This window comes from Arthrobacter alkaliphilus, assembly GCF_021483235.1.
GTDB lineage: Bacteria > Actinomycetota > Actinomycetes > Actinomycetales > Micrococcaceae > Arthrobacter > Arthrobacter alkaliphilus.
In genome coordinates, this window is sequence record NZ_JAKEEC010000022.1 from 1 (window position 1) to 57,671 (window position 57,671).

Annotated in this window: 49 protein-coding genes and 3 pseudogenes (1 of these 52 running past the window's edge); 31 read left to right on the forward strand and 21 right to left on the reverse strand. The window is 63.4% G+C overall.

From position 1 onward, the window contains the following. Positions 1 to 2,600 (forward strand): putative Ig domain-containing protein (locus L0B83_RS14590; RefSeq protein ID WP_234759182.1); only part of this gene is annotated, 2,600 nt, incomplete at its 5' end. A gap of 565 nt (positions 2,601 to 3,165) precedes the next feature. Continuing rightward, positions 3,166 to 3,303 carry a hypothetical protein gene (locus tag L0B83_RS14595; RefSeq protein ID WP_234759183.1) on the forward strand — a complete coding sequence of 46 codons (138 nt, stop codon included), beginning with the start codon at positions 3,166 to 3,168 and terminating at the stop codon, positions 3,301 to 3,303. A 280-nt stretch (positions 3,304 to 3,583) separates the two neighbouring features. Here the strand turns inward: L0B83_RS14595 and L0B83_RS14600 are convergent, their stop codons facing one another. The 6 genes from L0B83_RS14600 to L0B83_RS14625 all read right to left on the reverse strand — a co-directional run bounded on the left by L0B83_RS14600 (position 3,584) and on the right by L0B83_RS14625 (position 12,080). Continuing rightward, entirely contained in the window at positions 3,584 to 4,684 is a 1,101-nt protein-coding gene (locus L0B83_RS14600; protein WP_308193999.1) for a glycosyltransferase family 2 protein, read from the reverse strand. A gap of 259 nt (positions 4,685 to 4,943) precedes the next feature. Beyond that, complete coding sequence (locus L0B83_RS14605) at positions 4,944 to 7,313, reverse strand: S8 family peptidase (protein ID WP_234759184.1); 2,370 nt, start codon at positions 7,311 to 7,313, stop codon at positions 4,944 to 4,946. 11 nt (positions 7,314 to 7,324) lie between these two features. Continuing rightward, complete coding sequence (locus tag L0B83_RS14610) at positions 7,325 to 8,059, reverse strand: hypothetical protein (RefSeq protein WP_234759185.1); 735 nt, start codon at positions 8,057 to 8,059, stop codon at positions 7,325 to 7,327. Then, positions 8,056 to 8,592: an RNA polymerase sigma factor gene (locus L0B83_RS14615; protein WP_234759186.1), complete on the reverse strand. Its 537-nt coding sequence runs from the start codon at positions 8,590 to 8,592 to the stop codon at positions 8,056 to 8,058. The genes L0B83_RS14610 and L0B83_RS14615 overlap by 4 nt, the downstream gene beginning before the upstream one ends. A 151-nt stretch (positions 8,593 to 8,743) precedes the next feature. Beyond that, on the reverse strand, positions 8,744 to 9,376 hold the full coding sequence (locus tag L0B83_RS14620) for a protein tyrosine phosphatase (protein WP_234759187.1): 633 nt from the start codon (positions 9,374 to 9,376) through the stop codon (positions 8,744 to 8,746). A gap of 220 nt (positions 9,377 to 9,596) precedes the next feature. Beyond that, a complete protein-coding gene (locus tag L0B83_RS14625) occupies positions 9,597 to 12,080 on the reverse strand; it encodes a sensor domain-containing protein (RefSeq protein ID WP_234759188.1) in 2,484 nt (827 codons plus the stop codon). Positions 12,081 to 12,358: 278 nt separating this feature from the next. Between L0B83_RS14625 and L0B83_RS14630 the strand changes: the two genes are divergently transcribed. Further along, positions 12,359 to 12,742 (forward strand): hypothetical protein, encoded by a 384-nt coding sequence (locus L0B83_RS14630; protein WP_234759189.1) that lies wholly within the window; start codon positions 12,359 to 12,361, stop codon positions 12,740 to 12,742. An 82-nt stretch (positions 12,743 to 12,824) separates the two neighbouring features. After that, positions 12,825 to 12,962, forward strand: coding sequence for a hypothetical protein (locus L0B83_RS14635; RefSeq protein WP_234759190.1), 138 nt, complete (start codon positions 12,825 to 12,827; stop codon positions 12,960 to 12,962). A gap of 343 nt (positions 12,963 to 13,305) precedes the next feature. Here L0B83_RS14635 and L0B83_RS14640 read toward each other — a convergent pair whose 3' ends face one another. Further along, entirely contained in the window at positions 13,306 to 14,208 is a 903-nt protein-coding gene (locus L0B83_RS14640) for a MurR/RpiR family transcriptional regulator (RefSeq protein ID WP_234759191.1), read from the reverse strand. A 162-nt stretch (positions 14,209 to 14,370) separates the two neighbouring features. Here L0B83_RS14640 and L0B83_RS14645 point away from each other — a divergent pair, with 162 nt between their 5' ends. Genes L0B83_RS14645 through L0B83_RS14655 form a run of 3 tightly spaced genes read left to right on the forward strand, consistent with a single transcriptional unit; the run spans position 14,371 to position 17,430 of the window. Then, a complete protein-coding gene (locus tag L0B83_RS14645; RefSeq protein ID WP_234759192.1) occupies positions 14,371 to 15,747 on the forward strand; it encodes an MFS transporter in 1,377 nt (458 codons plus the stop codon). A 25-nt stretch (positions 15,748 to 15,772) separates the two neighbouring features. Continuing rightward, complete coding sequence (locus tag L0B83_RS14650; protein ID WP_234759193.1) at positions 15,773 to 16,213, forward strand: GAF domain-containing protein; 441 nt, start codon at positions 15,773 to 15,775, stop codon at positions 16,211 to 16,213. Next, a complete protein-coding gene (locus L0B83_RS14655) occupies positions 16,210 to 17,430 on the forward strand; it encodes a metal-dependent hydrolase family protein (RefSeq protein WP_234759194.1) in 1,221 nt (406 codons plus the stop codon). Before L0B83_RS14650 ends, L0B83_RS14655 begins: the two co-directional genes overlap by 4 nt. A 635-nt stretch (positions 17,431 to 18,065) precedes the next feature. Here L0B83_RS14655 and L0B83_RS14660 read toward each other — a convergent pair. Then, positions 18,066 to 18,482: a MarR family winged helix-turn-helix transcriptional regulator gene (locus L0B83_RS14660; RefSeq protein WP_234759195.1), complete on the reverse strand. Its 417-nt coding sequence runs from the start codon at positions 18,480 to 18,482 to the stop codon at positions 18,066 to 18,068. 301 nt (positions 18,483 to 18,783) lie between these two features. On the opposite strand from L0B83_RS14660, the gene L0B83_RS14665 reads away from it, so the two are divergent. The 9 genes from L0B83_RS14665 to L0B83_RS14700 all read left to right on the forward strand — a co-directional run bounded on the left by L0B83_RS14665 (position 18,784) and on the right by L0B83_RS14700 (position 27,644). Further along, on the forward strand, positions 18,784 to 20,133 hold the full coding sequence (locus tag L0B83_RS14665) for an ABC transporter substrate-binding protein (protein WP_234759196.1): 1,350 nt from the start codon (positions 18,784 to 18,786) through the stop codon (positions 20,131 to 20,133). After that, positions 20,133 to 21,029: a carbohydrate ABC transporter permease gene (locus L0B83_RS14670; protein WP_234759197.1), complete on the forward strand. Its 897-nt coding sequence runs from the start codon at positions 20,133 to 20,135 to the stop codon at positions 21,027 to 21,029. The genes L0B83_RS14665 and L0B83_RS14670 overlap by 1 nt, the downstream gene beginning before the upstream one ends. Beyond that, complete coding sequence (locus tag L0B83_RS14675; protein WP_234759198.1) at positions 21,026 to 21,868, forward strand: carbohydrate ABC transporter permease; 843 nt, start codon at positions 21,026 to 21,028, stop codon at positions 21,866 to 21,868. The genes L0B83_RS14670 and L0B83_RS14675 overlap by 4 nt, the downstream gene beginning before the upstream one ends. A 51-nt stretch (positions 21,869 to 21,919) precedes the next feature. After that, positions 21,920 to 23,002 carry an ABC transporter ATP-binding protein gene (locus L0B83_RS14680; protein WP_234759199.1) on the forward strand — a complete coding sequence of 361 codons (1,083 nt, stop codon included), beginning with the start codon at positions 21,920 to 21,922 and terminating at the stop codon, positions 23,000 to 23,002. Next, positions 22,999 to 24,339 (forward strand): glucosylglycerate hydrolase, encoded by a 1,341-nt coding sequence (gene ggh, locus L0B83_RS14685; RefSeq protein ID WP_234759200.1) that lies wholly within the window; start codon positions 22,999 to 23,001, stop codon positions 24,337 to 24,339. Before L0B83_RS14680 ends, ggh begins: the two co-directional genes overlap by 4 nt. Beyond that, positions 24,336 to 25,247, forward strand: a complete 912-nt coding sequence (locus L0B83_RS14690) for a glycerate kinase (protein WP_268820941.1) — start codon at positions 24,336 to 24,338, stop codon at positions 25,245 to 25,247. Before ggh ends, L0B83_RS14690 begins: the two co-directional genes overlap by 4 nt. Then, the gene (locus L0B83_RS19780; RefSeq protein WP_308194000.1) at positions 25,211 to 25,471 is read left to right on the forward strand and encodes a glycerate kinase; all 261 of its coding nucleotides are present in this window, start codon (positions 25,211 to 25,213) and stop codon (positions 25,469 to 25,471) included. Before L0B83_RS14690 ends, L0B83_RS19780 begins: the two co-directional genes overlap by 37 nt. Then, positions 25,462 to 26,367 carry an N-acetylglucosamine kinase gene (locus L0B83_RS14695; RefSeq protein ID WP_268820942.1) on the forward strand — a complete coding sequence of 302 codons (906 nt, stop codon included), beginning with the start codon at positions 25,462 to 25,464 and terminating at the stop codon, positions 26,365 to 26,367. Before L0B83_RS19780 ends, L0B83_RS14695 begins: the two co-directional genes overlap by 10 nt. Before the next feature lie 101 nt (positions 26,368 to 26,468). Next, the gene (locus tag L0B83_RS14700; protein WP_234759202.1) at positions 26,469 to 27,644 is read left to right on the forward strand and encodes an ROK family protein; all 1,176 of its coding nucleotides are present in this window, start codon (positions 26,469 to 26,471) and stop codon (positions 27,642 to 27,644) included. 750 nt (positions 27,645 to 28,394) lie between these two features. Here the strand turns inward: L0B83_RS14700 and L0B83_RS20080 are convergent. The 3 genes and pseudogenes from L0B83_RS20080 to L0B83_RS14710 form a co-directional block, all read right to left on the reverse strand. After that, positions 28,395 to 28,566, reverse strand: a pseudogene (locus tag L0B83_RS20080) (IS30 family transposase); the annotation flags it as partial. A gap of 196 nt (positions 28,567 to 28,762) precedes the next feature. Next, positions 28,763 to 29,170 carry a hypothetical protein gene (locus tag L0B83_RS14705; protein WP_234759203.1) on the reverse strand — a complete coding sequence of 136 codons (408 nt, stop codon included), beginning with the start codon at positions 29,168 to 29,170 and terminating at the stop codon, positions 28,763 to 28,765. Positions 29,171 to 29,558: 388 nt separating this feature from the next. Next, entirely contained in the window at positions 29,559 to 29,807 is a 249-nt protein-coding gene (locus L0B83_RS14710; protein WP_234759204.1) for a hypothetical protein, read from the reverse strand. A 129-nt stretch (positions 29,808 to 29,936) separates the two neighbouring features. Here L0B83_RS14710 and L0B83_RS14715 point away from each other — a divergent pair, with 129 nt between their 5' ends. Beyond that, positions 29,937 to 30,452 carry a hypothetical protein gene (locus tag L0B83_RS14715; protein WP_234759205.1) on the forward strand — a complete coding sequence of 172 codons (516 nt, stop codon included), beginning with the start codon at positions 29,937 to 29,939 and terminating at the stop codon, positions 30,450 to 30,452. 461 nt (positions 30,453 to 30,913) lie between these two features. Next, complete coding sequence (locus L0B83_RS14720) at positions 30,914 to 31,516, forward strand: helix-turn-helix domain-containing protein (RefSeq protein ID WP_234759206.1); 603 nt, start codon at positions 30,914 to 30,916, stop codon at positions 31,514 to 31,516. A 61-nt stretch (positions 31,517 to 31,577) separates the two neighbouring features. On the opposite strand, the gene L0B83_RS14725 is transcribed toward L0B83_RS14720, so the two are convergent. From L0B83_RS14725 to merA (L0B83_RS14740), 4 genes are all read right to left on the reverse strand, one after another. After that, a complete protein-coding gene (locus L0B83_RS14725; RefSeq protein ID WP_234759207.1) occupies positions 31,578 to 33,740 on the reverse strand; it encodes a bifunctional polysaccharide deacetylase/glycosyltransferase family 2 protein in 2,163 nt (720 codons plus the stop codon). Further along, positions 33,737 to 34,261 (reverse strand): hypothetical protein, encoded by a 525-nt coding sequence (locus L0B83_RS14730; RefSeq protein ID WP_234759208.1) that lies wholly within the window; start codon positions 34,259 to 34,261, stop codon positions 33,737 to 33,739. Before L0B83_RS14730 ends, L0B83_RS14725 begins: the two co-directional genes overlap by 4 nt. Positions 34,262 to 34,923: 662 nt before the next feature. Then, complete coding sequence (locus L0B83_RS14735; protein ID WP_234759209.1) at positions 34,924 to 35,100, reverse strand: SOS response-associated peptidase family protein; 177 nt, start codon at positions 35,098 to 35,100, stop codon at positions 34,924 to 34,926. Between the two features lie 830 nt (positions 35,101 to 35,930). Continuing rightward, positions 35,931 to 37,373 carry a mercury(II) reductase gene (gene merA, locus L0B83_RS14740; RefSeq protein ID WP_234759210.1) on the reverse strand — a complete coding sequence of 481 codons (1,443 nt, stop codon included), beginning with the start codon at positions 37,371 to 37,373 and terminating at the stop codon, positions 35,931 to 35,933. A 157-nt stretch (positions 37,374 to 37,530) separates the two neighbouring features. Between merA (L0B83_RS14740) and L0B83_RS14745 the strand changes: the two genes are divergently transcribed. Together L0B83_RS14745 and L0B83_RS14750 are read left to right on the forward strand one after the other, a co-directional pair. After that, positions 37,531 to 38,211: a haloacid dehalogenase type II gene (locus L0B83_RS14745; RefSeq protein WP_234759211.1), complete on the forward strand. Its 681-nt coding sequence runs from the start codon at positions 37,531 to 37,533 to the stop codon at positions 38,209 to 38,211. A 380-nt stretch (positions 38,212 to 38,591) separates the two neighbouring features. Then, the gene (locus L0B83_RS14750; protein ID WP_234759212.1) at positions 38,592 to 39,503 is read left to right on the forward strand and encodes an aldo/keto reductase; all 912 of its coding nucleotides are present in this window, start codon (positions 38,592 to 38,594) and stop codon (positions 39,501 to 39,503) included. Between the two features lie 460 nt (positions 39,504 to 39,963). On the opposite strand, the gene L0B83_RS14755 is transcribed toward L0B83_RS14750, so the two are convergent. Continuing rightward, a complete protein-coding gene (locus L0B83_RS14755; protein WP_234759213.1) occupies positions 39,964 to 40,812 on the reverse strand; it encodes a Rieske (2Fe-2S) protein in 849 nt (282 codons plus the stop codon). 232 nt (positions 40,813 to 41,044) lie between these two features. Between L0B83_RS14755 and L0B83_RS14760 the strand changes: the two genes are divergently transcribed. The 3 genes from L0B83_RS14760 (at position 41,045) to L0B83_RS14770 (ending at position 43,611) form a co-directional block, all read left to right on the forward strand. Further along, positions 41,045 to 41,779 (forward strand): GTP cyclohydrolase II, encoded by a 735-nt coding sequence (locus L0B83_RS14760; protein ID WP_234759214.1) that lies wholly within the window; start codon positions 41,045 to 41,047, stop codon positions 41,777 to 41,779. A 171-nt stretch (positions 41,780 to 41,950) separates the two neighbouring features. Further along, complete coding sequence (locus tag L0B83_RS14765) at positions 41,951 to 42,640, forward strand: helix-turn-helix transcriptional regulator (protein WP_234759215.1); 690 nt, start codon at positions 41,951 to 41,953, stop codon at positions 42,638 to 42,640. Positions 42,641 to 43,044: 404 nt separating this feature from the next. Further along, positions 43,045 to 43,611, forward strand: coding sequence for a DUF2231 domain-containing protein (locus L0B83_RS14770; protein ID WP_234759216.1), 567 nt, complete (start codon positions 43,045 to 43,047; stop codon positions 43,609 to 43,611). A gap of 588 nt (positions 43,612 to 44,199) precedes the next feature. Here L0B83_RS14770 and L0B83_RS14775 read toward each other — a convergent pair. Beyond that, positions 44,200 to 44,328, reverse strand: a pseudogene (locus L0B83_RS14775) (IS3 family transposase); the annotation flags it as partial. Between the two features lie 115 nt (positions 44,329 to 44,443). Between L0B83_RS14775 and L0B83_RS14780 the strand changes: the two are divergent. From L0B83_RS14780 to L0B83_RS14795, 5 genes and pseudogenes are all read left to right on the forward strand, one after another. Further along, positions 44,444 to 44,908, forward strand: coding sequence for an SRPBCC family protein (locus L0B83_RS14780; RefSeq protein WP_234759217.1), 465 nt, complete (start codon positions 44,444 to 44,446; stop codon positions 44,906 to 44,908). A 1,640-nt stretch (positions 44,909 to 46,548) separates the two neighbouring features. Then, positions 46,549 to 47,313 (forward strand): hypothetical protein, encoded by a 765-nt coding sequence (locus L0B83_RS14785; RefSeq protein WP_234759218.1) that lies wholly within the window; start codon positions 46,549 to 46,551, stop codon positions 47,311 to 47,313. Between the two features lie 582 nt (positions 47,314 to 47,895). Beyond that, positions 47,896 to 48,144 (forward strand): hypothetical protein, encoded by a 249-nt coding sequence (locus L0B83_RS14790; RefSeq protein WP_234759219.1) that lies wholly within the window; start codon positions 47,896 to 47,898, stop codon positions 48,142 to 48,144. A 468-nt stretch (positions 48,145 to 48,612) separates the two neighbouring features. Further along, positions 48,613 to 48,843, forward strand: a pseudogene (locus L0B83_RS20015) (RraA family protein); the annotation flags it as partial. 19 nt (positions 48,844 to 48,862) lie between these two features. Then, positions 48,863 to 49,045, forward strand: coding sequence for a hypothetical protein (locus L0B83_RS14795; RefSeq protein WP_234759220.1), 183 nt, complete (start codon positions 48,863 to 48,865; stop codon positions 49,043 to 49,045). Positions 49,046 to 49,308: 263 nt separating this feature from the next. Here the strand turns inward: L0B83_RS14795 and L0B83_RS14800 are convergent, their stop codons facing one another. The 3 genes from L0B83_RS14800 to L0B83_RS14810 form a co-directional block, all read right to left on the reverse strand. Beyond that, positions 49,309 to 50,412 (reverse strand): S53 family peptidase, encoded by a 1,104-nt coding sequence (locus L0B83_RS14800; protein WP_234759221.1) that lies wholly within the window; start codon positions 50,410 to 50,412, stop codon positions 49,309 to 49,311. A 968-nt stretch (positions 50,413 to 51,380) separates the two neighbouring features. Then, positions 51,381 to 51,710 (reverse strand): hypothetical protein, encoded by a 330-nt coding sequence (locus L0B83_RS14805; RefSeq protein ID WP_234759222.1) that lies wholly within the window; start codon positions 51,708 to 51,710, stop codon positions 51,381 to 51,383. Positions 51,711 to 54,023: 2,313 nt separating this feature from the next. Continuing rightward, positions 54,024 to 54,320: an antibiotic biosynthesis monooxygenase family protein gene (locus L0B83_RS14810; protein WP_234759223.1), complete on the reverse strand. Its 297-nt coding sequence runs from the start codon at positions 54,318 to 54,320 to the stop codon at positions 54,024 to 54,026. A gap of 490 nt (positions 54,321 to 54,810) precedes the next feature. On the opposite strand from L0B83_RS14810, the gene L0B83_RS14815 reads away from it, so the two are divergent. After that, positions 54,811 to 55,041, forward strand: a complete 231-nt coding sequence (locus tag L0B83_RS14815; protein ID WP_234759224.1) for a hypothetical protein — start codon at positions 54,811 to 54,813, stop codon at positions 55,039 to 55,041. A gap of 1,401 nt (positions 55,042 to 56,442) precedes the next feature. Further along, positions 56,443 to 56,727 (forward strand): DUF427 domain-containing protein, encoded by a 285-nt coding sequence (locus L0B83_RS14820; RefSeq protein WP_234759225.1) that lies wholly within the window; start codon positions 56,443 to 56,445, stop codon positions 56,725 to 56,727. 12 nt (positions 56,728 to 56,739) lie between these two features. On the opposite strand, the gene L0B83_RS14825 is transcribed toward L0B83_RS14820, so the two are convergent. Further along, a complete protein-coding gene (locus L0B83_RS14825) occupies positions 56,740 to 57,129 on the reverse strand; it encodes a heavy metal-responsive transcriptional regulator (RefSeq protein WP_234759226.1) in 390 nt (129 codons plus the stop codon). A gap of 237 nt (positions 57,130 to 57,366) precedes the next feature. On the opposite strand from L0B83_RS14825, the gene merA (L0B83_RS14830) reads away from it, so the two are divergent. Beyond that, on the forward strand, positions 57,367 to 57,671 hold the beginning of the coding sequence (gene merA / locus L0B83_RS14830) for a mercury(II) reductase (protein WP_234759227.1). Its footprint extends 1,141 nt past the window's final position; 305 of the gene's 1,446 nt are visible here — the first part of the coding sequence; its start codon is at positions 57,367 to 57,369; its stop codon lies beyond the right edge, outside the window.

Below are 57,671 nucleotides of genomic sequence, written 5' to 3' on the forward strand. Positions count from 1 at the left end.
CGAGCACCCGGACCGTCCAGGTCCCGGCCGCCGCCATCAAATCCCTCACACGGGATAGTACGACGCAGAAGGTTGCCACTGTCACCCTCACCGGTCCCGCCGTGAACGGCACGACAATCACTGCCGGGCAGGTCCTCGTCCTCGCCCCCACCCCCGATATCGAATCCGGCGCCATCGTCTACATCAACACCCTGACCAGCAACCCCGACGGGACGACCACCGCGTCCGTCACCCCCACCACCCCGGCAGACGCCTACACCGAGGGGACGGTCAACAGCATCGACCCGACCCTCACCAGCGGATCCCCCGCCACCGTGGCCCAGTCCTTCGGCACGACACCTGCCCCGTCGGTCACAACCCAGGCCACCAGCGCGTCCGCGTTGCAATGCGACGCAGGGGTCACCGCGGTTCCCGCAGGATTGTCCACGACCACCAACATGACCCCTTCCCTTGCAGCCATCTGGAAACACCCGATCTTCGGATTCGGCGGTGTCTACGTCGGAACCGGTGGTCTGGATCTCTTCCAGTTCGACCTCGACGGAACCATCACCGTTAACCTCGGTGCCAGCATCTCCGGACAAGGCCAGTGCATTCTCACATTGCCCGAAGCAAAAACCCGTGTCCCCGCCGGAGAACTGGGCTTCGTTGCCCTCAGCGCCCGCCCCACACTGACACTGGAAGTCACCGGGACAGTCGCCATGAACACCTCCATCACCCTCAAGTGCGGAGCCGAATACCGCTGGAGCGCCGGGGCCGAGAGCCGCACAAAATTCTGCTCCACCACATCCCTGCCGCTGGCCCTGACCAGCACCACCGGTGTTGAAGCCAAAGCCACCGCCGCCATCAACCTCGGCGTCGCCCTCGACGACATGGTCGGGATCACCGGCCAGCTCAACGCCGCCATCGACACCAACTACACCCCCACAACGCACCCCATCGCCACCATCGACGCAACAGCCGGCTACGAACTCGGCGCCTGCCTGGCCTGCTTCTGGTCCGGCTCCCCCGCCCACGTCACCATGCTCACCGGGACCTTCTTCACCAAACGCATCGCCACCTACGACACCCCGCCCCCACCGCCTCCTGCCAGCACCGGCCCGCTCACCATCACCACGACCAGCCTGCCCGCGGCGACCGCCGGCACGGCATACCGGGCCACCCTCAGCGACGCGGGAGGCACCGGACCCTACACCTGGACCATCACCACAGGCACACTCCCCCCAGGCCTCACCCTGGAACCGACCAACGGAACCATCACCGGCATACCCACGCAAGCTGGCACCAGCAACCTCACCATCACCGTCACTGACAACCACAACAGCACCACCGCCCTCACCACCACCCTCACGACGCAACCCGCAGCCCCTCCCAGCCTCAGCGGCGTCAAAACCATCGTCAGTTCGGGGAACGCAGCTTATGCCCTGAAAAACGACGGGACGGTTTGGGCCTGGGGACAGAACACTTACGGGCAATTGGGCAACGGCACCACCACCAACAGCAGCACAGCCGTCCAAGTCGCTAGCCTTACTGGGGTCACCGCGATCACGGCCACCGTCTACAACGCCTACGCCCTACTTCAGGACGGGACCGTCCGGGCCTGGGGTTTCAACTCCTATGGGCAGCTCGGAAACGGCACCACTATCGACAGCAGCACCCCCGTCCAAGTCGCCGGGATCACGGGCGCCACCGCGATCACGGCCCACTCCTTTACCGCCTACGCCCTGCTTCAGGACGGGACCGTCCGGGCCTGGGGGGACAATTCATACGGTGAGCTGGGCAACGGCACCACCACCAACAGCAGCACACCCGTCCAAGTCACCGGCATCACCGGCGCCACCGCGATCACTGCGTATGAATATAAGGCCTACGCCGTGCTTCAGGATGGGACCGTCCGGGCCTGGGGGGACAATTCATACGGTGAGCTGGGCAACGGCACAACCACCAACAGCAGCACACCCGTCCAAGTCACCGGTCTCACCGGCGCCACCGCAGTCACGGCAAGCTATTTCAATGCGTACGCCGTACTGCAGGACGGGACCGTCCGGGCCTGGGGGCAGAACACGTCAGGGCAACTTGGTAACGGCACCACCACCAACAGCAACACACCCGTCCAAGTCACCGGCATCACGGGCGCGACCGCGATCACGGCCCGTGGAAGCACAGCGTACGCCCTTCTGCGGGATGGGACCGTCCGGGCATGGGGGGACAACGGTTACGGACAATTCGGCAATGGCACCTCCGCCAACACCAGCCTCTCCCCCGTCCAAGTCACCGGCCTCACAGGTGCCACCGCGATCACGGCCAACAACTTCAATGCGTACGCCGTACTCCAGGACGGGTCCGTCTGGGCCTGGGGGGACAATTCATACGGTGAGCTGGGCAACGGCACCACCACCAACAGCAGCACCCCCATCCAAGTCAGCGGCCTTACGGCCGCCGCCTTGGTACCGCTGGCCGAGTACGGAAATGGCACCGTCTATGCCCTGCTGACCGACGGCACCGTCCGTGCATGGGGAGATAACTATTACGGCCAACTGGGCAACGGCACCACCACCCCCAGCAGCACGCCAGTACAGGTCAGAGTGACATCCGGGCCGTAAAACGAAGGGAGCCCGAGGCTGGTTACGTTCCAGCCCCGGTCCCCCATCCGTGTCTTCCGGACACGCCAATGCGTAAGACGCGATCCGCCGAAATAAATTCCGGTGCCGATTTCTCACAAGTCATGTCGCCCGGACCATCCGCCGCCATGAAAGACCAGGAGACAACAGAACCAGATCCCCAGCAAACTAAGCAGGGAGCCGGAGTCAGATAGAACACCCCAGCGGGGCAGACAGACGAATACCGTTCGCCCCACGCTCAGAGGCCCAAAAAGGGCCCCTGACGTGTGAAAACGTGCCCCAGGTGGGACTCGACCTGAGCTCTTATCAGTCACCCTCGCGTGAGGTCCCGGGGGTTCGTTGTCCTATTTGTGACAGGAGATCCTTTTGCCGGTTCAGGACATTCGGACAGGTTGGCCAGGGTTTGGGTGGGTGGATTTTTACCTTCGCCGGACTGGCGGGATATTTCGGCACCGTCGTGGGTGACGCGGATTGGGTGTCCTCGACGTAGATGGTGACGTTCCACCCTGCGTGAGTGCGGCCGACGTGCAGGCGCTGACGGCCCACCATGACGGCAGCTGCCCTGGGCACCTCGCGCTCGGCGCTGATAGCGGCCAGCGCCGGGGGAAGGTCGGTCGCGGCAGGGCGGGGCACCGACGAACCGCCGCCGTACGCCGGCCAAAACGGCGACGCCATGGTTTTTTGACCAGCCGCTCGTCGCGCACTTCGGCAGGAGGTGCCCGTCGAGTCGGACGGTAATCCTCTGACCCGCACACTCGGCGCCGATCTTCACCCGCCGTCCTGTGAGGTTGATCCAGCCATCCGGGCCCACGGTGCGGTCGACTTCGAGCGGTTCGTAGGGCGGGAGGGCTCCCAAGCGCTTGATGGTCGGCATTGCGCAGGGTGCCTGGGCGGGCGGCAACGCGGACGGTGAGCGCGTCCAGGTGCCCGGAGTCAAGGTTCGAAGGCACGGACTTGCCAGTTCGTCATCGACGGCGGACGTTTACCGTGTGTTCTTCGACCCGGACGCGGGCAAGCCGGCCTGCGCGCCGGGAAGCGACACTGCTGCGCGTCGGCACTGAGCTCCGGGTCCACAGTGGTCCGAACCGCTCCTTGTCGAGCCGGAAAGCGTAGGCAGCCATGAGGAATTGGACTAGAAGGAACGCGAGCCAGAGCAAGGCAATCCGGACCGGGTCAAGGAAAATCAGCCCGTAGATGGCAAACACATCAACTATCGGCGCGAACAGCGGCAAAAGCACCTGCAGCACAAGCAGGTAGCCGAGCCCAAGGCGGCCAAGCTTCCCTGCCTGCCCCCCTTGGAAAACCGCCCCGCGGTGCTTCCACATGGCTTGGAGCGTGCCGTAGCACCAGCGGTATCGCTGCTTCCAGAGCGCGCCAAGGCTTGCGGGCGCCTCCGTCCAGGCTCTCGCATTGTCCTGATAAACCACGCGCCAACCGTCGCGGCATAACGACATCGTCAGGTCGGTGTCCTCCGCGAGGGTGTCGTTGCTGACGCCGCCCACCCGCAAGAGCGCGTCGCGTCGGAAGGCACCGATGGCGCCGGGCACGGTCGGCATGCACTCGGCGATGTCGAACAGCCGACGGTCGAGGTTGAACCCAACCACGTACTCGATGTGCTGCCATGCCCCGAGGATGCCGCCCCGGTTCGCGACCTTCGTGTTCCCTGAGATGGCGCCGACCCGAGGATCGGCGAATGGCTGAATGAGCGCGCGGACGGTGTCCGGCTCGAACACGGTGTCACCGTCGACCATCACCACGATTTCGTGGGAAGCAAGGCCGAGGCCGGCATTGAGGGCCGAGGGCTTCCCCCGTTCTCTTTCCGGACCACGCGCACATTCGGCAATCCGAGGGCCTCGGCGAGGTCCGCGGTCCCGTCTCCGGGCTGACGGGGAACGGAAGATACGGTGCAGCAATGTTGGGGCCGCCGACAACCGCGACGAGCAGAAGGGAAAGATATCCTGCCACGACGGCCAACGCCCCGATGCCAAGGAATTTGAGACGCCGCAGGCGCCTGCCGGAGGCATCGACAAAAACCGGCCTGCCCGGAACCGGGTAACTGTGTACATCGGGTGCTTCGTCAAAAGCCACCATCGGGCACCAATCTTAGCGGATCGAACCCTTCCCTACATTGCCGTCACATCGAATCTACGGGATACAAGCCGCAATGTCCGACCGCGCTCCCGTGACACCTCGCGCTGCGCCATGCCGAGACGGCAACCAAGAAAAGACGGCCGAATGGCCACCCTTGGTGCTGGCGGAGATCATGTTGGTGCTGGCCCACCGGCCGGGATGACGCTCGGTGGTCAGCTAGATGACTTGGGATGGTTAGGGCAGGAAGTATCCGGCGAGGTCGGCGATGAGTTGGCTGGTTCCGGAGGAGCGGTTGAAGATGGTCACCTTGCCGTCAGGACCGACGGGGACGTTGACCAGGTTCGGGACGGTCTGGTTGGTGGTGAAGTTGAGGGTGGAGGCGTTGGGGAGTGGGCTTCCGGAAGCGTATGCGGTGAGAAACCCGTAGGACTGGGGTTCGGTGACGGTGAGGTTGAAGACGGCGGCGTAGACCGGGGAGGGGATGCCGTTGGCCCCGGCAACTTGGAAAGACACTGTTGAATCCGGTGGTGCAGGCGAGGTTGTCCTGGTGTCCAGAATCCGTGAGGGCGCAATTGCCTGGAAGGCGCCGGTGGCGGTCGCTCTGCCGGGGAGGTAGTAGCCGGCGATGTCGGCAATTAGTTCCGTCGCTCCGGATGAGTGGTTGTAGAGTGTGACCTTCCCGTCGGTGCCTACCGGGACGGTGACCAGGTTGGGTACGGTCTGGCCGGATGCGAAGTTCAGGTTCGATGCGTCAGGGCGCGTGGTGCCGGAAGGGTAGGCGGTGATGAATCCGAAGGACTGGGGATTGGCGACGGTCAGGTTGAAAACAACGGCTGAGACTGTGGCTGGGATGTTTCCCACTCCGGCGACCTGGAACGACACCGTCGAATCGGGCGCCACTGGTGAGGATGTGCGGGTGTCCAGGAACCGGGAGGGGCTGAGAGCCTGGAATGTGCCGGCGGCTGTGGGCGTGCCTTGGAGGTAGTATCCGGATGTGTCGGCGATCAGTTCAGTGGTTCCGGAGGAGGTGTTCGTGAAGTTGATGGTGCCGTCGGCGCCTACAGGTGTGACGGCGGCATTGGGGATGGTCTGGCCTGGACCGTAGTTCACGTTCGAGGTTCCCGGTTGGGCGGTGCCCCCGGCGTAGGCGGTGATGAAACCATCAGCGGCCGGGCTTGTGACGGTGATGTTGAGGGCTACGGCTGAAACTCCGGTGGCCGGTATGCCGCCGCGTCCGGTGACCTTGACATTGATTGTCTGGCCTGGGCTGATGGGTCCGGTGATTCCTCCGGTGCCGTCGCGGCTGTCCAGTGCACGGTAGGGGGCCCGTGGGACGAAGCCGCCGGCCGCGACTACGGATCCGTTGGTGTCGGCCGGGCCCACGTACAGGAGGCGGTTGGGTGTTCCTGGTCCAGGGTTTGTAATGGCTCCTATGGTCGCGGAGGACGTCAGGGTGCTGGAGACCTGGGCGGGGGTCCATGCAGGGTGCTGGGCCAGGATCATTGCTGCCGCTCCTGCAGCGTGGGGGGCAGCCATTGATGTGCCGCTGAGGACGGCAGTCGCAGAGCTTGATGTATACCAGTCCGAGGTGATCTGAACCCCTGGCGCGTAAAGATCCACGCAGGTCCCGTAGTTGGAGAAGGAACCTTGCCGGTCCGAGACGTCGGACGCGGCCACGGTCAGCGCGGCGGCCACCCGGGCCGGGGAGTCGGTGCAGGCATCGGTGCTTGCATTCCCGGCAGCGACGGTCACGGTGATCCCGTTATCGACGGCCCCCTGCACGGCAGCATCCAGGCCGCTGTCCGCAGCGCCTCCGATGCTGAGGTTGGCAACGGCCGGTTGCCCGGGCTGGTGTTGTTGGACCATCCAGTCAAGGCCGGCGATGACGTCCGAGTTCCACCCGCTGCCATCGCAGCCCAGCGCCCGGACCGGGACGAGGGTCGCCGATTTGGCCATGCCATAGGTGGCCCCTGCTGCGATGCCGGCCACATGCGTGCCATGGCCATTGCAGTCCGATGTGCCCTGACCGTCATTAATCCCGCCGTTTGATCCGACACCGACAGCGTCAAAGCCAGCCTGAACGCGCCCTCCGAAGTCCTGGTGCGTGGCGAGGATCCCGGTGTCGATCACGTACACCGTCACACCGGTCCCGCCCGAGGGCGGCGAATAGGTGCCCGAGAGCGGCAAGGTGCGCTGGTCGGTGCGGTCCAGGCCCCACGGTGCCCCGTCCTGGGTGGCCTCGAGTTTCACCGGCTTGTCCGGCAGAACCCCGGCCACCCCGGGAACCGTGGACAGCTCGGCTGCCTTCTGCGGCGTCGCCACCACCACAGCGCCCTTGACCGCGTGCGAGAACGTACGGCCCGTACGAACACCGCGGGCCTGCAGCGAAGCTGTTTGCCGCGCCGTATCTGCGGCCTGGTCATAACGAACGATGTAGCGCGCCTCGCCCGCTGCGGGGTCCGGGGTCAGGGAAACCTGCCCGCCGGCCGGGCCGAGGATGGCAGTCTCGGCAGGCTGGGATGGTGGCGGTGAGGCTTCGGCCACCCCGATGGGCAGGAGTAACAGCGCAGCGGTTGCCGCGGCCAGACGCTGAACCAAATGCATGATTTACGCCCTTACTTGTAGGTGCCGTTGCCGTGAGCAGTCGGGGGCGGCTCGGGAATGGCCCCGGTATGACGGGGAGGCGTGCTCGTGGTGGGCAGTTCCGGCGGCTGGGCCGGTACCCCGGCCCGAGGAATGACCGGCGCTGCGCGGTGTTCGGTGGCCGGGGAGCCATGAAGGCCAAGGTTGGTTTGGGGACCTGGCACCGGTTCGCCCCGTTGCTGGTCGGAAACTGCCGGTGGCGTTACGGGTGCGCCGCCGGGTACAGCTTTGCCCGGCAGGGCCGGTTGCCCGGGCACGGGGACGGCCGGCGCAGGGGTATCAACGGGTTCAGGGATGCCTGGTAGTCGGTCGTTCGGAGCGGATGTGAGGGTGTCCACGAGGGTAGTGACGGTGTCGCGGATATCCGGGTTCACAGCCGCCGCGACCGCCCCGGCTCCCGCGGTGAGACAGAGCGCCGTGGCGGCGATGACCAGCCGCGCGTGGCGTATCCCGCGCCGGTTTTCGAGGCTGGAGACAGTGCCTGTTCCCGGGGCCGTGGTTGGTCCGGTATTCAGGCTTGCCAGCAGGGCGGCGAATTCACCCCGGGGTGTCGGCTGCTGGCCGTGCGCGATCCTGCGGACATGCATCAGCGCGGGTTTCAGCTGCCCGGCGTGGACGGGATGGTCCATTCCGGATTCGGTCAGCAGGTCCTCAACGATGCGCTGGTCGTGCAGCTCTTCGGCACCGCGGAAATCACTGGTGGTCACGATTTACCTTGGTCTTTCGTTTCCTGCCGGGCTTCCTTGAGGCGGCCCAGCGCGCGGCGTTGCAGTTGCTTGATAGCGCCCTGTGACTTGTTCATGATCCTGGCAGTGGACTCCAAAGACAGTTCGGCGATAACCCGCAAGGCGAGAACTTCCCTATAATCGTCGGGCAGGCTTTCCAGAAGCGCGAGTCCGTCGGCCATCGTGTCGAGCGCCTCGTCTTCAGCCGATTCCGTGAGGCGGGGGTCCCTGGCGGGGTCGTACTCAATCGATGCAGGCGTCCGGACCCGGCTGCGCTGGGAATCCACGGCCCGGGCATGAGCGATGGTGAAGATCAGGGTCCTCAGCCCTGCCGGCCCGCCCCTAAGGTCCCCGAGCCGCGGGTAAAGGGCCAGGAACACGTCCTGTGTCACGGACTCGGGATCCTCCACCCCGCGGGTCCGCAAATAACCGCAGACCCCGGGCGAGTACACCCGGTAGGCTTCGATGAACAAGGCATCCGGGTCTGCCTGCGCCAGACCCGTCCCCTCTGTCACCGATGTCTCCACTAGCCACCCCCGGCAGTCACTTTATCCGACAAGGCAGGACGGTCCGGACCCGCAGGTCCTGTCCACGCCTTCATGCGCTGCTCCTAGTCCGGCACGCCCCGAAGCGCGCCTACCGGACAGCAGCAGCCCAAGTAACTTCCTACGGTCGGCCGGCCATAGCAGGCTTGTGTGCCGTGCCGGTACCAGCCTGCTGCGGCGCTGCCGGAACAACAGCTTGGGAGGGCAGTTGGGGTGCCGCCGGAAGGTGTGCTGCCGCGTCGGCGGGAATGTGGGCGGTGGCCGACTCGGCTCCGGTTTCGGCCGGGCGGCGGCTTGCGGACTCTCCCGGGGACGCCACGGCGGCGCAGTAGGTGGCGATGTTCGTGGCGCCGCCGGCTGCGACGGTCAGGGACTTGTAAGCAGTCGATGAGGCGTCGAGCCCGCCATGGGCGAAGGCCTGGCAGAGTCCGTAGGCTGCCGGTCCTGTCGCGTCAGGGCCGACCGGCGCCCCCGACCGGCTGTCCGTGGGGCTTGCCGTCTCGGCAGGATCCGCCGTCGCCGGTGCCTCGGCGCTGGGGCTGACGTCGGTGGTGGGGGTGGCGTCTGCCTCGGCGGCCAGGGCGGTGAAAGCAGCCGGGGCGGGGGCGCCGATCAGCTTGTGGGCGCTTTGCTGCAGGGGTGCGGGCAGGCTCCCTGCGAACGCGGCGGCAGCGGTTCCTCCAACGGCGAGAGTTCCGGCGGCCAGTCCGCCGGCAGCGATCTTCCTGGTGAGCAGCGCGGTGAAAAATGACATGAGACCTCCCAAGATAGGACAAACTCAGCACCCCCAGGGGTGCAGGGCCCAGACCCTAGCTATGTAATCGCTACTGAGCCCGAAAAGTTACGCCCGCCCGGGAAAAGTTTTCTGACCACGCTCAGCGGACAAACGGGTCCAGTCCACTTCGGACTACTCCGTGAGGTAGCCCCCTGTAGCCCGGGCTGGTTGATAGGCGGGCAGGGTCACTGCACCGGGGTTACGTGTCCGTATTCATTTCGGCTGCGGAGACCGCGGGCCCGGTCCAGGAGACGGTGATCCATCCGGGGACGTCGGCGGCCGGCATGGGGCGGTGCCAGAAGTAGCCTTGGGCTTTGGGGACTCCAAGGCGGGTGAGTTCATCCAGTTGAGCCTGGGTTTCGACGCCTTCTGCGATGACGTCGAGTCCGTAGCTGCGTGCTGTTCCCAGAATGAGTTCGACGAGCGTGGCGCCCTGGGGGTCGGTTCCGAGTTCTTCAATGAAGGTGCGGTCAATTTTGAGGACCCGGGCAAACAGCCATTTCAGGTAACTTAGGGAGGAGTAGCCGGTTCCGAAGTCATCGATCGAAAGCCGGATGCCTTGGGCGTGTAGTTCCCTCAGCGTGTCCATGGGGAATTGTCTCTGCTCCATGAGGACGCTTTCGGTGATTTCCAGGCTGACGGCGTCCGGGGCGATCCCGCTGTCCGAGAGGGCCCCGTGCACGATGTCGAGGAAGCCCGTGTCCAGCAGCTGGCGGACGGAAATGTTCACGGCGATGGATAGGTTCTCCATGCCCGGCACTGATTCCCGCCAGCGTTGTGCCTGGGTCAGGGCCTGAGTCATGACCCAGGCCCCGATGGGCACGATCAGGCCTGTCTCTTCGGCGACTGGAATGAAGCTGCTCGGGGGAATCATGCCGTGGGAGGGGTGGACCCAGCGCAGGAGCGCTTCGAAGCCAGTGGTGTTGCCGTCGGCGAGCTCGATGATCGGCTGGTACTCAAGGTGCATCTGGCCGCGTTCCAGGGCGGTGCGCAGATCCGATTCCAGATCCAGCCGCGGGATCACCGGTTTACCTGGCTCCGGGTCGTTGGCCGGCTCTAGGTCGTAGATCTCGGTGCGGTCACCGCCGGCGGTTTTGGCCGCGTACATGGCCGTGTCTGCGCCGCTCAGCAGAGACTCGGCGGTGTCCCCTTGTCCGGCAGCGGCGATGCCGATGCTGACGTTGAGATAGATTCGCCGCCCGTCAAGGTCGAATCCTTCCCTGGTGGCGGACCGGATGCGTTCGGCCATGGCTGCGGCGTCGCCTGGGCTGAGGTCCTCGCAGACGACGATGAACTCGTCACCGCCGAAGCGGCCCACGGTGTCGGCTGTGCGGACGGCCGCGCGGATCCGGGCGCCAAGCTGGATCAGGACCGCGTCACCGGCGCCATGGCCGATCCCGTCGTTGATCAGTTTGAATCGGTCCACGTCCACGAACATGATCACCACCTGCGGGCATCTGCGGTCCAGAAGGTCCTGGAGGACTTTGGCGAGAAGAAACCTGTTCGGCAGCCCGGTCAAGCCGTCGTGGAAGGCCTGATGTTCGAGGATTTCCTGCGCACGTTTGCGCTCGGTGGTGTCCATGATGGTGACCAGGAGGCGTGAAGGGCTCCCATCCGGGGTCTGGAAAACCCGGACCCGCGCATGCAGCCACCGGACGGCGCCTGTCTTGCTGAGGATCCGGAATTCGTATTCCACATACGGCTCGCCCGCTTCGAGCCTGCGATAGACAACCCCGAGCAGGTCACGGTCATCCGGGTGGGCAACGGAGAGAATCCTTTCCTTGGAGGGCAGTTCGTCCGGTGCTCCGCCGATGAGCCGCATGTATTCCTCTGAGTGCCACCACCGTCCGGTGGTGTAGTCGAACTCGACGCTTCCGACGTGGGCGATTTCCTGGGCTGCGATCAGGCGTTCCCGCTCCCTGTCGGCATCGGATTGGAGGCGTTTGAGCTCGGTGATGTCCCTGGCAATGACGGACCCACCCACCCGCTGGCCATCGTCGTCGAAGACCGGCGAGACGGTCAAGGACACGTCAATGGTGGATCCGTCTTTGCGTTTCCACCGGGCTTCGACACCAGTTGCAAATCCTGAAGTCTGCAGGTGTGCGAGGACTTCCTTCCTGAAACCCTTATCGGCGCGAGTGGTTAGAAGCCGGTGGTCGCGGCCCAGCGCCTCCGCGGCCCGCCAACCGAACATCCTGGCAGCACCGGCATTCCAACTCGTGACGGTGCCATCCAAGTCCGCTCCGATGATGGCATCCCCTGACGATTCGACCAGCGCCGACATTCGCCGCAGGAGCGCCTCGGCGTGTTTGCGTTCGGAGATGTCCTTGGATACCGCAACCACCGCAATGGGGACCGGATGGGTGCCCCGGACAGGAGCGACCGTCGCATGAATTGGGAACCTCCTGCCGTCCCGGTGCCGCATCCAGTACTCACCGGACCAGGTTCGCCCGGAAATGAGTGTGTCGGCGATTTCCCGCCCGGCTGCATCGGGACCGGCGATGATGGACAGTTCTGTGATCTTACGGCCTCGCACTTCCGCGGCAGCGTAACCATAGAGACGCTCCGACGCCCGGTTCCAATACGTAACACGCCAGCCCCGATCCAGTGCGATCACGGACTGCCCGATCTCCTCCAGCAGAAGCGACTGCATCACCAAGTCGTCATAGCCTTCCGCGGTCACGGATCCCCCTCGCTGTCTCCCCGTTCAAGCGGAACATCCGGAACAGGAATTTCCCAGCAGGCTACGTCCAGATACTGCCCGCGGGCAATACCCCGCGTTGACTCATGGGAAAGGTCCGCGGAGCCCGATACGTTGCCTCAGTGCAAAAGGTCCGGGAAGGGGCAGGCGCGGACATCCTTGAGGGATGGGACTGACGATGAGCCAGCGCAGGGCAGTCAAGGTGGTCAAGGCGCGGGCGTATGCCCGCAGGACCCGGGCGGAGAAGATACGGATCCTGGATGAGCTGGTGGATCTCACGGGCTGGAAACGGGGACTACGCGCGCCGGGCGCTGCGGCAGGCGCTGGGGCTGACCCCGGGCCTCATCTCGGGAAGCGTGTTCGTGATTTCGGGCGCCCGCGTAGACCGCGTTGTCAACACCGGTCCGGTAACCACGTCTGGCCAGAACGATATGGTCCTCGACAACTGGGGCACGGTGAAAACATGGACAGCTGACGCGCCGACAACCTCTAACGTGCCGGGCGGGATCGGATTCGTAAGCTTCGGCGACATCGACTCGCTGGAGGTCAAAAACACTATCCGAACGACCGGCAAGGCGCCCGTGGATTCACCCTGTACGACGGATCTCCGCGGGAGGCAACCTTCGCCTCCATCAGACCACTGACGGCTCGGTCGGCATCCAGGTCAGCAAACTGCTCGGGATCCTGCGCCTAACCGGAGATGTGACAACGGCCGGCGGGGAGGGCATGAGCCTCATCAAGGGCGCCAAGGTGGCATATAAAGCGGTCGCGATGAGCGTCGAGGAGGGCGGAGAGGTCAACCGCATGAGGATCGCGGTGAGCTCGCCACAAAGGGAAACAACGTCACAACCGTCGAGATACTAGGCGTGGTCAAAGATCTCACGGTCGCAGGCGAGATCCGGGCCACGGCCAAGGCTCAAATGCCGTCCAGGTTGGACCCGGTACTCCTAACCTCGCAGGCATAGACATCGCCGGGAACTATGCGCAGACAATGTGCCACAGACCGCGCGCGCTGAAGTCCTTCTTTGCCGGCTTTGCGGGCAGGCCGCTGAATGGTGCGGAATGCCTCTGACCGGTTCCAGACCCGAACCACATCAGCCCAGGCTGAAGTTCAGTACCTATCGGCCTGACCGTCTTCCAAAACGTCATCCCACGGCAGGGGCTAACCTCAGGCCTGTACGTCCTTGGGCGTTTGGAGTGGGTTGGATCAGAGGTCAGGCCTGTGTCCGGGTGCTGAGCGGTGGAGCATCTGAAATGTCTGCCAGGAATTTTCCATTTCGATAAGACTGCGTCGGGTTTTTTCGGGGTCGACCCTTGCCAGGCTTGCAACGATTCCTTGTTGGAGGGCCATTGCCGAGGTGAGGGACGGAAAGAACGATGTTCCTTCGGCAGGGACAAGCAGGACTTCGTCCGCACATTGCGCAAGGGCCGGGGGGAGGTTGTCCGTTATGACAATGACCTTCGAACCTCTGGCATGCGCTTCGGTTGCGGCGGTGACGGCGACTCCATAGATCCTCCAGTAAGAGCACACGATGAGGACGTCCTCTGGCCCCATCTGCACGACCGTATTGGCGATGTTCGCGGGAATGTCCAGCAGGCCCCTGGCCGGGTACCCCGCAATCTGAATGTTGTGGTTTAGGGCATGACCGACTGCAGCGAAGCTTCCTTGGGCCGTGACGTAGATATTTTTCGCACCCGAGAGCAGGCCCACCACGCGCTCTACTTGGGTTTCATCTGCGTTGAGGAGCGATGCCGAGAGAGATTCAAGGTCCCAACGGAGTGATGCCTGAAAGGGAGAATCCGTCGTCTCGTGGGCCGTGTCGACATCGACGAGAGAGAGATGGGCCATGTAGCGGACGCGTATCTCGCGTTGCAGGTCCGGCCAGCCATTGAAGCCCAGCCGCTGGGCAAGTCTGGTCACACTTGAGATGCTCGTACCCGACTGCTGGGCAAGTTCGGAAGCTGTTATATAGCTTGCCTTTTCCGGGCGCGCCATGGCGTTGTTCAGTACTGTCTGACCAGCCTGGCTAAGCCGCTGCCCTGCGGATAGGGATCGAAGCCACGTGGCCACGCTGTCCGTGTCCCGTTCCGACTCGTCTGGCGCTCTCATGCCTGGTCTGCCCTCCTGTACGCCACCAACTCGCGCGGTAGCATCCAAATTCCTTCGCACTTTTTGCAAATCCATTTGCAAAAAAGTATTGACTGAAAAACTTCTTGCACATAGCGTGTGCGTACCTCGCACTCAAATTTCCTAAAGCGCCTAGGAGTAACTGTGACATTAACGGCCAGGCTGGACAGGCTTCCTCTCAGTCGTCCACACTATCTGCTGCTGCTCATTGGGGGCCTCGGGTACACCTTTGACGGCATGGACGGTGCAGTCGTTGCGTTTCTTATGCCAGCGGTCAAGGGCGCTTTCGCGCTAGATAACGGGCAGCTCGGGGTGGTGGCTGCAGCGTCGCCCTTCGGGTTCCTCTTCGGAGCCATCATCGCGGGCTACCTGGGCGACAGAATCGGTCGCAAGAAGGTCATGATGTATTCGTTGATCGTCTACGCGGTGGCTTCGCTGGTCGCGGCCCTGGCCGGTAATTTCGAGGTATTTCTGATTGCCCGGATCATCACAGGCGTCGGAGGAGGCGCTGAAAGCGCCATCATCGCCCCATTCCTTGCAGAATTTGTCCCCAGCAAGCGCCGAGGCTGGTTCATCGGAGCCCTTGCAGGATTCTTTTCCTTCGGCTTCATCGGCGCAGCCCTGATCGGCCGGTTCATCGTTCCGGCAATGCCCGAGGGTTGGCGCTGGGCCCAGGTCATCACCTTTCTTCCCATCCTGATGGTGCTTTGGTGGCGCCGTAGCGTCCCCGAGTCCCCCCGTTTCCTTTTCAACGCCGGCGATCTCCAGGGCGCGGAGCGCGTCGTCGCCTTGTTCGAGCAAAGCGTTCGCAAGGCCACCAAGGCTGAGCTTCCCCCTGTCGACGAGCGATTAGTCGTGGAGCCGGAAACTGAGAAATTTTCCATGGTCAAAGCTCTTGCTTTCCTGTGGGGCCCGAAGATGTGGCGAACCACCGCAGTGACTTGGTTGATCTGGTTTGTCATCACATTTGCGTACTATGGATTTTTCTCCTGGATCCCGACTCTGTTGGTCGCCAAGGGCCTGACAGTAACCAAAAGCTTCGAGTTCTCCCTCATTATCTATCTTGCGCAGATTCCCGGATACTTCAGTGCCGCGTGGGTCAATGAAAAGCTTGACCGCAAATACACAATTGCGATCTACATGGTCGGATCAGCCATCAGCGCGTTCTGGCTCAGCCAGATGTCCGATCCGGGACTCATCACGGTCGCCGGAGTATCCCTCTCTTTCTTCCTCAACGGCACCTACGCCGGCGTCTACGCCTACACACCGGAAGTCTTCCCGACCTGGCTCCGGGCAACAGGGACAGGGCTGAGCTCCTCCTTCGGTCGCATCGGCTCGATCAGTGCGCCCTTGATCATCGGGGTCTTCACATCACAATGGGGATTCGCCGGCGTCTTCGGCATGACAACCGCCATTCTGGCAATCGGGGTCATCTGCACTCTCCTGTTTGCGGTACGCACCGCTGGACGTTCCCTGGAGGAAATCACAGTGACCGAGGTACTGGAGACGCAGCGTGGCTGAGGCGCGGCCGGAACGGCCGACCTTCATGACACTGAATGATGTCCAGGAAGCTGTGGACCGGCAAGTGGGCTTCCTGCTCTTTACCGTACTGGGGTTTATCGACGACGGGCAGACCATGATCCGTCTCCATTCATCCAACCCGCCCGTCTACCCGGTCGGGGGACGCAAGAACATGAGCGTTGACGTTTCTCAGGAATGGGCAACCCTGTTCGACGGAGGGAAAGTCCCCTATTTCGGCAGAACCAAACACGACGTCCAGCGAGTCTTCGCCGACCACGACCTGATCAACAACCTCGGATGCGGAGCCATTATCAACGCACCCGTTCTGGACGGCGGGAACCTCATTGGCGCGCTGAACATTCTGAACGCTGAAGGTATATACAGCGAGGCTTCCCTCGTTGCCGCTCAGGCGATCGCCGTCCAATCCTGCCACGCGGTCCGTGCAGAACTTGAGAGGATGAAATGACTTCGGATCTACTAATCCAGAACGCCCGCTATCTGGACGTCGTAGGCGGAACCTACAGGGAAAGCGAAATTTTCGTCAGCGAAGGAATCATTGCCGAGGTCGGGGCCAGCCTTGGCCAGGCCGACGACAGTATCCCTCGTTACGATGCCGCGGGGAAGTTCGTGCTTCCTGGGCTGATCGACTGCCATGTCCACGTCACAGCCGTCACTGCCGACCTCGCTGCCATGGCAACCTGGTCCCCCAGCTACGTCGCCCTGGGCGCTGCGAAGCTGATGGGTGAAATGCTCGACCGGGGCTTCACCACAATCCGAGATGTCGCTGGCGCCGATTACGGCTTCCACCAGGCGCAAGCCGAGGGCCTGCTCCGCGGCCCCAAAATCTTCTTCGGAGGCAAGGCCCTGACCCAAACCGGAGGGCACGCAGACAGCCGCCCACGCGGACAGGAGGCGCACGACCACGGCTACTGCTGCGCAACCATCGGCCGGATCGCAGACGGCGTAGACGCTGTCCGACATGCGGCACGCGACGAACTTCGGAAAGGCGCCCACCACATCAAGATCATGGCCGGGGGCGGGGTTGCGTCGCCCACGGACCGGATCGACTCCACACAATATTCCTTGGCTGAAATGCGGGCAATAGTGGAAGAAGCCGACGCCGCCAACCGTTACGTCACGGCCCACGCCTACACCGGACGGTCCATCAACCGTGCCCTTCGTGCGGGAGTGCGCGGAATCGAGCACGGAAACCTCCTGGACAACGAGTCGATAGAACTGTTCAACACCCACGACGCGTTCCTGACAATGAACCTCGTCACGTACTGGGCACTGCAGGAAGAAGGCCGCGCTTTCGGACTAACCCAATCAAGCTGGGAAAAAGTTGAGGCCGTGCTTCACGGTGGCCGTGAAGCCCTGCGCCGAGCTTATGAAGGCGGCGTGAACCTGACGTTCGGCACCGACCTGCTCGGCGGCATGCAACGACACCAGGCGACTGAATTCTCCATACGGGCGAAGATCATTCCGATGATCGACGTCATACGCAGCGCAACCGTCACCGCCGCGAAGCTTCTGCAACGCGCCGGTGAACTGGGGGTCATCGCGCCAGGTGCCGCTGGAGACTTCGTTATCACAGACGAGGACCCCGTAACCGATCCCACCGTACTGGCGGAATCCCGCCTGACCGCCGTGATCCAGGACGGAACCATCGTGAAGGGGCACTGAGGCCGCCCATTGGCTGATACGAAAACGACGGTCAGCGGCGCGGCTCCATCGATCCACAACGGCACCGAAATTCGGCTTCGTCTCCTGCCGTGAAGGCCGGGGGCATGCCGGAAGTAGGCCTCGTCGAAGGTCGTCTCGAACCCGGGCTTTGTCCCGATGGGACCATAGCCTTACAGATACTCAATGTCCGTGAGGCTTCCTGGCGGGAAGAGTTGTGGTGGCTCTTCAGGCGCCAGTCAATGTCGATGCCGTTCAGTTGCAGCCTGATTTCCGTGCCGATCGCTAAATTCTGCGATAGGGTCGCCATCCAAGCGTACGCAGTCCGAAACACACCGATATTGACGGCGTCTTGGTTCGAGACGAGATCGCTGTGCTTCTTTTCCAACTTCTTCAAGCGATCGTGAGCGAGAACCTTCTCCCGGCTGGCCTCTGTGAGAAGCGCTTAATGCGGTCCTCTTCGTACTTGGTTGGCCGGTCGCGCTCCCGTTCACGAGGCGGGAGGCCGGAGGCGCCCAGGTTGTCCAGGTTCAGGCCGTGGCGGCGTTGCAGCTGGTCCCGGATCGCTTCGGCCGCGGTGCGCGCTGCCGGGTCGTGGTCCTTTCACGCGGTGGCCGCCACAGCTCGCAGGGCTTGAGCTATCCGGTTTGAGAGGCCAGCGTGAGGATGATGGTTTGCAGTTCCTCGCGTAGCTTGTCCCCATCCACCACCGCACGCGTCAATGCCGTGGGGTCCACTTCACGGGCTTCCTTGATGACCCGGGCGCCTAGGCTGGTAATCGAGACGGCCTGGCTTCTGCGATCAGAGGGGCTGCGCTGTCGTTGGATGTAGCGTCGGCCCTCCAGACGGGACAGAGTCTTGCCCATTGTCTGGTCCTGCACACGGACCCGTTGGGCAATCATCGCCTGACTCATCGGCTCCTCGGCTGCGGAAAGGACATCAAGGACAATCACCCCGGCATGGGTGAGGCCGACACTGGCCAACTTCTCGTTCCAGGAATGTTCCACCAGCCTGGCCGCCGTTGACAAAAGCCGCCCGGTTGGCCATGACTCCATGCTCATCGAGTCTGTCGATAAAGAGCCCGTGGATACTGCCGGCATAGCAACCTCCGCAGATCGACTAATACTAAGCATACTTAGATTTGACTCATGGTGGCCACCCATGCCCAGTTCAATGCCCGCGACAAAGTAAAGCACCTGCAGAGCCAGCGGTATCCGGTCACCCGGCTTACCCCCACGCCGTGCGGGCATCCACTCTCAACGATTCCGGCCAAGTGTGGCGCTTGACACATCTCATCTTTTGTCTGACCATTAGACGAATGGTGTTGCAGTGGCGCGCACCTGATTGGAGTAGTCAATGACTGACAGCTATTTCCGGCCTCCACCCATCGGGCCTTCACGACGAAGCATGCTTTTGGCGGGTCTGGGAACGGCGCTGTCCCTGCCGTTCCTTTCGGCCTGTTCCGGGTTCGATACCAGCGGCGCGGCAGCAGGGGCGGGGAGCGTCGGGTTCCTCTCGACGCAGTTCACGCCCGTGGAAGAAAAGCAGCGCTATGAAGCGGTCCTGAAGAAATTCGTCAAGGTTCCCGTGGCATACAACTCGGTGGCCAACAATGTCTTCGCCTCGACCGTGCAGTCGCAGGAGGAGTCTGGCAATGTCCGGCTCTCTCTCCTCGGCGGTCTCCACGGCGATCTGGCACCGCTCTCAAAGTCCCTGGATGATGTGGACTATCTCCTTCGGGACCTTGCAGGCAGCGGTTTCAGCAAGGACATTCTGGAGCTGGCCAAGGTCGGCGGCCCGACCTCCAAGTACGTTCCCTGGATGCAGGCGACGTATCTGGTGGCAGTCAACAAGAAGGCCCTCGAATGGTTGCCAAGCGGCGTTGATGTCAACGATCTCCGTTACGAGGATTACTTGGCCTGGGCCAAGGCTGCCAAGAAGGGCGCGGGCCGTCCCGTTTTCGGCATGCCGGCGGGCCCCAAGGGTCTACACCACCGCTTCTACCAGGGGTTTCTGCTCCCCAGCTTCACGGGCGGCCAGATCACCACGTTCAGGAACCCGGATGCGGTCACCGCTTGGAATTACATGCGGGAGCTCTGGGACAACATGGTTCCGGCTTCGACCAACTATGACGCGATGCAGGAACCTCTGGCCCGCGGCGAGGTCCTCGTGGCGTGGGACCATGTCGCCCGGCTGGTGGGGGCCCCCGCGGCCAAGCCGGAGGACTGGCTGATGGTCCCGGCACCCAGAGGCCCCAAGGGGCGCGGTTACATGCTGATCGTCGCTGGCCTCGCCCTTCCGAAGGGCGGCCTGGAGCGGGAACGCAGCGAACAAGTCATCCGCAGCCTGATGGAACCGCCCACGCAGATTGAAACCCTCCGCAAGAATGCCTTTTTCCCGGTTATCCAGACGGAACTACCAACGGATCTGGCCGGCGCCATCGCATTGGAGGCAGCTGCGGTCCGTCGCCAACAGAGATCACCCGGGGCCCTCCTGGCGCTGCCACCAGTTGGCGTAGGCGCAAAGGATGGCGAAGTATCGCAGATCTTCAAGAACTGCTTCCAGGAAATCTGCCTCAATGGCTCCCCCGTTCAGCCCGTTCTGGACCAGCAGGCGACCCAGCTGAATACGATCCTGAAGGCGCTGGCCGTGCCTTGCTGGGCCCCCGACCCCGTTTCACCCGGTACGAAGTGCGAGGTAGCGTAATGACCGTCCAGTCCCCGCCGACTAGACCGGCTGCCGTCCGGTCCCCGCACCGGCCGCGCCGGGTTCCGCCGGCCGTGTGGCTCATCGGGCCATCGATCCTTTTCATGGCCCTGCTCATGGGCTGGCCGATGGTCCAAGGCGTCCTGCAGGCCGTCCAGAACGAGCATGGTTTCACTCTCGACTTCATACGGCAGATGGTCGAGGATCCCTACTTCTGGCCTGCCGTCCGGAACACGGCGCTGCTGATCGTGGTCATGATCCCGCTCCAGTTCGGGATTGCCATCGGGATGGCCTTGCTGCTGCGGTCCAATCCGCGCCTGAACAAGCTGCATTTCTTTGTCTGGGCCATTCCGTTGGCGCTCAGCGACCTTGCCGCGGGGCTCGTGTGGCTGTCCATTTTCAACGACCGCGGATACCTGAACTCATTCCTGAAAGGCCTCGGCATCGACGGGGTACCCTGGCTCGCCTACGACAACCAGGCCACCCTCTTCTTCTGTGTCCTCATCGCCGAAGTCTGGCGCTCCACCTCTTTGGTCCTGGTGATCGTGGTAGCCGGCCTGCAGGGCATACCGAAGGACTATGACGAAGCCGCGCAGGTGTTCGGCGCCACTTTCTGGCAGCGTCTGCGTCACGTGACCCTCCCGCTCCTGAAGCCCAGTCTGCAGGTGGCACTGATTCTCCGTACCATCCTGGCGTTCCAGACGTTCGCGGTCGCCCAGGCACTGACCGGCCAGAACTTTCCCCTCGTCGTCGGCGAAACCTACCGCTGGTACACGGCCCTGCAGAACCCAAATGTCGCCGCGGCCCTGGCACTGGTCATCCTCGTCGCATCGATGCTGACCTCCATCTTTTACCTGCGGGCACTCCGCGAGAAAGGGCAGGGAGGCACACGATGAGCACCCCCACCGTAGACACAGCACCCCTCCGGCGGCAGCGCCGGAACCGGATCTACCTGCAAATAGCCTGCGTCACCATCTCCATCTTCATGCTCGTCCCGATTTACCTGATCTCGCTGGCCGCTCTCTCGACACGCGAATCCCTCAACGAGTTCCCGCTCAGCCTTCTCCCGACCAACATCTCCTTCGACACCCTCGACGCGTTCCTATCCTCTACCGGAATTTTCGGGGCGCTTGGCAACTCCGTGATCGTCGGCATCGGCACCGTCCTCCTATCGGCGGTCCTTGGGATCCCCGGCGGGTACGCCCTGGCCCGGTTCGCTTTCCCCGGGAAAGAGCCCTACCAGTTGTTCCTGCTGTTCACCCGGGCCCTGCCCATCGTGGTCCTCTCGGTTCCGCTCGCCAAGCTGTTCCTGACGACCAACATCTATGACACGACCTACGGCGTCATCCTGCTCCACACCTCACTGGCGCTGCCCACGACCATCCTGATCTCGGCGAGCGTGTTCCTCAGCGTCCCCGTGGACGTGGAAGAAGCCGCCCGGATCTTCGGCTGCGGCCCGTTGGGGGCGTTTGCCAGGGTGGTGATGCCCATGGCGTTGCCTGGTTTGGCGGCGGCGTCGATCTTCACCTTCGTCATGTCCTGGAACGAAGTACTCGGCGCTTCCATCCTGACCCTGGACCACCGCACCCTGCCGGCCCAGGTCCTGACGTCCCTTTCGGATTCGCCGCTTGCCTACCGTTTCGCCGGCGGCTTCGCGCTCGTCATCCCCTCGATCATCTTCATCGCGTTCATGCGGCGGTACCTGACCAACATGTGGGGCTCCACGATCCGCTGATGCTCCGCACTCCCCAAACACTTCCCGGAACCGCCTTAGAAGGAGCCGACCATGGCTGATATCTCCATCTCCCACCTTGTTAAGACCTATCCCGGCGGCGCGGACCGCGCCACCGACGATGTCTCCCTGGCCATCAAGGACGGCGATTTCACCGTCCTGCTGGGCCCATCGGGCTGTGGAAAAACCACGCTGCTGCGGATGCTGGCCGGCCTGGAGTATCCCGACTCAGGTTCCATCTCGGTCGGTGGCCGCGATGTCACTTATCTGCCGCCGAACAAGCGCAACATGTCCATGGTCTTCCAGTCCTACGCCGTGTTCCCGCACCGCAAGGTCCGGTACAACATCGGCTTCGGACTGCAGATGGCCAAAGTCAACTCCAAGGAAATCGAAAGAAAGGTCCAGTGGGCCGCCGACCTGCTCCAGCTCACCCCTTATCTTGACCGGCTTCCTGCCCAGCTCTCGGGCGGCCAGCGCCAGCGCGTCGCCGTGGCCCGGGCCATCGTGATGGACGCCGACGTGCTCCTCATGGACGAGCCCCTCTCCAACCTGGACGCCCTCCTCCGACTGACCTTCCGGTCCGAACTGAAAAAGATCGTCAAGGACCTCGGAACCACCACCGTGTACGTCACCCACGACCAGAGCGAGGCCCTGTCCTTGGGCGACCAGGTTGCCGTGATGCGCAAGGGCCGCATCGCCCAACTCGGGGATCCCCTGGACGTCTACGACGCCCCGGCCGACAAATTCGTCGGCGGGTTCATCGGCTCCCCGCCCATGAACTTCATCAGCGCCGCAGTCACCGACTCCGGGGACGCACTGCGCGTCGGCGACCAGAACCTGCACGCACCCTCGATGCTGCGCTCCTTCGCCAACGAGGACATCGTCCTTGGCGTCCGCGCCGAAAACATCGGAGTCGCCACCGACCGGTCCTCCGGCGATATCCCGGCCACCGTGCTGGTCGTCGAACCGATGGGCTCCTCGGTGCTCCTGACGGTCGACGTCGACGGCCAAAGCATCAAGGTCCAGGCCCCTCCGACCTTCCGCACATCACCGCACCAGACGATCTGGCTCACCTTTTCCCCGAACACCATGCGCTTCTACGACGGCGCAACGTCAATGGCACTGGAGGCCAAATGAACACCGAAACCCGCATCGGCGCCGAAGAACTGCGCCAATCCGCAATTGATGTCCTGAAACTGAACGATCTGGGCACCATGACCAGCGCCGCACCCAACCTCTACCCGCACATGTGGAGCTGGGACGCAGCCTTCGTCGCCATCGGACTTGCCCGCTACGACGTGCCCCGCGCCATCACCGAGCTCCGCACCCTGCTGGCCGCCCAATGGTCCACCGGAATGATCCCGCACATCGTCTTCAGCGAAAACTCCGCCGGCTACTTCCCCGGGTTCGACCGCTGGGGCACGGAAACCGCAGCCGCCCGCCCCCAGGGGATCATGAGCAGCGGCATCTGCCAGCCCCCGGTCCACGCCATCGCGCTCCGCCACATCGTGGACCGCGGCCGGGAAAACGGCGGAACAGACCAGGAAGCGGCCGAATCCTTCCTGGCCGAATCCTTCGACGGATGGCTGGCCTGGCACCGCTGGCTGGCCGAAGTCCGGGACCCGGACGGGGTGGGCCTGATTGAGATCCACCACGGCTGGGAATCAGGATTCGACAACTCCCCCCGATGGGACGGCCCCTACTCCCGGATCAATCCCGGGCCGGTCGAGCCCTTCACCCGGCGGGACACCCTCCACGTCGCAGACGCCAGCGAACGCCCCGACGACACCGAATACACCAAATACCTGTGGCTGGTTCAGCAGATGGCTTCGGTGGACTTCGATGACCGGGCGGTCCAGGACATCATTGACTTCCGGGTCCGGGACGTCTTCTTCTCCGGCATCATGGCCGCGTCCTCCGCAGTCCTCGCCGATCTCGCCGATGAGATCGGCCGCGCCGAGGACGCTTCGGAGCTGCGTGGCTACGCCCGTCGGTTCCGCAACGGCGTCGCAGCCAGCGTCGACCCGGGAACCGGGCTGGCCCGCGACTACGATGTCCTGGCCGGGGAATGGATCTCCACCCAAACGGTGTCCGGCTTCGCACCCCTGATCGCCGGCGGGGACCCCGCAGCCCTGGCCGTCCAGCGGAACCTGCTCCTGGGCCCGGACTGGATGGGATACCCGGAGCTGCGGTTCCCGCTGCCTCCCTCCACGTCCCCGGCAAGCGCAGCGTTCCGGCCCAGGACTTATTGGCGCGGGCCCGTCTGGCCGTTCCTGAACCTGCTGCTCGGCTGGGCCGCGAAGCGTGACGGGCAGCGGGAGCTGTTCGAAACGCTCAAGACCGCGTCCCTGCGGCAACTCGCGGACCTGAAATTTGGTGAATACTACGAACCCTTCACGGGCGAGCCGCTGGGCAGCCTGAATCAGGCGTGGACGGCCGCCGCCGCACTGGAATGGATCGGCTCCGAGAGATGACCGTCCTCATCGCCTGCGACAAGTTTAAGGGCTCCCGCACGGCCGCCGAGGTCTGTGACAGCCTCAGGGCCGGGCTGCTGCGGGATCGGCCGGGGCTGGACGTTGTCTCGGTCGCCGTTGCTGACGGCGGCGACGGGACAGTCGCCGCCGTCTCGGCGGCCGGCTACGACGAAATCAAAGCCAGGGTCAGCGGTCCCACCGGAGTTCCACTGGCCGCGGTGTTCGCTCTGGACCGTCCCGGTCGGACCGCAGTCGTGGAAATGGCGCAGGCATCGGGGCTAGAGCAGCTGCCCGGCGGCGGCCTGGCCCCATTGACAGCCAGCAGCTACGGCACCGGCGAACTTGTCCTGGCCGCCCTCAATGAGGGCGCGAGGACGATCATCCTCGCCGTCGGAGGCAGTGCCTGCACCGACGGCGGGGCCGGATTCCTACAGGCCCTGGGGGCCTCGCTCCGTTCCGCGGACGGCACCGAACTGCCGCCCGGCGGCGGGGCACTGAACGGACTCACCGACATTGACCTGTCATCACTTGATCCGCGGCTGGCCGACTGCCGCTTCGTCCTGGCGTCCGATGTGGACAACGTCCTTCTGGGACCGCACGGCGCGGCAGCCGTCTACGGCCCGCAGAAGGGAGCCAGCGCAGCCGATGTCGCTCTGCTGGACGAGGGTCTCTCACGCTTGGCCGGGATGCTGGACCGGACCCCGGGCATACCTCCGGGCACCGGGCTCCGGCCCGGGGCCGGCGCCGCCGGCGGCCTCGGCTACGCCGCGATGGCGGTCCTCTCCGCGGAGCAACGCCCCGGGGTCGAGGTTGTTATGGGGATTGTCGGATTTCACGACGTGCTCAGCGGCTCACACCCCGCGACCTCGTCATCACAGGTGAGGGAGCCCTCGATGGGCAGACGCTGAGCGGCAAAGCGGCAGCCGGGGTGGCCCTGGCCGCCCGGGCCGCCGGCGTACCGGCGATCGCCGTCTGCGGACAACGCAAACTCACACCCGGACAGCTCGCGGGCATCGGCATCACCCAGGCCTACGCCCTGACCGACCTCAGGCCGGATCTCCGCGCCTGCATCGAAGAAGCAGCGGACATCCTGCAAACCACCACAACCCGGATCGCAAAGGAATGGCTGTGACCGACACACACCAAGGGACCATCATCGGGCTCGACATCGGCGGCACCAAGACCCGCGGCATCAGGATCCTTCACGGCGCCGTCACCGATGACCGGACAACGGGCAGCACCAACGTCCAAAACGTCCCGGTAGAGGAAGCGGGCCGCCGGCTCGGGGAACTCCTCTCCACCCTGGGCGCGGCCAACGCCGGTGCCGTTATCGTCGGGGCCGGCGGTATCGACACCGACGCCGACGCCGAGCACCTCCGCCGTCTCATTGCCCCCCATGCGCCCCGTGCTGACGTGTTCGTCATCCACGACACCAGGCTGATCCTCGCAGCAGGCGGCACGGACACCGGGATCGCCATCATTTCAGGAACCGGCTCGGCGGTCTGGGGCATCAACGAAACCGGGCAGACCGGACGCGCGGGCGGCTGGGGATACCTGCTCGGCGATGAAGGCAGCGGCTACTGGTTCGGCCGGGAAGCGGTACGGCACAGCCTGGACCGTGCGAACCGCGGCTTGGGCATCGATCCGCTCACCCGCGGGCTGCTCGATTACTGTGGTCTCCTCGCCCCGGAAGAACTGATCAGCCTCTTCCACGGCACCCCCGGGCGCCACTACTGGGCCGATGCCTCCCGTCTGGTCTTCGACGCCGCCTGCGCCGGCCACGGCTCCAGCCTCGCAATCATCGACGCCGGGGCCCGCCACCTGGCAGAACAGGCAGCCATCGTGGCCGCCCGGATCGGCAGCGCCGGTCCCGTAGTGCTCGGCGGTGGCCTGGTGACCAACCAACCTGCCTTCCAGCAGAGCATCACCCACCACTTGAAACGCAGCGGCCTCACCGACATCCACGTCCTGGCACAGGAACCCGTCTACGGAGTTCTGCATCTCGCCCAGGACAAGGCACCAGCCTAACCGTTACCGCAGTCCCGTGCCGCCGAGCCGCAAAGCAAGCAAGGGGCCAGCGGAACAGTAGCGGGACTGCGGGTAGGATGGTCAGCCGGACAGGAGAATCAATGACAATCGAACGGGTACCCACCAGGCTAACCGGCGCGACCTCCCACGGCCATCTCCTGGACCTGATCCGCACAACCGGAGGCATGACCCGCCAGCAGCTCCTTGCCAGCACCGGAATGTCCAGGGCCACCCTTTATGAGCGGCTGGAAGCGCTGCTGCGCCGGAACCTGATCTACGAGGCCGAGAGCATGGAAGCGACCGGAGGGCGCCGCTCCCGGAAGATCCGCTTCGAGGACCGTGGACGCGTCGTGCTCGCCATCGCGCTGGGCCAGACCCACGCGACCGTCACCGTATCCGACATCAACGGCCGTCAGCTCAGATCCCGCACCGTGCAGCACCGCATTAACGCCCCCGCACCCGCAGTCCTTCAGCCGCTGATCCGGATCGGAACCGAGCTGCTCGGGACCGGCACCGGGGAAACCCTGACCGGCATCGGCGTCAGCGTTCCGGCTCCCGTGGACGCAGGAACCGGACATGTCGCCCACGCGACCACGATCCCCGAGTGGGAACCGGATGCAGTCCTAACCTCTGTCTCCAGCCAGTGGCAGGTTCCCATCGTGGTCGAAAATGACGCCCGCGCCGGCGCCCTGGGCGAATGCACCACCGACAGCGAAACCACCGTCTACGTGAAGGTCGCCACCGGCATCGGCTGCGGAATCGTCGTCGACGGGACCATTCTTCGCGGCTCTCACGGCGCCGCCGGCGACATCGGCCACATCCACGTCGCCACCGACGGTCCGCTGTGCCGGTGCGGACGCCGTGGCTGCCTCGCCACCTTCAGCTCCGGCAGCTCGCTCATCGACCGGCTCAGCAGCCAGGGCCTCACAAGCCTGGACGAAATTGCCCGCGCGGCCGAACAAGGCCATCCCGACGTCAAAGCACAGCTGCTCTCCGCAGCGGACGTTCTCGGCGGTGCCCTGGCAGCGACCGTCACAACAGTCAACCCCAACAGGCTCGTGCTCGGCGGCAGAATCGGTACCATCCCATACTTCGCAGAGCACGTCCGCTCCCGAGTGCTCCAAGACGTGGTCGAACGTATCGCAGAAGGCCTTGTGGTAATCGCTGGGGCAACCGGCGATCACGCCGCAATAGATGGACTCACCCAGCTCGTGACGCGGAAAGTCTTCGCACCCGACGCCATCGACACCCTAATTATCGACTACGCGCTCAACTAGCGCGGAGCAACAAGCCAGCCAGGATCCTAGACATCGCCGCCTTGCTGCCCGCAGTCTAGCGTTACAAAATAGGCCACCTCGTCCACTTCCGCCGATATGTGCGCGACATTCACGGATTTGCAGCGAAGAACGACCGGATCACACAGATGACCGGCACGGTCCCTGCGCTGAGCACTGTCACGTTGGTGACCTCGGGCTGCTCCGACGGAACGGACCCAAGCCCAGCGCCCCTTCTGACCAACCAGAGACGTCACCGCGACGGCTTTCACGGACTACCCTCACAACAAATATCCCCGCCCCGCTCTGGGGCGTTCGTCTTGTCGTCCGATCGCGACGGCCAGGGCCAGCAGGCTTTCGCGCGTGTCGGCGGGATCTCGTTCATCGTCACGCCCACCGTAGCCGGCACTGCCAAGTTGAGCGCGTGGTTCTGGCGGGGGGACTGCCCCCGGTTTTGTTGACTCCTTGAGTCAACAAAAGCCGGGGCAGTCCCGGTCATGCAATCGACCGATCGCTTTCGCGCCGACTCTAAGATGGGTCGCTACAGCCTGGGCGCGCCAGCCGGCCTCAAACAACGCCCCGGTGAAATAGCACAGGAGCCCCTCGCCGTACAACGAGGGGCTCCTGTGTCATGTGCAAGTGGTTGTCAGGGCTTCAGGACAGCAGCCATGCTCGAGACTCTAGCACCGGGGCCTTCGTCAATGTGACGGTCAGATTGCTAAAACCTTGAAGCCTAACTCCCTCAGCAAGCGACCGTCCGGGCATCACACCACCCGCCTCAAGCAAGACCCTACGCCCGGTACGCCGGCTCATATCGATCCGAGACACGGCATCGGTGATGAAATCACCCGTGCATCCCGGCCCAAAAAACCTGCAAAAGATCAGGCCTTGAATGAATTGAATATCCTGCCATGCCACCACCCATCCGCTAAGTGTTGCAATCACCGCAAGAACCCAAGGATCCTTCACCGGGCACGATTAGGCTTGCAGCGAGGCATGCCGCTGGCCGGCTCGGGCCGCCATTCGTGGCCAGGTGTGCGGACACGGGCCTGGTCCCAGGTGGATTAGGCCTTTCCTGGAAGGTGGGCTCTGCTCTGGGGTCGCCGATCGGTCGTCACGGCCTAAGGTGGCCCGGTCGTTTGTGTCGCGTCGACGAGGTAGATCTCCGCCCCGCCCCCGGCGTAGACCGAGATTGAGACCAGATGGTCGCCGGGCGCAAGGTACGCGCCGAATTGACCGGAGAACGTCGCCGCCTGTCCCGGACCGAGCGAGACGGCCGGGTAGGGGTCCCAGCGGATAACTGCGGTCCTGCCCGTGGAGCCGAAGTCGCCCGTTCGGTTCACGACTTCAAGGCTCTGGGACCCCGCCACCGTTTGGCATCGAGGGGTTGGTATGTCGGGGTTGATGACCACGACGGCGACGGACCCGACGGCACGGTCGCAGACCCCAGCGGTGATCTTGCTGCTGAAAGCTGGGATCAGGCCATGGGCGTTGGGCTGCACGGTGATGGTAGCGCTTTCCGATGGCACCGGCGGATAGAAAGTCGATGCGGACGGCGCCGAGCTCAGGCTGGGTCCCGGAGCGGGCAGGTTCGGCGGGCTGGCGCAGGCAGCGAGGGTGACGGCGCACACGGCAGCAAAGGCCGCTGGCTTTGAGCATGAGATTGACGACACAAAGCACCTCCGAGAGGCCCAATTATTGTCGCCCTCCTGCCGCCGCCGCAAGCGCCCTGGCCGCTGCCGTGCAGGCCTCGCCATGCAGGCCCTTCGCCTATCCGCGAATGTGTTTTGGCCAAGCGACCTGATGGGTCACCGTGTCACGCGCTATTGTTCGGTGAGGGATCCCCTTGAGGTCTGCCCCGTGCCTCAAATAGCGCCGGGAAAACGCCACCACTTATCGCCGAAAGTCAAAGACTTCTCAGGCGCAGATCTTGAGGAAGGTCGTGGCGCCGGGCCGTTCATGGAAGGTCACCGTGTGGCCTAGATCGTCATGGAAGACGGCCCTTTGGCCGGTCACGGTGATGGTGCCAGATTGGTAGGGGTTGCCCCAGCCTGCAGGGGGATTGCCGTTACCGTCGTCGAGTGGCTGGTCGGCGACGAAGAAGGTGTCCTGTACCCTCGCCTCGTAGATGCCACAGTGCGTGAAGAGAGCGAAAGGGACACTCAAGCCTGCGGTGGCGGTCGGACTGAAGGGCCCGTTGTTGATTCATCGAAGCTGCCGGTTACGCGGGTTCTTGCCCAAGACCTGGGCGGGGAGCATACTGGCGGTGCCAGCGGCATATCCCTCGAGGAGGGCATGATGAATGCGGACGCACTGCCGGGCGGGAGGACCACCCATGCCAGGGCTCTCCGGGGGCCTCGGGTCGCCGTCGTCCTTTCCGCGCTGATTTCCTTGGCATTGATCGCGGTGAACATCCGGGCGTCCATTGGCAGACCGGACATGTTAAATGTCGAGGTTCCGTGGCTGGGTCTGGCCGAGGCAGGCATTCTTCTCCTTGCCGTGTGGCCCGCTTGGAGGGGTCGGCTCTGGGCCGTCTCAGCCCAGACGGTGGTGCTCATCTTCGTGGTCTTCCATTCTTACTGGCGGCTGGCCACCAGCCACTGGATGAGCGGTGGGGAGGGATTTGCCAAAGGCAACGCAGCCGTCTGGAACACCGGATTCGGTGAAGCCTACCTCGTCGTCATGATGCCCTATCTCGTCGTGATTCTCTCCGAGGCCGCCTTCGTCATTCGCCAACTCAGTGTGTCACGTGGGCGGAGTGGCCCGCGGATACGAGCACCGCGGCGACTGCCGCAACCGCCAGCAACGTAACAGTCCCACACGGCGGCACTCTGCCAAAACCAGCCGCGCGGGACCGTGGGTGTCGTCGTGGTATGAGCGCGGTACCACAAGTGCGTGGCAGGCGAAGCTGCCGAGGCGGCTTTCAGGGCTCGTTGCCCGGCGGGCAGTTCAGTAGGGACAGAGCGTACTCCCCGCGACGCTGGCAAGCGCAGTTTGGCAAGGGGCAGTTGCGCAGCGTCACGGTCTTTCTAGGCCTTGGCACCGAGGAATGCGGCAGCATCGTCGAGATGGTGGTCTCCGGCAATGACGTCACGGTTAGATCGGACGCCGGTACAGCTAACGGGCAGCGCGCGGGTCGGCGTCGAGATGTTGTCAGGCATCGAACGTGGTCCGCTCGAGTCGCCCTCGCTGGCGCGCCGTGTTGCATCACACCAGTACGAAACTGTCAAAATGTTGCTAAGGCAGGCACTGAGGTTGCACAACATGATGGGATGACTACCCGAATGGCCAGTGTCAGTGCAGAACAGCTCCGCGAGCTGTCCGAACGTTGGAAGAACTTCGATGTCGAGCAGGAGCGGGCGCTTAAAGAGATGAAAAGCGCCAATGCAGCCGACGAGGAGACGATCCGGGATCTGCATGCACGCATCGCCCGCCGCGAAGAAGAGTTCAAAGAAGAATGGACTGACCTGCGAAGCCAGATCCGCGAGGACCGGGACGCCGCGATCAAGAACCTCGTGAAAGAAGGCACCCGGCAGGCCGAGGTCATGCGCATCATGGGGAATTCGAACAGCCAGCTCCTGAGCCGGCTGTACAAAGAGGCCATGCTCGAACTTCACGAGGAACAGGCAAGTGCGACACCTGCGACCGCCGCAAAAGTGGCCCTCAGCCACGGAAGCCCGCTTGACCGCCTTCGTGAAGAGCGTGAGCGGCAGGGCCTGACACAGCTTGAATTGGCTACGAAGATGGGCGTCTCGATGTCGGTGCTGAACAAGATCGAGCGCGGCTCCAAGGGTGAGGTGAAGCTGTCAACGCTGGAGCGCATGGCAAGCGCCCTCGGTGTGCGACTTGCGTTGGACGTCCTGCCGGATTTCTAAGCCCGGCCGGGACTCAGCGAGGCGGTTCTCTTGGTGTCCTTCTCCGGTGATGGGCGGGGTGTCATCTTTGGGTTTGCGGGGGTGGGACGCGCAGGCTGCCGTACCGCTCCATTCGGTGCCACCGAAGATGCACTCCGGCCAACGCCGTGACAACCGACTGGATGACGACGAGATACATGAGTTGACGATAAACGAATTGCTGGAGCGGCAGGGTCCACAGTGGTCCGAACCGCTCCTTGTCGAGCCGGAAAGCGTAGGCAGCCATGAGGAATTGGACTAGAAGGAACGCGAGCCAGAGCAAGGCAATCCGGACCGGGTCAAGGAAGATCAGCCCGTAGATGGCAAACACATCGACTATCGGCGCAAACAGCGGCAAGAGCACCTGCAGCACAAGCAGGTAGCCGAGTCCGCGGCGGCCGAGCTTCCCTGCCTGCCCGCCTTGGAAAACCGCGCCGCGGTGCTTCCACATGGCTTGGAGCGTGCCGTAGCACCAGCGGTATCGCTGCTTCCAGAGCGCGCCAAGGCTTGCGGGCGCCTCCGTCCAGGCTCTCGCATTGTCCTGATAAACCACGCGCCAACCGTCGCGGCACAACGACATCGTCAGGTCGGTGTCCTCCGCGAGGGTGTCGTCGCTGACGCCGCCTACCCGCAAGAGCGCGTCGCGTCGGAAAGCGCCGATGGCGCCGGGCACGGTCGGCATGCACTCAGCGATGTCGAACAGCCGACGGTCGAGGTTGAACCCAACCACGTACTCGACGTGCTGCCATGCCCCGAGGAGGCCGCCCCGGGTCGCGATCTTTGTGTTCCCCGAGATGGCGCCGATCCGAGGATCGGCGAATGGCTGAATGAGCGCGCGGACGGTGTCCGGCTCGAACACCGTGTCGCCGTCGACCATCACCACGATTTCGTGGGAAGCCAGCCCGAGGCCAGCGTTGAGGGCCGAGGGCTTCCCGCCGTTCTCTTTCCGGACCACGCGCACGTTCGGCAATCCGAGGGCCTCGGCGAGGTCCGCGGTCCCGTCCGTCGAGCCGTCGTCGACAACGATGATCTCGACGGGGTGGTTCGATGCCGCAATAGACCGCACAGCAGCCTCGATTCCGGCCGACTCGTTGTAGGCGGGGACGATAACCGTGACAGGTTCCGTCACTTCCGGACGAATGGGTGCGGTGCCGCGGCGGCCGGGCGTCTGGGCGCGCCGGGCGGCGCGGCGATGGCGCGCCGCGAACCCGGTCACAAGGACGGCACGGATGAAAGTCACGACGCCGGCGACGACAAGCGCCCAGGAGATCGCCGTGACAACCCAATCGCTCAGCCGCAGTCCCCAAACGAACGCGGCACCGCTCAATTGCTCGGCCATGGTTGCGTCCCGCATGCTCGCGATGCCCACCGCCTCACCCACGGTCGTGACGCGGAATCCCTGGCCGGCAAAGCTCGTTAGGCTCGCGTCGAGGGCGGCGACGCTCTGCTCGCGGTCTCCCCCGCCGTCGTGCATCAGCAACACTTGGCCCTGGGGGCCGGACGGCGTGAGATTCTTCTCGATCGTCGCGACTCCTGGTCTTTGCCAGTCTTCGCTGTCCTTCGTCGTGAGCACCGTGAGGTAGCCCTGGTTCGCGGCGGCCTGCATAGCGGTCCACGTGCCGTTCGTGACGGCATCGTTCTCGGAGCTGTACGGCGGGCGCATGAGCGTGGCGGCTCGGCCGGTGATGCCGGCGATCACTTCCTGGTCGCCTTGCACTTCAAGCTGCTGACGCCACGCGGGCGCGCTCCCGAGGTCGGCGTGGGTCAGCGTATGCACGCCGACCTCGTCGCCGTCGGCGATCATGCGCTCCACGAGTTCGGGGTGGTCAAGCACGGCGGAACCGACCACGAAGAAAGTTGCGTGGACGTGGTGCGTCTCGAGAACGTCGAGGATCTTCGGCGTCCACTCGGGGTCAGGACCGTCGTCGAACGTGAGCGCGAGGGTGCGATCCGGAGGGCCGACAGTGCGGACGGTACCTCCGCGGGAATCCACCAAGGGTCCGCCGTGGGTCACCGCATCCGGGACGGCGCTGGCGGAGCCGCCCGCAGGAACAGAGTCGTTTCCGATTCCGGCGAGGTGGTGCAAGTATCCCTGCACGGTAAGGGCAACACCGATCGCAATCAGGACAGCTGTCATGACGACCCAGTGCGCCGTCACCCGGGCAGGAACGACGTCTTGTCCATGCTTTCGGCGTGGCAAACTCATGGGTGCGCTGGTGCGGACGGCCGGACTGTCCTTCCAGGCGCCGCCCCGCTCTTGCCCGCAGATGACTGCACGGTGGTCGGTGCGATCGTAGCAACCGGGGCGGCAGGTCCCGCCACGGTGGCGCCGCCGACAGGCGGTGCAACTGTGGCGCCGGGGACCGGGGCCGCCGGTGCGGGCAACACGGTTCGCGCCAGAGGCCCGGCCGCCGCGGAGTCACCGGACCCCGGCCCGGACCCCTGGGAAGCCGGCACGGGCGGGGATGCGGGCGGGTCACCCGCGGAGGGAACGACCCGGGCCTCCGGGACGGCCGGGCTGACGGGGAACGGAAGATACGGCGCCGCAATGTTGGGGCCGCCGACAACCGCGACGAGCAGAAGGGAAAGATATCCTGCCACGACGGCCAACGCCCCGATGCCAAGGACTTTGAGACGCCGCAGGCGCCGGCCGGAGGCATCGACAAAAACCGGCCTGCCCGGAACCGGGTAACTGTGTACATCGGGTGTTTCGTTAAAAGCCGCCATCGGGCACCAATCTTAGCGGATTGAGCCCTTCCCTACCTTGCCCTCACATCGAATCGACAGGATATGTGCCGTAATGTCCGACCGCGCTCCCGTGACACCTTGCGCTGCGCCATGCCGAGACGGCCGCCAAGAAAAGACGGCGAGACTTTAACGAGGTGGACGTGCTGAGGACCAACGACGAATCGCGGACACCAGCAATCAAATCCTTCCGTCTGCGGGCGCAGTTGGATTAAAACGGGCCAGGATAGGCAGAGGGCTGAGGCTGTCCGCAGACGGCCCAGCCCTCGAACCGCCCCCTACCAGCCCGCCGGTGGCGGAGGTGGAACAACTGCAGGTCGATCGGAGCAGGTTGCCGTGTTTTGCCATCCGTTGTTCCCACCTTGGTCGGTGACCTGGAACTCGGAGGTGCCAGATAACGGTGATGGTGGTTTCGCCGGCCATGACGTGGACCTTCCTTAGGATGTGGTTGAGGGTGGTGGCCTCGGTCTCAGGAGTGTCTTTCTCCGCGTCGTACGAAGGGGCTGCCGGATCCGGTTCCACGAGGTAGGGATGGATGAGCGGGACGTTGTGGTTCTGGAAGGGTTCGCTTCCTCCCCGAACCAGTCACGGTCCGGTCGAAGCGGCGGGCGGTGAGAGCAAACCGTTCCTGCCCGGTGTGTTCATCAGGCCGCCTTGTGGTGCAGGGCTGCCTGCACCAATTTGTCGCGGCACAGACCGGCCCAGTGGTCAGTGGGAGCCAAATTGTAGGAAGGCTTCAGCTCTTCGACGTGGAGCTCTTCGACGTCGAAGGCGGCCGTCAAGTCGGCAGTCGATTTCGAAACAACGTAGCGTCCGCACATCGCTTCATCATGCCGCAGGCCCCCATTGGTGTCAGGACACACATGCGTGTGAATGCTTGTCGGCCAGTGCTGCCGGATGGACCCTTGAACCGTGGAAGCATCAGATCCTTTACCCCCTGGCCGGTACAGCGGAAGCGGTGCAGCTGTTGCGGCCGACTTATGGGCGGCAGCAAACGTAAGGATGCTGTGTACTGCTCGGCCAAGTGCCGAGACCAGGTGTACCGCCACCGCCGTCGCACCGCCGCCGTGAACCTTGCTGAGTTGGAACGGCTTCTCTCCGTGGGCGAGGATGGCGCGCCGCGGTGCGCCGAATGCGGCCAGATATTCCCGCCGGACGTGCGCCGGGTACCCCGGTCCGATCGCCGCTATTGTTCAGGCGCTTGCCGGACACGCGCATGGCGAGCCCGCAAAGCGTCGGCACAAGCCATCACAAAATCGACAGTTGTGACAACTCGCGCCGACGGCTAAACAGGTTTCCTAAGAATTGGTACTGATCACGATCATGCGGCCACCTCCTTGCACCTGCGCTCCGGCAGCTGCCAGGGCTTCTTCATGGGTCCCGGCCGTGTCGGTGACATGGCTGAATGAGCCGCCCGACGCTTCGATAGTGCCGGTAACTTCCACCGCAACAGACCGAGGCTGGGTCGTCTCGGAGGCGCGCCGCCACCTGAAGCCATTGGGGGGACCGGAGGTCGCTACGATCCTTCGGCCTTCAGTCGAGACAACTTCAGAGCGCACACTCCCCCGTTTCGGGGGTCTCGACGAGACGCGAGGCGGGCAGTCGGCGACGTCGATGACGTTGGCGATTCATGGAGTGCAGGAAGCAGGGATCAGGCGGCGCAGCAGGAGAGTTTGGAGACATCCGTGGTGTAGGACTGGGCAGCGATCTTGATGCCTTCGGCCATGGTCAGGTAGGGGCTCCACAGGTTTGCTACCTGTTCGACGGTCATTCCCGCTTCCAGAATGTAGACCCCGGCTGCGGCGAGGTCACCGGCGTCCTTCGCGACGGCTGTGATGCCCAGGATCCGTCCGGTGTCGGCGTCTGCGACGATTTTGATGAGGCCGCGGGTGTCACGGTTCACGAGTGCTCTGGGCACGTACTTCAGGGGCAGGACCCGGCACTCGCACCGGATGCCGGCCTCGTTCGCTTCCTTGTCTGTCATCCCAACGGCGGCCAGGGCCGGGCTGGTGAACGCGACCCGGGGCAGGTGCCGGTAGTCGACCTCTCGGCCGGCCTGGGTGAAGGCGTTCTCCACCATCAGGGAACCGTGCGCGGCGGCGGCGTAGACGAATTGGCGGTGACCGGTCACGTCCCCGGCGGCCCAGATGCGTTTGTTCGAGCTGGTCAGTTGGCTGTTGACCAGGATCTCGCCGCGGTCCCCGGTCTTGACGCCGACCGCTGCCAGGTTCAGGTCTTCCGTGACTGGGCGGCGTCCGGTGGCGACGAGCACCTTCGCGGCACGGAATTCCTCCTGCCGGCCGGAGATGGTCGCATTCGCAACAATCCCTCCGGTGGCCGGGTCCGTGCGCACAGACGACAAGGTAGCGCTGCGGATTACGCGGATGCCCTCGTCGGCGAAGACATCCATCAAGGCGCGGGAGGCGTCGGGTTCTTCGGTGGAGGCCAGGCGGGAGCGGAGCAGCATGGTCACCTTGGAGCCGAGGCGGGCGAAGAGCTGGGCCTGTTCCAGGGCCACGTATCCGCCGCCGATGACCAGTAAGGAGTCGGGGACCTCTTCGAGTTCCATCGCTGTGCTGGAGGTCAGGTATTCCGTGTCCTGCAGGCCCTCGATCGGGGGCACCCACGGGACGGAGCCGGTGGCCACCAGGTAATGCGCGGCCCTCACGGATTCCCGGACCCCGTCCTCTGCGGTGATTTCCAGGACGGGATCGTCCGGGGTTCCGGCGAAGATGGCATTGCCGTGGCTCAGTTCCCACCCGTAGTCCGAGATCAGGTCTGCGTATTTCTCCGAACGCATGGTTTCTACGAGGGAACGCTTCCCGCCGTTCAGCGCTGCCATGTCTACCGGCCCGGTTGAAGTGCTGATGCCGGGGAACCGGCCTGCTGCGTCCAGGGCGCCATGCCTGGCTTCTGCCGCGGCGAGGAGCGCCTTGGACGGCACGCAGCCGGTGTTCACGCAGGTCCCGCCGAGGGTGGAACGCTCGATCATCAGGACACGTTTGCCCAGGTTGCTCGCCCTGATCGCGGCGGCGAACGCGCCGCCGCCGGAGCCGATCACGGCCAGATCAAAATCCAGTGTTGGTTCAGACATGAAATCCTCCAAAGTCGTACAGCACCGCCGGCTGGGAACGCCGAGTCCTCACCGTAGTCTAGGCACGCCGGTCACTGCAGGCGTTCCCGGTTCCTTATCTCCCCGGAGCGCGGCAGACTTGCACCGGAGACCTACAGGACCATCACAAGGAGAATCCATGAGTACCGCAATCTCGGTCGTCGTCTTTGATGTCAATGAAACCCTGTCGGATATGTCGCCCATGGGGGAACGCTTCAGCGAGGTCGGGGCGCCGGCTGAACTGGCCAAACTCTGGTTCGCCGTCCTGTTGCGTGACGGCTTCGCACTGGCGGCCAGCGGAGACAACGGATCGTTCGCGGCCCTTGGCGCCGGCGCACTCCGGGGACTTCTTACCGGAAGGAAGCTGAACCGCCCTCTTGATGCGGCGGTCGACCATATCATGGGCGGTCTGGCCGGCCTAGGCGTACATTCCGATGTCCCCGAGGGGATCAGGGCCCTCGCCGCTGCAGGGTTCACGCTGATCACCCTGAGTAACGGCTCGGCCAGGATCGCCGAGCAGTTGTTCAGCGAGGCCGGGGTCCGTGACGTATTTGAGTCGCTGCTTTCGGTCGAAGACGCCCCCGCATGGAAGCCTGCCCGAGCCTCCTATGAATATGCCGCCGCCGCTTCGGGGGTCGATCCAACCGGCATGCTGCTGGTCGCCGTTCATCCATGGGATATCCACGGCGCCGCCCGTGCCGGGCTCCGGACGGCGTGGCTGAACAGGACAGGGGCTAGCTACCCGGGCTACTTTGAGGCTCCTGAATTCACAGTTACCGCCCTGACCGACCTTCCCGCGGCCGTGGCAGCAGCGCACTGACGACGACAGTGGCCGCTGGCTGCTGGTTTGAGAGATGAGACCCGGTGGGGTGGAAGCGTGCCGATGCTCCCTTCCACCTTCCACGGGCCTAGCCCGTAAGTTCCGGGACTGCGGGAAGGTGCAGTTACATGTCGGCATAGTGGTTGAAGTAGTTGATGTAAAGGTTGGCCGCGATGTGGGCGAACGGTAGCGGAGGGCGTCATCCAAGGCCGCGTCTGACATGCGGAGTCCCCTCCATGAGGTCTCGGCGACTGGCGCGCCGCTCCGTTACAGGTGACGTGTGCAAGTCTTGACGTGTACCCGGACGATCCCCTTGGCAGGCACGTCGCTAGTATGGACAAACCCCAAACTATGAACCCCTATTGAAATGAGGAATTCCTATGAGGTACCGGCGTCTTGGAAGGACTGAGCTGACCGTTTCCACGATAGGGGTCGGAACGTGGCAATTCGGCGGGGAGTGGGGGAAGGACTTCTCTCAGGGCGAGGTTGACGCCATCCTCGGGCGAGCCCATGATCTGGGCATCAACCTGGTCGACACCGCCGAATGCTACGGCGATCATTTGTCCGAGGAATTGGTCGGCAAGGCCATCGCGCGGAATCGTGACAAGTGGGTGGTGGCGACCAAATTCGGTCATCGCTACCACGGCCTGCATGAGCGTACCCAAGAGTGGTCCGCCCAGGAGGTCACGGAGCAGCTCGAGCGCTCGCTGCGCGCCCTCGGAACCGACTACATTGATGTCTATCAGTTCCACTCCGGCGGCGACGAGGTGTTCGATCAGGACGAGCTGTGGGAGGCCCTGCGCGGGCAGGTCCAAGCTGGCAAGATCCGGCATCTCGGGATCTCCATCGGCAGCAACGCCAACGTGTACCAGACGGACCGCGCGCTCGAGGTCGGCGCGAGCGTGATCCAACTCGTCTACAGCCGTCTCGACCGCGAGCCCGAGCACGAAGTCCTCGCCTCGTGCGAGCGGCAGGACCTGGGCGTCTTGGCCCGCGAGGCGCTGGCCGGCGGGCTCCTCTCGGGCAAGTACGCCCCGGGAACCCGGTTCACCGATCCGGCCGACACCCGATCACGTCGGCCCGAGGAGCACATTCAGCAGCGTCTAGCCGAGGTTGAGCGCATCCGCCGAGACGATGTTCCGCCGGGCACCAACATGGCCGCTTGGGCCTTGGCCTGGTGCCTGCGGCCGCCTGTCGTCACCGCGGTCATCCCCGGCTCCAAATCCGTCGAACAGCTCGAGTCCAACGCAGCCGCGGCGGACCTCGACCTCGCGCGAGACCTTCGCAAATAGTGACACCACTAGATCGTGACCCCTGTGTCACTACACCCTTCAGGCGCAGAAGAGCCCAGTGATTATTCCGCCCGGATGCAAGGGGACTGGCGGCTCACGCAGTCGGGATACAGGGGGCCCTGAATCCGCTAGTTTCCAGGAGCGCACCTGGCAGTCTTGTATCTTCCGCGACGAAAGCCATCGGAATCCCGACAGAAAAGCGTGCAGGGGTCCGCGGGCGATTCGGGATCCACGGGTGGGGATGCCGGCTCCAATGATCCGCCGGCCCCGTGGACGAACAGGACGCCAGGTAGTCCACGACGGCGGTGTTAAACCTGCCGGCCCCGTGGAAATGATCAGGATTCGAAGGAAGAGTTTGTCGAAGTCAACGTGGGTCTGACGTTTTGTGTTGTCTTAGGGTTGTGGGCGACGAAACCAATCGGCTGAAAGTCCGAAGCGGTACACACCTGCCCGTCCTCGGTCAGCCTGCACGGCGGATCTGGATCTGCCCTTCGCTTGTTCGTACTTCATAAGCAGGCTGCGGGCGGGTGGCCGGCCCGCGGACGATTGAGCCGTCAGCGAGTCTGAAGGTGCTGCCGTGCCACGGACAGGTGACGCATCCGTTCTCGATTGTTCCCTCTTCCAAGGGCCCACCCATGTGGCTGCAGAGAGCATCGATGGCCTCGATGGTGTCTCCCGAACGGTGGAGCAGGACGGAGACACCACCGACCTCTACCATCCGGTGGCCGCCGTCGGACAACCCGCTGTGATCGATGATGGAGGTCCATTTACCGGGTCCCGTCCGGTCAGCGGTTTTGTTGACGTTAACGGCGTCGGCATAGATAAGGTGGCCGCCCAGGAATCCGCCGAAGGTGACCAGCCCGAATCCTGCCAGACCAAGGGCTTTCCCCAGGTCTCGGCTCCCGAATCGGCGGGCAAAAACGGACCCCACGTAGAAACAAAGGGCGCTCCCGTTGACCAGCGCGTGGAACATGCCGATGCGTCGTGGCTTGCCTTCTGTGTCGGACCAGTCGTTCAGGCCGGCAGCGGCCGTGGGGATTGCTGCGGCAATGCCAACCGCTACAAGGGCGTCAGCTGCAGGTTCGCTGACCTTTCCTCCGGCCAGGTCCAAGAACGCGGCCATGGTCCACGCCCCAATGGGAATATCGCTCAGAACCGGGTGCAGGGGGTGGCCTATATACGTGCCGCTGAGGAGGTTACGGACCATTCGCGGGCGCACGGATTTTCCGACAACGCCGGCCAGGGAAGAAGCCATACCGTCCAGGAAATTGAACCGCTCAATGGCCTTAACAACAGAATCAAGTGTCATGACAAGTCCTTTACGTCGCATTCCGCCGGTCAGGACCGTCCTCCGCGAACCGGTGAACGAAAGCTTCCCATCAGGGATCAGTTCCGGCAAGAGTCCCCACCAGCTCATATGGGCGTCCGACCAAGCATCAACTTCGATACCAGAGCAGCCGGGCTAACATCAATTCTAAAATGAGTATATACTTTTTTAGAAGGGGTTGCATACGCCGCCCCTGTCCATAAGGAGGTGCGCCGTGCACGAAACCGGCCGTCTGGCGATGGATTCTTCCACTGTTTCTGGTGTGCGGAACCCTGAAACCCTTAGCGTTGCCACGATTTCCAAAGGGGACGGCGAAGCGGCGGTTCGGACCAGGGTCCGGATCCCGCTCCGGTTCACGGACGGATTTTCCGCCGTTGCCGATGTCTTCACGTTTTCGAATCTTGCAGACGGCGGGGAGCACCTGCTGCTGGGTTTGGGAGATTGGGAAGGCTCACTTCGTCGCTGTGAAGCCGGCATCAGCGCACCCCTGGTCCGCCCGCACAGCGAATGTCTCACCGGAGACGTGCTGGGCTCCCAGCGATGCGACTGCGGACCGCAGCTAAAAGAGGCGGTCGAACGGATTTCAGCTGAAGGGGGATTCCTTTTGTATCTGAGGCAGGAAGGCCGGGGCATCGGTCTTTACGCCAAGCTCGATGCCTACGCCCTGCAGGACCAGGGCATGGATACGTACGCGGCGAATGTTGCTCTCGGCCGCGGGGAGGACGAGCGGAACTACCATGTTGCCGCCCAGATGCTGCACGCCGTCGGCGCCGGGACCATCCGGCTCTTGAGTAACAACCCGGACAAGGCCACCCAGCTTACCCGTAATGGCATCACAGTGGCCGAGCAGTTGGCTACCGGGGTGCACCTTTCTGCCGCCAATGCCGGTTACTTGGCAGCCAAGCGTGATCACACCGCCCACACCCTGGACCTCAGCACGGTGCTCTAAGGAATCCTTCCAGGCTCTTTTCTTTTTCGGGAAGTGTGGCACCAACGCCGCGAATACCATTCAGGCAGGAGGCAGTTGGAGGAAGGAAGGCGTCAGCTCCCGCAGCCGGGATCCGTTGCCACCACACCCGGCCCGGCTGGGGGTCCGGGGATAGAATGATCGGGCAGAGTTTTGGAAGGACTTGTCGCAGTGGTCTCCTCTTCATGGTCCGCAAGGACCGCAATTGTTGCGTCGCTGGGCGACCCGACGCGCCGAGCCCTGTTCGATTATTTGCGGCAGGCCGGCAAGCCGGTTGGCCGCGACGAGTTGGCGCATGCGTTGGAGCTGCCTCGGGCTGTGGCCGCGACTCAGCTGGACCGGATGGCCCGGGAGGGCATACTCTCGGTCAGCTTTTCAAAGACGGGACCCGGAGGACCCGGCACGGGGCGTCCCGCCAAGCGATACGCCGCGGTGACAACTGAGGTCCTCGCGTCCGTGCCGGAGCGCAGCTATGAACTTATCGGAGACCTTATCGCGGCGGCGGCGGAGCGCTCCATGGTCAACGAAGAATCCGTGGAGCAGAATGCGCGGGCCGTGGGTCGGGAGCGGGGGTACGAACTCGGGCAGGCACATGGCACCATCGAAGGGGTCCTGGAGGCCACCGGGTATTCTCCTCTCAGCATTGACGATGGCACCATTGAGTTCACCAACTGCCCCTTCCACCGGCTTGCCCTCGACCACCCCATGCTGGTTTGCTGCCTCAGTGGCGCGCTGTTGGAAGGTGCACTGGAAGGGTGCGGAGATGCCACCCGCAGCGTCGAAGCGGTGTCCCCAGGACACGGTGGGAGCCAATGCTGCGCCCGCCTCATCCGCCGCTCTTAATCTGGTATCGGCAGACACGAAAGGAAGCCCCTGGGCGAACACCCTTTCGGTCCAGATTGGTTCTTCCCCGCGGGGGCAGCCCGGTTTCCGGCCTACCGGCGGCACCAGCCTACGAGCCTCCAGCGCCATCCTCACAGCATCAACATGCAAAACGGTACACATCCCCTGGACCGCTGCGGACGTCAAGATTGGCAGAGCCCCAGCGGTATCTAAAGCCGGGACATCATCGGGAAGTCTCGAGTTGAGCGTGGAGCCGACCCGAAGCTAACACTAGGAGCGCCTGGCTCGAACAGCAGCGAGAAGGGTTCCTTGACGCCTAGCTTTCTAAAACCATCAGAGCTAATCTTAGAAATCGGAGTCGTAGCTGTCTTCGCCTCCGGGGTAACGACAAACGGAGGTGAAACATGGACAGCAGAGCAAAAGCCGCAGGGCATGCCATCCATCAACAATTGGTTGCCTACCCGCTCGGGCTGTTGACGATGGCGGTGCTTTTCGATGTGATCGGCCTAATCAGCCGAAACGGGAGCTTCACGGTAGCCGGCTTCTTGATGATTGCCGCGGGCGTCCTGGTAGGTCTGCTTGCGGCGGTTTTCGGGCTGATCGATCTCCTCGCCGTTCCGACGGGGACGCGGGCGAAACGGATCGGTTGGATGCATGGCATCGGGAACGTCGCGATGATCCTCTTGTTCGCTATAAGTTGGCTCCTTCGCGTCTCGGCACAGAACAACACACCCGCAACCTTGGCGTTGATACTGGAGATACTTGCCGCCGTCGTTGCGTTTGGGACAGGCTGGCTCGGTGGCGAGCTGGTTGGCCGGCTGGGCGTAGGCGTAGATGATGACGCCAGTCTTGATGCTGCCGCGAGTTTGACCACCGGCATCTCCTTCAAGCACGCGCAAGGCGCCATCAAAGGACCGCACATCGGCAAAGGACCCGGGCCCTTCGGCACAGGAGCACAGTCCCCCTCATAACCGGCACCGGATCGCGACCCAAGACCTGAACGTATTGCAAGAACGCGTTGTTCTCGCCTAATCCGGCTCTCCCGAAAGTGGTCGCGCAACCCGCGCCACAAACGACGGCCACAAAGGTAACTTTCGGGACGGGCACCTCGTTCGCCTCAGGATTCCATGCCCAGGTACCGGTACACGGAGGCGCGGCGGGCCCGATCAACTTTCCGACATCAGCCGGCTTGAGCCCCCGAGCCTTCAACTCATGCGCCCGCAGCACCTTCTCATGCTCAGCGGTGACCTCCCGTCGCCCTGCCTTTCGACCGGCAGCGGTTGCTGCAACCATACCTGGCCGCCGTTGACAAAAGCCGCCGGTTGGCCATGACTCCATGCTCATCGAACCCGTGGATACTGCCGGCATAGCAACCTCCGCAGATCGACTAATACTAGGCATACTTAGATTTGACTCATGGCGGCCACCCATGCCCCGCTCAAATGCCCGCGACAGAGTAAAGCACCTGCAGAGCCAGCGATATCCGGTCATCCGGCTTTACCCCTGCCGCTGACACCGAAAGACTTTTTCGCAACACCCGACGAATCCCGGCATGTCGCGGGTCCGCGCTTCAGGCCACGCTTCTTGGAGAACACCGACCAGATGCCGTGATCAGGGCACAGGCGCTGGACCCTGTTCCCGCCCGCCGTAATGCCCTTCTCCGCGAGTTCGTCGGCGATGAACCTGTACCGACCGCTTGTGCGTTGCCGCCCCTCAACCCGGGAAGTCACGGCAGAACGACCGCCGGACCCGAAAAACGCCCCTGATCTGGCACGACTCGGGCTTAAGCAGGATGCTGGACACATGAACAACACCGTGAGCGTGATCGAATTCGATCTGAAAACAACCGCGAGTCCGGAGAAGGTGCGCGCCGCGCTGATCGACTTTTCTGAACGCCGCCCCCAGTTGTGGCCGGGCATCGAACCTTCGCTCTACCAGGTTTACTCGGTTGGCGAGACCAGCGCGGACGTGCGCGAAGGCAGTAAGGGCCCGGGCATGAAGGTCTGGGCGCGCGAGCACTATGAGTGGTCCGACCCGCGCACCGTGCGCTGGACGGTCCAGGAGAGCAATTTCTCGGCGCCAGGCAGCTACGTGGCGGCCACCGTCCGGCCTGGTCGCGACGGCGGCAGCGTCGTCCACGTGACTTGGGACCGCACCGGCAGCACGGTGGTAGGGCGGCTGATCTGCAGGATGATTAGAATGTCCAAGGGCAAGCCCGTCGCTGCATCATTCAAGCGGGGTCTGGCGGTGCTGGAGAGCGGCAACTAAGGCTCACGGACGGCCGGTGCGGGATCGTCTACCGGGCGCTGCGGCCTTCCAGTCCTACCGAAGAGGCTCTTATGCCGAGAGAGTCATCGAAAATCTTTAGCGAACTCACGAAGAGCACTGATGCAGCAGGTGCGCACTGACTGCAGCGACTCCTGGGCTCTCGCCAATTGTGTGTGACTTCAGAGGGATCGACTGAACGCTCTGATCACGTGAGCGCACGAGCGAAAGGACGGCGAAGACAGCCGGCCGGATCGCCCATCAAAAGCAATGTTCAGCGCGCAATCGCCACAGGCCAATTGCCTGCTCAGGTATCGACGTGGATGTGGCTCCCGGAGCTGAACAAAGTAGTTCAGCAAGAGCGTACTTGCTCTGGGTCGTGCCGCCAGTGTGCGGTGTGTTCTCGGCACTGGGCGTTGTCGCCTTTTTTCGACGATCTTGAACATCCATGGTCGGTGCTCTGATCACCGCCTTCTTCCTTGCCGCCGCGGTCGGTTTTCCGCTTCGGGTTGCCCGTCGACCGACGCGTATTGAAGCCTTGATGGCGCAATTGCCAGGAGAGCCGGAGCGGTCAACTGCACGGTGCTGGACAGGACGCCATCGAAAACACTGAAGGCTCACCTTTCAACCACAGCAAGAGTATTGCACCGCGGGCAGACATGTGGGGCGGTTCCCTGGTCAAGACTGTCGCGGAACCTTAGTGACAGCGGCTAGGCGGCCCATGTAAGACTGAGTCAAGACCTGAGATTGAGGCGCACATGGACGGACAACAGTGGATCTGGGTTGCGATGGTTCTGATTGCCGCGGCCGCAGTAGGCATTGTCATGGCCTTTGGACGCCGGTGACAATCACCGGTTGAATCGCGCGTTCAGACGGGGCCCCGACGAACTCCGGGCCGTTCTTCCGCGCGGGGTTGACCTTGTCGCTCGCCACGTGGGGCACATCTCCTGAACTGTGCGCGGTTTGGCGACGCCACTTAGGTCTCGCCGGCGGCCGAGGCGCGGCGGCCCGCGTTCGTGGCCGGGGAGCCACCCGACTGAATGGACGTGCGTGAGGCCGTAGGCCGGATGCCGTCACGCGGCCGGTGCAGGCGCCAAGCATTCGGCGAGGAGGGCCCGAACCGACGCATCACCAATACCACTGCCATTCCGACGGTGCCCAGCCGGAGGGAACCTGATGGTTCTCCGTCATCCCACACCTGGCACAGCTGTAACTGACCGACGGGAGCCTCAGTCCACTGCCATCGACCGCGTGAACCTCAGGAACATACCCGTGGAAAATCAAGGAAAAACCCGGCCCGCAGCGCCCGCAAGCGGGTACCCGAGCCTGCGCAGCGGGAAGAGAAAGACGGTCAGTGTCCATCCGGTGGCCATCACTTGCAAGCGCCCTGCTTCTCCCTCACGTCCTTGTCATCCAGGAACCGGCAGTGATCCAATGTTCAAAATCCGCGACCGAGCGGCCAGGTAATGCGTGAGCCCGTAATGGCTAAAACCTTAAGTCAGCTGTACCCGCGGGGGCCATGGTTAAGCCAGAACCGATGGTGCGCATTCAGTTAGGCCCGACGGCGGTTTGAGCTGCGCGTTTGAAGTTAAACCCCAAGAATTGGGGAAGGTCCACCGAAGGCGGACGTGTAGTCTAACGCCATGCGCACAACCGGCAACGTGGCCTGGGACGAGACCCTGGAAGCCTACAAGGGCCGTGAAGCGGCTGACTATGTGACCGTAGTAGCGGCGACCACCAGTGTTTGCGCTTCGTGCGGCGCCCCTCTGGAGCCCGGCGCTCCCCTGTCGCTGGCGGTGGATATCACCGACGGCACAGACCCGGACGGCCTGGCCTACCTGGTCTTTGATCCTTCGGTCTGCCACCGCCAGTGCCGCGAACCGGCCGTGACAGTGTCCAAAACTTCCGGACCGGTCGAGCTGATGAGCGTGGGCAGGCAATTCACCCTCCGCGCAGCGATGACCGGGACCAAGGACGTGCCGGTACTGGCCTACACGGTCGATCCAATCGTTCTCTTCCACCAGGCCGGGGGCGAATCAATATCCGCACACGTCAGCGTACTATTAACGGTGGGATTCCGCCTCTCACTCAGCCCTGAGCTCGACGAGATCCTGCAGGCCGCCAGGCCAGTGGACCACGGGGTTGCCTGCTTGGTGTCCCAGCAAGGTTTCATCTCTCACGAGATCCACGAAGACGTCTACTACTCCCGCCAGCTGGACCTCCACGACCCCGCCCACACAGCCTGGCTCCAGGCGACCCGACACAGCGACGTGCTCGTCATCAGCGGCGACCACCTGGACATTACAAGCTCCGGCCTGGACCTCAGGGCCGCTGCACATCTGGGAACGCTCGTCACCGGATGGGTACCCGTCGGGACCCTGCGGCAAGAATCAGGCCAAGCCCCCTAACCAACCAAAACCGTGCGGGTATGTCCGATGGCCGGGGCCGATAAACGCTCCTGAGGAGCAGGTGATGCGTAATCTGAAATCAGGCCGGCGACGGCAGCGAGACGATTGCGTTCCCCCAACAACCAGCACATGCACCACGCCCCGCCGCCGTTCCGATATGCCCCGGCGTTACCGATGGTCCCTGCCGTAATAGTTTTGACGACTATCGGAGCATCGATAATGACAAAACAGTGCCAGAGGGGATCCGGAGCTCTACGACAGTGCGCCCTGGACCCAACAGCCGGCCGCGAATCGGACGCCCGAATAGAAGACCCGCCAAGAATTCAGTACCGATCGATCATCGTCAGGTCATGTCGCCCGGACTGCCTGCCGCGATGAAAGACCAAAGCCAACACAACCGGATCCCCAACAGAGTAAGGAGAGAGCCGAAGACAGGTAGAACACCCCAGCGGGGCGGGCCGCAAGAATACCGTTCGTCCCACGCTCAGAGGCCCAAAAAGAGCCCCTGAGCTGGGAAAACGTGCCCAAGGTGGGACTCGAACCGGGTTCCGGGCGCCGGAAACACTGACCGCCACCGCAGGCTTGAGTGTCCCTTTCGCTCTCTTCACGCACTGTGGCATCTACGAGGCGAGGGTACAGGACACCTTCTTCGTCGCCGACCAGCCACTCGACGACGGTAACGGCAATCCCCCTGCAGGCTGGGGCAACCCCTACCAATCTGGCACCATCACCGTGACCGGCCAAAGGGCCGTCTTCCATGACGATCTAGGCCACACGGTGACCTTCCATGAACGGCCCGGCGCCACGAGCTTCCTCAAGCTCTGCGCCTGAGGGCGTACCTTCAGAATTCGGAACTTAGAGTACGCTAAGCGTCTTCTCGAATCCCGTAGTCCCTGGATCGAGCTGAGAAAACCGTTTCAAGAGCTAGTTTTGAGAACCGAAGCTGGCGCAGTCTCAAGTATTTTGTTTTTTAAAGGCGCTCGATGATCTTCCGGATCGGCGATGCTGTCCTCCACCGCCGCGACCACATCCGAGGCTTTGAACTGGCGCCGGATGACCGCAAGGGCAGCAGGCTGTGTATTCGTCGAGACGAAAGAAAAACCGGATGTGCCGGCCGAAAGAGGCCACGTCGGACTGGAGTCGAAGCCAACCTCCAATTTGAGCGTCGAGGGCAAACGGTCCAACCATTGGGTGTGATGGTGGCAACGCAAGGCCGGCGTTGGCGAGCTTCTGCTCTGGTGTCATATGGTCAGTCTCTTGATATGTTCAATGAGGAGAGGACGCTAGGGAGATGTCTCCGTCCTCGCCGCCGGTGGAGTGCACGACGACGCCTGCTTCGGCGAACTCTCAGCGAACATCCTCGCGCAGCGGGGCGCGGCTGCAGTGGTTATCGACGGCGCCGTCCGTGATGTCATCGGCATTAACCAGACACCGCTTCCGGTGTTCGCCCGCGCAGTCACGCCCCGTAATTACCACCCCTTCGGACAGCCCTACGGCTCCATCAACCTGCCCGTCACCTGCGGCGGGACGCTCATCTACCCCCGGCGACGTGATCGTCGCAGACGAGGGCGGCGTCGTTGTCGTGCCGTGGCACATTGCCGCCGAGGTAGCCGCGGCCGCGGAACAGATCCCAAGCCTTGAAGACAGCCGCCGAGAAGCGATCCGGTCCAGCAGCGGCCCAGCCCCCATGTACGAAAAACAACTCCGAGGCGCTGGATACACCATCCACTGAGACCATACGCGCATCGTCCACACGCTGCACCCAGGTCAGCCCGTACCAGAAACAAGTGCCAGCACGACAAAACACCCGCGTACCGCAAGCTTTACGAACAATCTGAGGAATCCGGGGCCGCTCACGTAGCTTACAGCCCTGCCTCGCGAAAGATCGTTACCGGATGCTGGGTCAGGTCGATGCCGGTCACGTCGTTCTGGCGGGTAATGCAGTCAACTGCCCTCTACGAATCGTCTGCTGCCCAGGCATGATGAAGTACCAGTTCAGCCGGTCCAGCTTCCCCGGCCGGTGACCAGGTCAAGCCCGACCAGGCACGGATTACCGTTGTTCCCGGTAATGATGTCCCGGAAGGTGATGGAGCTTCCGTAGACGTAGGCGGCGTTGACCGCAATGCCGGTGCCGGCGGATCGTGCAGCCCACATCGGTGAGGAGACGCTGGTGCCGCCTACGGTGAACCAGCCGGACTGTCCGTTATAAGGGGTGGAATCGTAGACCGAGACACCTGATGCCGGGTCAGCGTCCAAGGACACGTCCGGGGTCGCGCGCTTGCCGCCGCAGCCCACCTGGCTGTACTGATGGAAGTTCGCCTGAATGGTATTGGCGGTCTCGTAGGCACTGCATCCGCCCCCCGAGCTGCCCCAGCCGGTTTCACCGGTAAAGGTGCCGCTGCTGTCAAAATGCAAAGTGGTGCCACCCACGGAGATGACGTTCGGGGAAGCCGAGGGATAGCCTGCGGGGGCGCCGTTGTCCCCGGAGGAGACGAAGTAGCTGACCCCGGCCCGGGCGAAGTGCGAGTCATACGCCGCTTCCCCGCTGAACTCAGAACCGCCCCAGCTGTTGGAGACATACTGGGCGTGCGCCGAGGCATAGTCTTCAGCCGCCATCAGGTTCGTGAAGCTGTTGCTCGCTGCTTCCACAAGCAGGATCTTCGCCGCCGGGGCGATGGCGTGGGCCCACTGAATGTCCAGAGAGATTTCCAGCGCCCACCCTGAGTTGGCTCTCGGATACTTGATGCCGCCGCTCTGATTGACTTTCGTGAAGCACCCGTTGGCGGTGGTGCAGGGCGGCAGTCCGAACTGGGTACTGAACACGCCCAAGTCGAACTCAGCGCTCGGGTCGTTATAGGCATCAACAATGGCAATAGTCGTACCACCACCTACTGCCCCGGTGGGAAAATTGTAGACTCCCTGCACCGTCGCCGGGGCGAGGCCGGCCGGCGCCGCCGTGGCCCCCGGCCGGACACGGATCGGGTGGTCGACATAATGCTCGTGCGGGGCCGGTGAGTCCGCTACCGCCGCAGTCACACCGGCCGTTGCAGTGAACAGAGCGAGCGTGAGAAGGGGGGCGATACGACGAAACCAGGACATCGGATACTCCCGGAACAACAAGAACGGCGAGAATAGTTAAAAGACCACGCAGTCTCCTACGCGCGGCCGAAACATAAAAAACCAGCCCAGCCGAAGCCTATTCCACCCTGGGCGAAGTAGCCACAGACTGCGCATCGAGCGGCAAAAAACCTCCCTCAACCGCCATGTCCTTGCCCAAAGCCGGTACCTAAAGGATCCGGTTTGGGGGTCAGGGGATCAGGAGATCAGGTCGACGCGACGGCCGGTCAGCGGCGATAAATGGCCCGTTTTTCCCAGCGCTATTTGTCGCCCTTCAGCGCGTAAGGGAATCCTTGAGTTCTTGCGGTGATTGCAACACCTAGCGGATGGGTGTTTTTTTACTGTCGAAGGTGAAAGCCTGTCGGTCCCCCACCGGCGGGTTTTCCTCGCTACCTCCCGAGGTCTTCCAACCGGTTCGCCAGAGCCACGAAGTGCATGGTTCTGCGCACCGTCAGCACCGCGGACCGCGGTTATTCTTGGTTTACCAGGCCGGCCCTTGATCAGGACAATGGGAATGGACAACGCTCATCAGCTATGGCGGACCGACCCCGCGACACTGCGTGACTACATCGCTGATATGGGGCAGCGCGGGCGAGAATCGCTGTCTGCCCGGTTCCTGAGAAGCCGCGGCTGATGGCTCACTCGGTCATGAAGAAGGCTTGCCTCTGCTCAAAGCTTCGGCTGGCCCGCTTGAATTACTTCTGGTTCTGGCGGGAATCCTGCAACGTCGATACCGGTGTCCTGAAGCAGCACGTCTTCAGGAGCAAGTCCTTCGCCTGGCTGGCTCCCCGGACAGGGAGGCGAACGTCTGGCACCGGATTGGGCTGCGGTTGTTTGACGAAGCCCGGTACCGTGATGCAGCGGCGGAGTTTCAATGCCCAGTGACGTCTATGGCGCTATGCCAGACACTTGGCTGCTTTTCCACGGGTCGCGCGATGAACCCGAGACTCTCAGACCCCGCCAGCGAGGGTATAGATGTGTCTTGGGGTCGTAACGGTTGGATCCTCACTGATGAGGACCAGGGTTGCAGGGGTTCCGTCAGGATAGGTTTTCAGCCACCTGTCGGTAATTCCCGTGGAGTCCACGCCTCTGGCCACCCAGCCATTTCGGACGGCATTGTCCCCGACAGCCTTGTAGACGTCGGACCTGCCGACGGTGCTGGTGAAAGTAACGCTCACGCTGGCGCCGAAAGAGCCCCCGGAACCGAAAACGGGGCTTTCGTAACGGGCAGGAGTCTGTTTCTCTGATATCTTGACCAGTTGTGCTGGAAGATCTGCCATGACCGGGTCCGTAGCCAGCATGTGCAGCTTCCTGTCTCCAGGGTCGCTGTCGCTATGCTGGGTGGGGCGGTTGGAAGGTGTCACTGTACTGTTCCGGCCTACGGCGCCCTGCTTAGGGGACGAGCTGACTGCGGCGCCCTGCGTAGGGGACGCGCTGACTGCGCCCTGTACTGAACAGCCGGTCAGAAGCCAGCAGGCAAGAAGGCATGGCACGGCCGGCAGCAGCTGGAGCCCGAGTCGCCTTCCGGCCCGTCCAGCCCGGCGGTTCATCGCCGGCAGCTTGACTGGCCGGAGGGTGCGATCTCCATCAATGAAGTTCACCGTCAAGTCCCCTCAGATGCGAGCCGATCAATAGCGGCCAGAATACCGTCGCGACCAGCGGTCCGGCCATCGTTTCCGGAGCAAAGAGACACTTCGATACGGGCTGTCAAGGGATCCTTGACAGTTGGGGGGGAATCCGTGCTGATGTGTAGCCTGTCGGTATGAGCAAGGCGGCCCCGGAGGGGTTCTGGCGAAAGATCCTGCGCGTGCTGAACAATCTCGTTCGAGACGGCGGGCCCTTCGCGCCGGGATGGGGCCTGGAACGAAGGAGAAATGAGTAGACCACGCTATTCGGGGGGCTTGCAGGATCCATAGATGATGGTCGGGGAATGCTCCAGGAGCCAGGGCTCCGGCCGTGCGGGCAATCCACACGGGGTGCGGTTTCTCCGGATCGCTGTCCTGGCCGCTGACACCCCTGCCGCTGGTGTCCGGAAAGGATGGGCTTCCGGACATACGGAAGCGCCATTTAGCGCTGCGAAAAGTCCGCCATTTATCGGCGCGAATCACAGCATTCCGCAAAGTCGCCAGTCATGCCTCGGCCACAGTCGTCTCAGCAACGGAGCCTTTGCTGAGACGGCTGGAAGCCAGGCCGGAATTGCGGTTATGGGGCTCCATCGCCCGGGTGAACTGCTCCCCGAAAGTTGGACTGAGAAATCCGTTCTGACTTTCGGGGAGCCTCCGATCCCGACAGAAGGCGTGCCCGTGGCTGATCAGCATTCCCTCGCCCTCGACGACTTACCCGCGGCGACGGCCGTGACCGCAGGCACCGTCCCCTGCACATCCCTCACCCTCGGCCACGTGCTCACCGGCCTGGGCGCCGACCACGGACCCGCCCATCCGGCTGGAGAACATGCTGCTCATCCGGCACGTCTTCGTGCCGAGCAATCCCGATCAGCTGCAGGGACCGGAAGACCTTACGGAAGCACGCGTCCTCGAATGCACCAGAGTGCAGAGCGTCTTGACTCGGCGCATTCCTGCCGACCCTCCCGACTACTGGGTAATCTTCATCGGTGACGGCAAGCTACGGTCTCGCCTCTGGTTCACCTTCAGGAACTATGGAGAGCTGCGTGCCGAACAAACCAACACGTGGCGCGTCTTCGACCTGCGCCCCTGCGGGTTCCCTGCCCCGTTGGCTGGTCGGCTGTTTGTGGAGTGGAACAAGAACGCGCAGGTCTGGAGCCGGATGACGACCGCTGCCGCGGGCCTGCCCGTGCTGGAGATCGCAGACAGGGACAAGGTTCCCTTTCCCGGGTTCGACGGCGTGCTGCTCCGCTACGACCAATTGCGCGACCGAATTGGGCCGTCGCGGAAGACTCCCTGTACGTCCCGAGCGCATTCCTCCACGCACGCTGGCGGGAGTCTTCGGAACAAGAAGGCCTTGGCTCGCTGCACGGCGTGGAGACGCTCTCCGCACGGGTGGCGGAAGGGTCGCTGGGCTTCTCGGACGCCGCGCCGGAACAGATCCGGCGGGAGTCTCTGGACTGGGCCTTACGGCAGAAGATGAAGTACCACCCCGCCCTCCGCGAATCCGGTGCCCTCGATGTTGTGCGCAACGTTGCTCGCTCCTCTGGCGTCGCCATGCACCTTCGTTCCGGTACGGAGTCGCGCTCATCTCCGAGCCATGTAGCGCTGCCACGGCCGGCCACGGTCACGCGATCAGCGTGGGCCTGCGATTTGATGCCGACCGATTCGCCGAGTGGCTCATGTCCGCGCTGAGGCAGGGCAGAGCCACTCGGCTGACAGCTCTACCGGCCGCAGCCTCTCGCGCTAGTGACAATGCCGTGGCCGACCGCGCACACCCCACACCGGTGATTGTCACCGACCGCCGCGGCCGCATCACCACGCGTTGCAAAGGACCCCGGCCCTCCGAGCGCCCGGTCACAGTGCGAGGAGACCGGCTTCCTTGCGCTGCCGCGAGCAGCTACTTCCTCGTCTGCCCGATGCCCTGAGCACTCCATCGGACCAATTCGACCGAGGCGGCCGAGCACACTGCTACACGCTCGCCGCGGTCTCGTAGTAGGAGGAGGTCATGCTCTCGCACAGGGCGGCGGCGGCACCGAAGTGCTCTTGGAAGCCTGAATCCTGCCTCCAAGCCTCTCTTGAGGCTTCGTCGCTCCATTCGGAGAACGAGACGTAGTGCCCCGAGTTCTGCTGATCGCGCATGAGGGTCGCTGTCACCTTCGCTGGGAAAGTGTCCTGTGTCCAGCGGAGGAATTCAGTCCACTTCTCAACGAATTCCTGATCCAGATCCGCCTTGACGTGCCAATCGCCTGAAGCGTACAGAGCCATGGATACCAACCCCTTCAAGAGTCTCCGACAGCATTCATGGTAGGCCCGCAGAGGCGCATGTCACCACGCCCTAATGGACGGTGTTTTCGGGGTTCTCGCCTACCGTGGTCGGTTGGTCCGGCCGCTGACGGTACCCCCGGCACTGGTACATGGACTCCCGGTTGCCCGGCGCGAGGCGCCTCCCGAACAACAACAACGCAGGCGAACAACAACAGCGCGGGCTGCTGACGGACCGTGCCCCGATTAGAAGAAGCCAGCGCAATCATGCCTGAACGGCATCACGGCGGACACGTGACCGGCACTCCCCCGCACTGCCACGACCGCCCGTCCGTTTTCGCCCACCTGCACCGCGGCTCCATGCACCCTGCGCCATGGCAACCAGTCGCTGCGCTCCGTCTCCGCCGTGACTCCGGCCACATTCCGCTTCCGCTCCTCGGGGGGGTGGCAGCAGCTCGGCGGCCGGTGTGTCCGCGGCCGTCGAGGAAACTCGGTGAACCTCGTGAACCCCAAGGGGATCATGAGGATGACGAGGAGCACCATCATCATGATGACGACCATCGTGGCCACAGCCGGCGGCCACGAGGAACAACATGCCCCGCTGCGAATGGGATCACCGGGCCGCTGGTCAGCTGCCGGCGGTGTCGCGGGCGTATCGGACGGGAACATTGTGATCCACGCCGGGGCAGGCGACGAAGCCGCCGCCCTGAGACCCATGAACTAGGAACCCAATCACAAGACGCAGATCACAGAAAAGCGACACGCACGCGCCCGACCCAGGTCATGTCGCTACGCGATCGATCGACCATGAACAAGTGAAGAAGCACAAGCCGCGAGGCACCCGAGCAGAGGAAGAAGGCCTAGTTACGAAACATCCGACCCGCAAGAAGAGAACCCCTACCGAATTCGCTCAGGTCATGTCGCCGAAGCTCTCATTCGCCATGAAGAAGCAGAAACCAACACGGGCCAGCTCGAAGAGGAAAGAGGAAACCAATGCGCACGATACGACTCCCCGAAAAAGAGAAGCTGGAAACGGTTTGATTCTCGTCATGTTGCTCAGACCATAAAAGTCCATGAACAAGTAACGAATGCCAGGCGGTCGATCAGCGAAGCAAGCAAGGAGGCAACCGGCCACACTACCGGCCACCTATGAAAAAAGGCCCCCGAAGGGGTTGTGCACACTCAGAGGCAAAAAAGCCCCTGACCTGGGAAAACACGTGCCCGAGGTGGGACTCGAACCGGGTTCCAGACCCCGGAAACACGGGGAAGTCCCGAAAACGTGCCGAGTACGTCCCAATCCGGCACCGGTACGGCCGAGTCCGACGGCCAGGGTGTGCACATTGTGCACACCACATTTTCGGGCTTTTGAGCCCGCTTCCCGGCCACGACCAAGATGTTCAAACGTCCAGGAACGGGTTGCCGGGTCGGGCGGACCACGCTCGGCAAGTAGCTCCAACGCGGCGGTCACCTGCTCGTACGAGCCCTGATCGAGCGCGAGCAGCCACGACTCCACCAGCTCAACGTCAACATCCCACACCGACTCCATGACACAGCCCACAGGTTATACAACTCAAGGGCTATATCAATGGGGAGCGGACCGCGCCGTGGGCCGTCTTCAGCTTGCCGAGAAGAGCTCACCGCACCGCCGGATCGTCCTGCCGGAGTCCGAGCGATCCCGCGATCGCGCCCCCGATCCGCTCCATGATCTCCCGGGCGGTAAGCATATGCATTACCTGCCAAGGCCACTGATGACCCTACGATGGCCAATCCCGCAGAACCATAGTGGGCAGATCCATTGGCCATCACCGGGCAGTTTTACTTGCCATCGGCGGGCACTATAACTGGCCGCGGGTGGGCCGAAACTAATGGCCATTGACATCGCGCGAAGCGGATCACGTGTGCGACTAGGTTGGCCCGCCCCACCGCATCCAGGAGAACGACCCGTTGGGTAGTACTCAACTTCAAGAGACCGGCCCAAATATGGTGTGTGTGTGTTCCAGATCGCAGAACCCGGGCCAAGGGTCGCTTTATCGTTAAGGCTACGGAAAGAGAGTCTGAGTGCAGTCTCGATGGGCGCGAAGTCTCCACGCGTCCGAATACGCAGGAAAGGGTGAAAGGTAAGAATATGGTCAGGGCCATCTGGAACGGGAAAGTCATTGCCGAGTCGGAGGACACGGTAGTGGTTGAGGGCAATCACTATTTTCCGCGTGAGGCGGTAAATCCGCTGTATCTGAAGGACAGTGACATGTATTCCGCCTGCCCGTGGAAGGGGCAGGCCAGCTATCACACGCTTGAGGTTGATGGCCAGGTCAACGTCGATGCGGCCTGGTACTACAGCGACCCCAAGAAGCGGGCTGCGCCGATCAAGGATCGTATTGCTTTCTGGCGGGGCGTGCGGATCGAGAACTGACGTGCCGGGCGGTCAGAGGTAGCTGCAGATCCTGGACTGGTCGCAGTCAGCCGGGTCTCCTGCCGCGACCGACTGGTAGGAGGCGGCCACCCCTGCCCGGAGTGCTGTCAGTTCAGCAATTTTCGAATCCAGTTCAGCCAGTTGGCCGGCCAGAATGTCCCGGACGTGGGCGCAGGGGCCGCCGCCGGGCTCCTGGACGGCGAGGATGCCGCGGATCTGGTTTACGGACAGCCCGGCAGCCCTGCCCCGCGCAATGAAATCAAGGCGGTCCACGCTGTCTTGGTCGTACTGCCTGTAGCCGTTGGTGCCGCGTCGGGCTGGCGGGAGAAGACCCTGTTCCTCGTAGAAGCGAAGGGTCTTGGGCGTCATCCCCACAATTTCGGCAACTTCACCGATCCGCATTTATGGTCCTCGTTTCCACAATCCGGGGCAGGTCCTTTTGGGGCTCCTGCAGATTCCTTCATTCCAGTTTAGGTGAAGGTTTTCTTGGCCAGCCGGACCTTCTGCGCCAGGGATCCCGGTTTTCTTGACCTTCCCCTAGAGGGAAAGTGCAGGGTGGGACCAGGAAGGACGAGCAGTGCCCGGAAAGGTTTCACGGCCGGTCGCGGACTCGTCGTCAATGCCGCATCCGGAGGTTTCATGTCTGCTACGCAACGTTTTGAGTTTGATCTGGCAATTGTCGGTTCAGGCGGGGGCGCCTTCGCTGCGGCCATCCGTGCCAGCAACCTGGGCAAGAGCGTCTTGATGGTGGAGCGGTCAACAATTGGCGGGACCTGCGTGAACACCGGGTGCGTTCCCTCCAAGGCGCTGCTCGCCGCCGCCGAGGCCCGGCACGTGGCTCTGGAGGCAGGGGGAAGATTCCCAGGGATCACTGCAGACGCTGGCCCGGTGGACATGCCGGGACTGATTAGCGGTAAGCGTGACATGGTGGAGGGGATGCGTTC

Bases quoted from the DNA above. Each gene is read 5' to 3' on its own strand.
- L0B83_RS14735 (WP_234759209.1), bottom strand. From the start codon at position 35,100: ATGTGCGGACGCTACGTTGTTTCGAAATCGACTGCCGACTTGACGGCC.
- L0B83_RS14750 (WP_234759212.1), top strand. From the start codon at position 38,592: ATGAGGTACCGGCGTCTTGGAAGGACTGAGCTGACCGTTTCCACGATA.
- L0B83_RS14700 (WP_234759202.1), top strand. From the start codon at position 26,469: ATGACAATCGAACGGGTACCCACCAGGCTAACCGGCGCGACCTCCCAC.
- L0B83_RS14805 (WP_234759222.1), bottom strand. From the start codon at position 51,710: ATGGCAGATCTTCCAGCACAACTGGTCAAGATATCAGAGAAACAGACT.
- L0B83_RS14820 (WP_234759225.1), top strand. From the start codon at position 56,443: ATGGTCAGGGCCATCTGGAACGGGAAAGTCATTGCCGAGTCGGAGGAC.
- L0B83_RS14595 (WP_234759183.1), top strand. From the start codon at position 3,166: ATGACGGCAGCTGCCCTGGGCACCTCGCGCTCGGCGCTGATAGCGGCC.
- L0B83_RS14780 (WP_234759217.1), top strand. From the start codon at position 44,444: ATGAACAACACCGTGAGCGTGATCGAATTCGATCTGAAAACAACCGCG.
- L0B83_RS14640 (WP_234759191.1), bottom strand. From the start codon at position 14,208: ATGAGAGCGCCAGACGAGTCGGAACGGGACACGGACAGCGTGGCCACG.
- L0B83_RS14650 (WP_234759193.1), top strand. From the start codon at position 15,773: ATGACACTGAATGATGTCCAGGAAGCTGTGGACCGGCAAGTGGGCTTC.
- L0B83_RS14620 (WP_234759187.1), bottom strand. From the start codon at position 9,376: ATGTCATTTTTCACCGCGCTGCTCACCAGGAAGATCGCTGCCGGCGGA.
- merA (WP_234759210.1), bottom strand. From the start codon at position 37,373: ATGTCTGAACCAACACTGGATTTTGATCTGGCCGTGATCGGCTCCGGC.
- L0B83_RS14680 (WP_234759199.1), top strand. From the start codon at position 21,920: ATGGCTGATATCTCCATCTCCCACCTTGTTAAGACCTATCCCGGCGGC.
- L0B83_RS14810 (WP_234759223.1), bottom strand. From the start codon at position 54,320: ATGGCTCTGTACGCTTCAGGCGATTGGCACGTCAAGGCGGATCTGGAT.
- L0B83_RS14670 (WP_234759197.1), top strand. From the start codon at position 20,133: ATGACCGTCCAGTCCCCGCCGACTAGACCGGCTGCCGTCCGGTCCCCG.
- L0B83_RS14630 (WP_234759189.1), top strand. From the start codon at position 12,359: ATGAGCTGGTGGATCTCACGGGCTGGAAACGGGGACTACGCGCGCCGG.
- L0B83_RS14715 (WP_234759205.1), top strand. From the start codon at position 29,937: ATGATGAATGCGGACGCACTGCCGGGCGGGAGGACCACCCATGCCAGG.
- L0B83_RS14690 (WP_268820941.1), top strand. From the start codon at position 24,336: ATGACCGTCCTCATCGCCTGCGACAAGTTTAAGGGCTCCCGCACGGCC.
- L0B83_RS14605 (WP_234759184.1), bottom strand. From the start codon at position 7,313: ATGCATTTGGTTCAGCGTCTGGCCGCGGCAACCGCTGCGCTGTTACTC.
- L0B83_RS14825 (WP_234759226.1), bottom strand. From the start codon at position 57,129: ATGCGGATCGGTGAAGTTGCCGAAATTGTGGGGATGACGCCCAAGACC.
- L0B83_RS14635 (WP_234759190.1), top strand. From the start codon at position 12,825: ATGAGCCTCATCAAGGGCGCCAAGGTGGCATATAAAGCGGTCGCGATG.
- L0B83_RS14655 (WP_234759194.1), top strand. From the start codon at position 16,210: ATGACTTCGGATCTACTAATCCAGAACGCCCGCTATCTGGACGTCGTA.
- L0B83_RS14695 (WP_268820942.1), top strand. From the start codon at position 25,462: ATGGCTGTGACCGACACACACCAAGGGACCATCATCGGGCTCGACATC.
- L0B83_RS14785 (WP_234759218.1), top strand. From the start codon at position 46,549: ATGCGCACAACCGGCAACGTGGCCTGGGACGAGACCCTGGAAGCCTAC.
- L0B83_RS14745 (WP_234759211.1), top strand. From the start codon at position 37,531: ATGAGTACCGCAATCTCGGTCGTCGTCTTTGATGTCAATGAAACCCTG.
- L0B83_RS14665 (WP_234759196.1), top strand. From the start codon at position 18,784: ATGACTGACAGCTATTTCCGGCCTCCACCCATCGGGCCTTCACGACGA.
- L0B83_RS14660 (WP_234759195.1), bottom strand. From the start codon at position 18,482: ATGGAGTCATGGCCAACCGGGCGGCTTTTGTCAACGGCGGCCAGGCTG.
- L0B83_RS14720 (WP_234759206.1), top strand. From the start codon at position 30,914: ATGACTACCCGAATGGCCAGTGTCAGTGCAGAACAGCTCCGCGAGCTG.
- L0B83_RS14755 (WP_234759213.1), bottom strand. From the start codon at position 40,812: ATGACACTTGATTCTGTTGTTAAGGCCATTGAGCGGTTCAATTTCCTG.
- L0B83_RS14725 (WP_234759207.1), bottom strand. From the start codon at position 33,740: ATGAGTTTGCCACGCCGAAAGCATGGACAAGACGTCGTTCCTGCCCGG.
- L0B83_RS14770 (WP_234759216.1), top strand. From the start codon at position 43,045: ATGGACAGCAGAGCAAAAGCCGCAGGGCATGCCATCCATCAACAATTG.
- L0B83_RS14600 (WP_308193999.1), bottom strand. From the start codon at position 4,684: ATGTACACAGTTACCCGGTTCCGGGCAGGCCGGTTTTTGTCGATGCCT.
- L0B83_RS14800 (WP_234759221.1), bottom strand. From the start codon at position 50,412: ATGTCCTGGTTTCGTCGTATCGCCCCCCTTCTCACGCTCGCTCTGTTC.
- L0B83_RS14675 (WP_234759198.1), top strand. From the start codon at position 21,026: ATGAGCACCCCCACCGTAGACACAGCACCCCTCCGGCGGCAGCGCCGG.
- ggh (WP_234759200.1), top strand. From the start codon at position 22,999: ATGAACACCGAAACCCGCATCGGCGCCGAAGAACTGCGCCAATCCGCA.
- L0B83_RS14730 (WP_234759208.1), bottom strand. From the start codon at position 34,261: ATGGCGGCTTTTAACGAAACACCCGATGTACACAGTTACCCGGTTCCG.